General features: G+C 52.0%; 33 protein-coding genes, 3 pseudogenes and 1 CRISPR repeat array. Of the genes and pseudogenes, 12 read left to right on the forward strand and 24 right to left on the reverse strand.

From position 1 onward, the window contains the following. Positions 1–132: 132 nt before the first annotated feature. The 5 genes from JCR24_RS17520 to JCR24_RS15460 form a co-directional block, all read right to left on the reverse strand. Positions 133–1,785, reverse strand: a complete 1,653-nt coding sequence (locus JCR24_RS17520; protein WP_144329937.1) for a helix-turn-helix domain-containing protein — start codon at positions 1,783–1,785, stop codon at positions 133–135. A 215-nt stretch (positions 1,786–2,000) separates the two neighbouring features. Then, entirely contained in the window at positions 2,001–3,410 is a 1,410-nt protein-coding gene (locus tag JCR24_RS15445) for a phosphomannomutase/phosphoglucomutase (protein WP_238980928.1), read from the reverse strand. After that, positions 3,361–4,476, reverse strand: coding sequence for a glycosyl transferase (locus JCR24_RS15450; protein WP_238980929.1), 1,116 nt, complete (start codon positions 4,474–4,476; stop codon positions 3,361–3,363). The genes JCR24_RS15445 and JCR24_RS15450 overlap by 50 nt, the downstream gene beginning before the upstream one ends. After that, on the reverse strand, positions 4,457–5,644 hold the full coding sequence (locus tag JCR24_RS15455) for a glycosyltransferase family 4 protein (RefSeq protein WP_238980930.1): 1,188 nt from the start codon (positions 5,642–5,644) through the stop codon (positions 4,457–4,459). Before JCR24_RS15455 ends, JCR24_RS15450 begins: the two co-directional genes overlap by 20 nt. Further along, positions 5,641–6,684: a nucleotidyltransferase family protein gene (locus JCR24_RS15460; protein ID WP_013522916.1), complete on the reverse strand. Its 1,044-nt coding sequence runs from the start codon at positions 6,682–6,684 to the stop codon at positions 5,641–5,643. Before JCR24_RS15460 ends, JCR24_RS15455 begins: the two co-directional genes overlap by 4 nt. Before the next feature lie 292 nt (positions 6,685–6,976). On the opposite strand from JCR24_RS15460, the gene JCR24_RS15465 reads away from it, so the two are divergent. Next, positions 6,977–8,155, forward strand: coding sequence for a Gfo/Idh/MocA family protein (locus tag JCR24_RS15465; RefSeq protein WP_238980931.1), 1,179 nt, complete (start codon positions 6,977–6,979; stop codon positions 8,153–8,155). 66 nt (positions 8,156–8,221) lie between these two features. Here JCR24_RS15465 and JCR24_RS15470 read toward each other — a convergent pair whose 3' ends face one another. After that, positions 8,222–8,671 (reverse strand): (deoxy)nucleoside triphosphate pyrophosphohydrolase, encoded by a 450-nt coding sequence (locus JCR24_RS15470; protein ID WP_020754997.1) that lies wholly within the window; start codon positions 8,669–8,671, stop codon positions 8,222–8,224. 163 nt (positions 8,672–8,834) lie between these two features. On the opposite strand from JCR24_RS15470, the gene JCR24_RS15475 reads away from it, so the two are divergent. Next, the gene (locus JCR24_RS15475) at positions 8,835–9,599 is read left to right on the forward strand and encodes a sporulation protein (RefSeq protein ID WP_238980932.1); all 765 of its coding nucleotides are present in this window, start codon (positions 8,835–8,837) and stop codon (positions 9,597–9,599) included. 180 nt (positions 9,600–9,779) lie between these two features. Here JCR24_RS15475 and rlmD (JCR24_RS15480) read toward each other — a convergent pair whose 3' ends face one another. Continuing rightward, positions 9,780–11,168: a 23S rRNA (uracil(1939)-C(5))-methyltransferase RlmD gene (gene rlmD, locus JCR24_RS15480; protein ID WP_238980933.1), complete on the reverse strand. Its 1,389-nt coding sequence runs from the start codon at positions 11,166–11,168 to the stop codon at positions 9,780–9,782. An 89-nt stretch (positions 11,169–11,257) separates the two neighbouring features. Here rlmD (JCR24_RS15480) and JCR24_RS15485 point away from each other — a divergent pair. After that, a pseudogene (locus JCR24_RS15485) lies at positions 11,258–11,440 on the forward strand (SRPBCC family protein); the annotation flags it as partial. After that, the gene (locus JCR24_RS15490) at positions 11,403–11,753 is read left to right on the forward strand and encodes an ArsR/SmtB family transcription factor (protein ID WP_238980934.1); all 351 of its coding nucleotides are present in this window, start codon (positions 11,403–11,405) and stop codon (positions 11,751–11,753) included. The pseudogene JCR24_RS15485 and the gene JCR24_RS15490, both read left to right, overlap by 38 nt. Positions 11,754–11,909: 156 nt before the next feature. Here JCR24_RS15490 and JCR24_RS15495 read toward each other — a convergent pair whose 3' ends face one another. The 9 genes from JCR24_RS15495 to JCR24_RS15535 all read right to left on the reverse strand — a co-directional run bounded on the left by JCR24_RS15495 (position 11,910) and on the right by JCR24_RS15535 (position 24,969). Then, a complete protein-coding gene (locus tag JCR24_RS15495; protein WP_020755003.1) occupies positions 11,910–13,379 on the reverse strand; it encodes an alanine/glycine:cation symporter family protein in 1,470 nt (489 codons plus the stop codon). Positions 13,380–13,744: 365 nt separating this feature from the next. Next, the gene (locus JCR24_RS15500) at positions 13,745–13,909 is read right to left on the reverse strand and encodes a hypothetical protein (RefSeq protein ID WP_015373875.1); all 165 of its coding nucleotides are present in this window, start codon (positions 13,907–13,909) and stop codon (positions 13,745–13,747) included. 121 nt (positions 13,910–14,030) lie between these two features. Then, a complete protein-coding gene (locus JCR24_RS15505) occupies positions 14,031–17,372 on the reverse strand; it encodes a DEAD/DEAH box helicase family protein (protein WP_238980935.1) in 3,342 nt (1,113 codons plus the stop codon). Between the two features lie 42 nt (positions 17,373–17,414). After that, on the reverse strand, positions 17,415–18,563 hold the full coding sequence (locus JCR24_RS15510) for a restriction endonuclease subunit S (protein WP_238980936.1): 1,149 nt from the start codon (positions 18,561–18,563) through the stop codon (positions 17,415–17,417). 6 nt (positions 18,564–18,569) lie between these two features. Continuing rightward, positions 18,570–20,027 carry a type I restriction-modification system subunit M gene (locus JCR24_RS15515; RefSeq protein WP_238980937.1) on the reverse strand — a complete coding sequence of 486 codons (1,458 nt, stop codon included), beginning with the start codon at positions 20,025–20,027 and terminating at the stop codon, positions 18,570–18,572. Between the two features lie 343 nt (positions 20,028–20,370). After that, positions 20,371–21,744 (reverse strand): 23S rRNA (uracil(1939)-C(5))-methyltransferase RlmD, encoded by a 1,374-nt coding sequence (rlmD, locus tag JCR24_RS15520; RefSeq protein ID WP_238980938.1) that lies wholly within the window; start codon positions 21,742–21,744, stop codon positions 20,371–20,373. A gap of 76 nt (positions 21,745–21,820) precedes the next feature. Continuing rightward, on the reverse strand, positions 21,821–22,741 hold the full coding sequence (locus JCR24_RS15525; RefSeq protein ID WP_015373870.1) for a diacylglycerol kinase: 921 nt from the start codon (positions 22,739–22,741) through the stop codon (positions 21,821–21,823). 149 nt (positions 22,742–22,890) lie between these two features. Continuing rightward, on the reverse strand, positions 22,891–24,411 hold the full coding sequence (locus tag JCR24_RS15530) for a flotillin lipid rafts scaffold protein FloT (protein ID WP_081132793.1): 1,521 nt from the start codon (positions 24,409–24,411) through the stop codon (positions 22,891–22,893). Positions 24,412–24,432: 21 nt separating this feature from the next. Then, entirely contained in the window at positions 24,433–24,969 is a 537-nt protein-coding gene (locus JCR24_RS15535) for an NfeD family protein (protein ID WP_238980939.1), read from the reverse strand. Between the two features lie 66 nt (positions 24,970–25,035). On the opposite strand from JCR24_RS15535, the pseudogene JCR24_RS15540 reads away from it, so the two are divergent. Then, positions 25,036–25,551: pseudogene (locus JCR24_RS15540) on the forward strand (RpnC/YadD family protein); the annotation flags it as partial. Between the two features lie 101 nt (positions 25,552–25,652). Here JCR24_RS15540 and JCR24_RS15545 read toward each other — a convergent pair. The 6 genes and pseudogenes from JCR24_RS15545 to JCR24_RS15570 all read right to left on the reverse strand — a co-directional run. Then, positions 25,653–25,982, reverse strand: coding sequence for an Mpo1-like protein (locus JCR24_RS15545; protein WP_238980940.1), 330 nt, complete (start codon positions 25,980–25,982; stop codon positions 25,653–25,655). 125 nt (positions 25,983–26,107) lie between these two features. Beyond that, entirely contained in the window at positions 26,108–27,496 is a 1,389-nt protein-coding gene (locus JCR24_RS15550) for a hypothetical protein (RefSeq protein WP_238980941.1), read from the reverse strand. A gap of 261 nt (positions 27,497–27,757) precedes the next feature. Continuing rightward, positions 27,758–28,483, reverse strand: coding sequence for a YiiX/YebB-like N1pC/P60 family cysteine hydrolase (locus tag JCR24_RS15555; RefSeq protein ID WP_238980942.1), 726 nt, complete (start codon positions 28,481–28,483; stop codon positions 27,758–27,760). Positions 28,484–28,902: 419 nt separating this feature from the next. Further along, positions 28,903–30,108 (reverse strand): S1C family serine protease, encoded by a 1,206-nt coding sequence (locus JCR24_RS15560; RefSeq protein ID WP_238980943.1) that lies wholly within the window; start codon positions 30,106–30,108, stop codon positions 28,903–28,905. Next, positions 30,089–30,274, reverse strand: coding sequence for a hypothetical protein (locus JCR24_RS15565; protein ID WP_081601547.1), 186 nt, complete (start codon positions 30,272–30,274; stop codon positions 30,089–30,091). Before JCR24_RS15565 ends, JCR24_RS15560 begins: the two co-directional genes overlap by 20 nt. A gap of 23 nt (positions 30,275–30,297) precedes the next feature. Continuing rightward, positions 30,298–30,735, reverse strand: a pseudogene (locus JCR24_RS15570) (PepSY-associated TM helix domain-containing protein); the annotation flags it as partial. 167 nt (positions 30,736–30,902) lie between these two features. Between JCR24_RS15570 and JCR24_RS15575 the strand changes: the two are divergent. The 4 genes from JCR24_RS15575 (at position 30,903) to JCR24_RS15590 (ending at position 36,057) form a co-directional block, all read left to right on the forward strand. Beyond that, positions 30,903–31,565 (forward strand): response regulator transcription factor, encoded by a 663-nt coding sequence (locus tag JCR24_RS15575; protein ID WP_015373859.1) that lies wholly within the window; start codon positions 30,903–30,905, stop codon positions 31,563–31,565. Next, positions 31,519–32,928: a sensor histidine kinase gene (locus JCR24_RS15580; protein ID WP_370643383.1), complete on the forward strand. Its 1,410-nt coding sequence runs from the start codon at positions 31,519–31,521 to the stop codon at positions 32,926–32,928. The genes JCR24_RS15575 and JCR24_RS15580 overlap by 47 nt, the downstream gene beginning before the upstream one ends. Before the next feature lie 175 nt (positions 32,929–33,103). Beyond that, positions 33,104–33,673: a TetR/AcrR family transcriptional regulator gene (locus tag JCR24_RS15585; RefSeq protein WP_033024607.1), complete on the forward strand. Its 570-nt coding sequence runs from the start codon at positions 33,104–33,106 to the stop codon at positions 33,671–33,673. 74 nt (positions 33,674–33,747) lie between these two features. After that, complete coding sequence (locus JCR24_RS15590) at positions 33,748–36,057, forward strand: YhgE/Pip domain-containing protein (protein ID WP_238980945.1); 2,310 nt, start codon at positions 33,748–33,750, stop codon at positions 36,055–36,057. Positions 36,058–36,255: 198 nt separating this feature from the next. Here JCR24_RS15590 and JCR24_RS15595 read toward each other — a convergent pair whose 3' ends face one another. Next, a complete protein-coding gene (locus tag JCR24_RS15595) occupies positions 36,256–36,648 on the reverse strand; it encodes a hypothetical protein (RefSeq protein WP_238980946.1) in 393 nt (130 codons plus the stop codon). A gap of 133 nt (positions 36,649–36,781) precedes the next feature. On the opposite strand from JCR24_RS15595, the gene JCR24_RS15600 reads away from it, so the two are divergent. The 3 genes from JCR24_RS15600 to JCR24_RS15610 all read left to right on the forward strand — a co-directional run bounded on the left by JCR24_RS15600 (position 36,782) and on the right by JCR24_RS15610 (position 39,385). Continuing rightward, positions 36,782–37,306: a hypothetical protein gene (locus tag JCR24_RS15600; RefSeq protein WP_238980947.1), complete on the forward strand. Its 525-nt coding sequence runs from the start codon at positions 36,782–36,784 to the stop codon at positions 37,304–37,306. Beyond that, the gene (locus tag JCR24_RS15605) at positions 37,266–37,919 is read left to right on the forward strand and encodes a PspA/IM30 family protein (protein ID WP_033024600.1); all 654 of its coding nucleotides are present in this window, start codon (positions 37,266–37,268) and stop codon (positions 37,917–37,919) included. The genes JCR24_RS15600 and JCR24_RS15605 overlap by 41 nt, the downstream gene beginning before the upstream one ends. A gap of 233 nt (positions 37,920–38,152) precedes the next feature. After that, complete coding sequence (locus JCR24_RS15610) at positions 38,153–39,385, forward strand: MFS transporter (RefSeq protein ID WP_238980948.1); 1,233 nt, start codon at positions 38,153–38,155, stop codon at positions 39,383–39,385. 60 nt (positions 39,386–39,445) lie between these two features. Here the strand turns inward: JCR24_RS15610 and JCR24_RS15615 are convergent, their stop codons facing one another. After that, on the reverse strand, positions 39,446–40,492 hold the full coding sequence (locus JCR24_RS15615; RefSeq protein WP_238980949.1) for a DmpA family aminopeptidase: 1,047 nt from the start codon (positions 40,490–40,492) through the stop codon (positions 39,446–39,448). A 289-nt stretch (positions 40,493–40,781) separates the two neighbouring features. Then, a CRISPR array of direct repeats spans positions 40,782–42,680; the repeat unit is 30 nt; unit sequence GTTTCAATCCCTCATAGGTACGATAAAAAC.

The raw sequence follows: 42,680 nt of genomic DNA on the forward strand, positions 1-42,680 counted from the left end.
TTATTGTTCCATCTATCGAAAAATAGTTCTTATTTACTACAACTCATTATAATACAAAATGGGGTTCATTCCAATTTCCTACATCCAAAAAAAAAAAAGACATCATGGCACCCATCGTCCAATGATGTCCCCTTAGCAGCGCTGCCGGCGGTGGTTTAGTTGATACACAAGGGCGATCAACTGCGACCGGTCATTGACGCCAATTTTTTGAAAAATGTTCGTAATATGATTTTTCACGGTATGGACGCTAATGAACAACCGTTCTGAAATTTCGCGGTTGCTGCAGCCTTGAATGAGCAGCTCCAATACATCCATCTCCCGGGCTGTCAACTGCTCGGACAGCATGTCGATATTGACCGTCCCATCATTCTCACCGTGGGCCTTGCCGCTAATCATCATCGCACCAATCGCGGCCAGCGCCGTCATATACACTTCCGCCTCTTTCGCTTCCCTTCCTTTCTTTATATGAACGGCGAGAACGCCATAGCGGCCATCGCCGACGAAAAACGGCACTTCCATCACCGATTTGCCCTCGACATCAAGCAACGCTGGCACCTCGCTTTTCGCCTTCTCGCCGTGACAGCCATAGCGACGGCAGACATCATCCCGATAACGAACGGCCATTTCTACGTCCATCGCCCCTTCGTGGACAACGGCTGTTTGGCCGCCATTAGACCATACCACACAGACGAAATCCCCGTAAGCAAACTCCGCGGCGAATTCGGCCATCATCCGGATGATTTCTTCCTCATTCTGCACCATACGCATGGCCCGTCCAATTTCCATCAACATCGAAAGGCGCATCAAATGGCGGTCCATTTTCATATCGGCCTCTGTACATTTAGCCAGAAGCAGCCAATGTTGAACGAGGGCGGAGCCGACCGAACGAAGCGCCGCTGGCAGTGAAGAGGCCGCCTCGCTGCCGATCATGACCCATCCTTCCATTGTTTTCCCGTACATCGCCGGATACGCAATCATCGCTTTCGGGCGGATGCCATGGCGGACAAAAAAGGAAAAGCGTGGATCCAAAGCGGCATCTTGAACGTAAACCGAACGAAGCGGCGGCTTCGAAGACGAAAGCGGCGGAAACAACGCATCGATCATCTTGCCTCGCAGCTTTCCGGCCTTTTCCCCGCTTGCCGCCGCCACCATCCATCCTTGCGGACACTTGGCGATATACAACGCCATATCGACGCGTTCATCGAACGCCCGCAACTCAAAAAGCAGCTTATCCACGTCCGCTAGGGCGGAGCTGTCCGTGACCACTGCTTCGAGCCGTTTTCCGTATTCACAGCATTGCTGCTTGCGGCGCTCGCCGCTGATTAATTCCCCGCATATGACCGCCATCTTTTCTATATCTTTTAACTTCGCTTCGACTGCCCGCGCCGGCAGCGCCACCGATCGTTCGATGGCTGACACCCACTTTCCGCCGGCTGCCAGCGGCTGTTCGCAAATAAGCCATTTCGTCTCTTCCTCGATAAACACGCCTGCCCAAATCCAATATTCCGCCTTCTCATCGACAAACACGGGAGCGACGATGCTTTTCATGCCAAAACGCCCGACCGGTACGACCGATGGACGCTGCCATCCGTCAATAACAAGTTCTCGCGGGCAGAAAAACGATGGCGCTTCCCTTTCAGCTGCAAACAAAACGAGCTCCGCCAGCTCGGTCATATTCGATACTTTCGTCACGGGAGCGCCGTGATCATCGACGATAAGCATGCTCAACTCCGTCAATGCCGCGTATGCATCTTGAATATATTGCAACGATTCACGGATCACCACGCCTTCAACTCTCCTACAACTCGTTTTTACCCCTATCTATTATGGACAAATAACTGGCAAGAAATCAAGCTTTAACCCCCTGCGACAGCAAAAACAAACCGGCGCCGGCGGCCCGCACGAGATAGCGGGCGCCGCGCCGGAAAAGAGTTTTTGCGCCAAACAGAGCGCACCATCAAGAACAGGCCCAAGCATTTCGAGCAGCTTGGAAATGAACATCACCAATCGATGCACAATTCAAGAGCATGGAGACAATCAGACAGTTGCCGCTTAATCTCCGCCAGCGCTTCCTCCGTCTTCGCTTCTGCGCGTAAGACGAGAATCGGCTGCGTGTTCGACGGCCGCACCAACCCCCAGCCTTCCGGGAACTGGATGCGGGCGCCATCGACGTCAACAACCGGATAGCGGCCAGCGAACCGGTTTTTCACCGCAGCAATGGCAGCTGGTTTTTTCTCTTCCGGACAAGCAACTCGCGTCTCCGGCGTCGCCGCGTACCGCGGCACATCGGCAAACCACTCGGACAGCGGGCGCTCATCGTGCGACAGTAATCGAAGCAGGCGCCCAGCGGCGTACAGTGCATCGTCATAGCCGTAAAACTCATCATTGAAGAACAAATGGCCAGACATTTCACCAGCAAACGGGATCTCCGGACGACGGCGCAACGTCGCTTTGACGTGCGAATGGCCGGTGCGATGGAAGAACGGTTTCCCGCCAAGCCGTTCAATTTCCTCAACAAGCGCTTGCGAACATTTCACTTCAACGGGCGCGTCGGCTCCCGGATAGCGCTTAAGAATCTCGCGCCAGAACAGCACCATCAGTTGGTCGCCCCAACGGATCGCACCCGTTTCATCCACAACGCCAATCCGGTCGCCGTCGCCGTCAAACGCCAAGCCGAGATCAGCCCGCTCCTTGCGCACGGTTTCAATCAAATCAGCCAAGTTTTCCGGCACGACCGGGTCCGGATGATGGTTCGGAAACGTTGGATCGGATTCACAGTAAAGCGGGATGACATCGCATCCCCACTCTTTGAGCACTTGTGGCGCAATGATCGATGGGGTGCCGTTGCCGCAGTCGACGACGACCTTCAGCTTGCGCGGACCGAGCTTAATTTTCTCCTTCAACATCTTGATATAGGCCGGAGCAAGGTCAAGCGTTTCCTCGCGCCCGCGCGCTGTTTCAGGACGCGGCTGTTCCTGGCTGAGCCGCTCCATCGCCCGCCGCAGCGCTTGGATGCGCTCGCCATAAATTGTCGTTTTTCCCATGGCGATTTTAAATCCGTTCTCATCCCCTGGGTTATGGCTGGCGGTGATGATCATGCCGCATGGAATGTTCGTGTAGTATAAGCTGTAGTAAAACATCGGCGTCGTCGAAAGCCCAATATCGACGACATCGCAGCCGCCATCGAGCAGCCCATCTTTGAGCGCCCGATGCAAGCCAGGCGATGACAGACGATTGTCATGACCGACAACCGCCCTCTTCTCGCCTTCCTTTTTCATCATGTCGGCAAAGGCCCGTCCGAGCCAATACGCGAACGACTCATCGAGCTCCTCTCCGGCTCGTCCGCGGATGTCGTATTCTTTAAACACGTGTGCCGGCCATGCGAACGGTTTCGTTGTTGACGTATTCATCGACAACCACCTCCACCGAAATCGATTGAGCGATTGCTGCCGTTAATAAGTAAGATAGCGTCGACTCTGCCCCCCGATTCGGGTTCGGGCCGTTTGGACCAAGCCCATCACAACAGCTGCCATCGCTTCGGTCAGCCAATGGAACGCGGCCGTCATTGCTTCCATAAAACCACGCCAGGCAGCGGCGGACGACGCCGCGATAACGCTCGTCGTCCGTCGCCCAATACGCTTCGCGCGCCGCCAAAGCGAGCTTCATCACATCAAGCGGCTGCTGATCCCAATCGGCGCGGTAGCGGCGGCTGCACCAGCCGCGGTTGCCGATCGGGCGGATGACACCTTCCGGTCCGCTCATTTTTTCAATAAGGAAAGCAAGGCTTTTTTCCGCCACTTCCCTCACCTCATTCCGCGGCGCGCGCCGATATGCCGTCCAAAGCGCCCACGGCAGCACCCCGTTGGCGTACGTCAACTCCGGCTCATACCAATGCCAATCGTCGCCAGCATGCTCCCAATACGCCGCAAGCAGCCGCTGCTCAAGCCGTGCAGCCAAAGCTGCCACTTCCTCTTGATCGACGCCAAGCGGGCGTCCTTCTGTCAATAAGACGCCGCAAGTGGCCACCCCCCAGGCGACGCCGCGCAGCGAACGAAGCTCCCAAGCCGCCGGCATGGCCCGCCGCAACATATCTGCTGCCGCCTCGCGCCGCGCCGGATCGCTGAGGCGAACGTAAGCCAACGCCGCCGCCCAAAACGACCGCCCGAAGCAGTCGTCTGACGGCGTTTCCTCTTCTTTTGTCCGATCGAAGAAAAAGTTGTTATGGAACGTGCCATCATCGTTTTGCGCCCAAAGCAAAAACGCCAAATACCGGTCAAGCAAACGGTGCAGCCGCTCTTTCTCTCCTTTGTCTTCACATAGCGCCAGCCATTCCAGGCACGCCCAAATGGCGCGGGCGTTGTCATCGGTCGAATAACCCTCGCGACGGCGCGGGATGCGGCCAAGGCTATGCTCAAGCAATCCGGTGTCGTCAGTCATGCGCTCGAGATGGTCGAACTTAATGACTGACGGTGCCAATGGTCTTCACCTCCCCACGTTTCGCGTCGCACATGCGCGCAAACAAGGCGACATGCTGTTCGCCGACGCGCGGCCAATGCGTGTTTGCCCCGATTTGGCGCACCTTTTCCTCCCATCGCTTCAGCGCCGCCTCGTCGGCCAACAGCTGCCCGAGCCGCTCTTCCCAGGCGGTCGTATCGCCATACGGCAACAACAGCTCTTCACAACCTTGCAACAAATCGCGCGCATGCTCATACGGGGTCGAAACGACCGGACGGCCGACGCCGACCGCATAGGCGAGCGTGCCGCTTGTGATTTGCTGCATGCCCGGGTACGGGGTGACATACAAATCGCACGCCGTCAAATAATCAATCAGCTCTTCTTCGCTGAAATACCGGTCCTCCATGCGGACATGGCCGTCGAGTCCAAGCCGATGAATCAACGCTTTCAGCTCATCGCGGTACGCCTCGCCCTCCCGTTTTTTCACTTCCGGATGTGTTTGGCCGGCGATGACATACAGCGCTTCCGGCACCTTGCGCACAACGCCCGGCAATGCGGCTAAAACCGATTCAATCCCTTTGCCGCGGCTGAGCAGCCCAAACGTCAACATCACTTTGCGGCCGCTGAATCCGAGGCGTCGGCGAAGCGAATCGCGATTTTCGCTGCTTGGGCCTGGAGCACCGTGCGGAATGTAGACAATTTTTTCTTCCGGCAGGCCAAACGCTTTGACCAAATACGGAATCGCCTGCCGGTTCATGACGATGATCGCATCGCTTGCCGCCGCGATCTTTTCTTGAATCGGGCGGTACGGCAGCGGCGGTTCGGCAAACACCGTATGGAACGTCGTCACAAGCGGTTTTTCTAGCGCGGCGATGAAATCAAGAATGTATTCGCCCGCCTCGCCGCCGAAAATGCCGAACTCATGCTGCAATAAAACGATGTCAATGTCGCTTTCATTCACCCGTTTGGCCATCTCGGCATACGCCGCGCGGTTTTGCGCCGGAAGCGGCCAATACGCCGGGTTGTGGCGGTAGGCGTCATCGCCGTCGCTTTCGTTATACAAAACGATGACGCGGTCGCCATCAGACGGGCCCCGGACGCCGTCAATGCTTTGGCGCAAATGTTCCGTAAACGTCGCCAGCCCGCACCGCCGCGGCGGGTACGTGCTGACGTAGGCAATTCGAATCATGCTTGCACCGCCTCCTTGAACTGATTAATAATCGAATCTTCGAACACTTCTCCCGCCGGCGTCACCGTCCGATAGCCGAAAATGCTGTTTTGCAAACGGCTGCGGTCACGAATGACAGAGCGGTCCCAAACGATTGTCTGCGCGCAATGGACGCGGGCGCCAATTTGGCAGCGGTCGCCGATGACCGCATTCGGGCCAATGACGGCCTGCGGACCGATTTTCACGTGGTCGCCGATGAGCACAGGCGGCACAAACAAAACGCCAGACCCAATCTCCACGTTTTCACCGACAAACACGCCCGGTTGAATTTCACGTCCTTTGAGCGGAATCGGAAACTCCCGACGCAACGCATCCCAATGCACTTGGCGGTAGCGGGCCGGCGTCCCCATATCACGCCAGTATCCGTTGCTGACGATGCCATATACACCGACATTCTTCTCGATCAGCAGCGGGAATGTTTCGCGTTCAATCGATACTTCCCGCTCAGCCGGAATATAGCGCATCACGTCCGGCTCGAAAATATACATGCCGGCATTGATGCGGTTCGATGGCGCTTCTTCGCGGCGCGGCTTTTCGACAAAGCGTAAAATTTGCCCACGATCGTCTTGTTCGACCACCCCATAGGAAGAAGGATCGTCTACTTCCGTTAAAACAATGGTCGCCAAACCGCCATGTTGACGATGGAAATCAAGCAGCGGGATCAATTGCGGCAAATGCACAATGTCGGCGTTAAACACGAGAAACCGTTCCTTCAGCCAGCGCTCGGCGTTTTTGATCGCCCCAGCCGTTCCGAGCGGGAACGGTTCGAGCGCGTATGTAATCTTGACGTTCCAGCGCTTCCCATCTTCGAAATAGCGACGGATCACTTCTGAACAATGATGTGCGGCGATGACAAATTCGTTGACTCCTTGGTCGCGAAGATGAACGATGAGGTGTTCAAGCCATGGCCGGTTCGCAATCGGGGCCATCGGTTTGGGGATGTTTTCGGTCAATGGACGAAGACGCGTACCTAATCCTCCTGCCAGCAACAATGCTTTCATTTCGTCATCCCTCCATACGATTTTTTTCACAAAACTAGACACGATTTTTGATGGATGAACGAGAAAATGAAAGTGATTCATAGATTGCTAGCACTCGGCTGTGATGGTTGCTAATAATAATATACATAATATTCCTTCTGTTGCGCAAGCGAAATGATTGTCGGATGGTGTCGATGAGGAATGATTGATGCTTGCAAATTTCAAAACTTTCATTTTCTCGTTCTTCTTTTTCTTTGCGGTATAATGAACATCGTTAATGCTATATATATGTGAGGGAGGAGGAGAATACGCCATGATTTCTTCATTTTTCCGTTACCATGTTGGCATTGCCGGTGCCGGCGCATTCGCTGAATTTCTCGCCGGCGCGCTCGCGCCGCTGCCTGAATTTCAATTGACAGCCGTTGCCGGCCGTACAGACGAAAAGCGCCAGCGCGTCATCGACGCCTATCGCCGCCGTCAGCCGCAGGCGGGCGACGTGCGCGAATACCGCGAAGCTGAACAATTGATCGTTGACCCGCACGTCGACATCGTCATTCTCACCACCCCGCCGCATTTGCACGCCCCGCTTGCCGAGCGGGCGCTTGAGGAAGGAAAACATGTGCTGCTTGAAAAGCCAGGCGGCCTCACCGCCGAGGCGTTGCGGGCGAACATCCAGCTCGCCGCCCGCCAAAACCGGGCGTTGGCGGTCAATCTCGTCTTGCGCTACCATCCGCTCACAGAAGCTGTCAAGCAACTCATCCACCGCGCGCTTCTTGGACCAGTGGACTACGCAAGCCTTCACAACGCTGCTCACCGCGTCGCCAAAGGCCATTGGTTTTGGGACGAGCGGCGAAGCGGCGGCATCCTGATCGAGCACGGCGTCCACTTTTTTGAAGTCGGTCGCGATTGGTTTGGCGAAGCGGTTTCCGCGCACGGGTTCGCGTTAAGGGAAACAAACGGCACACGGCCGCGCGTCGGCGCTACGGTGATTCATCAAGGCAACGGACGGCGCATCCCTGTCCATTATTACCACGGCTTTACGATGGACCCTGCCGCTTCGGAATCGACGCACTGGGACATTCATACGGCACGCGGGCGCATCGTGCTTGAAGGCTGGATTCCGACGCAGCTGTCCGTCTCCGGCCTCGTCACTGACGAGGAGGCAGCCTGCATTGACGCCTGGCTTGACGCCATCCCGACAAAGCCGTCGGCTGACGCTATCGAACAACTGCAGCAAGCGGCCGATCGGCTGTTGCCGCCCACGGAACCTTCAGCCGCTCCGCGCCGCCCATACGAGCGCACTGTGGTGCTCTCGGACCGCCACGGGTGGTACGAAGCGATCGCTCAAACGCGCTTTCTTGATTTTTGCCGTTTGATCGAGAACCCGAGCTGGCGCGTCCTCGTCACCGCCGAAGACGCCGCCGCCGACCTCTCCTTGGCCGAAACGTGCACCGTGACGGATAAAGCAGTCGACCCACTTGACATCCGCTAACATGCTGACACAAAAAGAGCCTGGTGCGGCCACATGGCAAACGGCCGCAACCAGGCTTTCTTCACCTCAATCGTCGATAGATCTCGGTCTCATCAGAACGTCCAAAACGCCCTTCTGCGCTTCCCCCTCAACCAACAACGCCTCAACAGTCGGAATGTCCGCCGGCGCCCACTCAAGCGAGCGCAATGCTTGAAGCGGCACCCACCGAAGCTCAGCATGCTCCCGCGCCCGCGGCTCCCCATCGACTAAGCGGGCTTCATACGTCCGCAAATGCACGATGGCGTGTTCATACTCATGGAACACATCAGCCAACAACTCACCGACCGAAATGGTGCAGCCAAGCTCCTCGCGAATTTCCCGAACTAAAGCGTCTTCGGGCCGCTCCCCCTCTTCCACTTTGCCGCCCGGAAACTCCCACACGTTGGGAAGCGACATGTTCGGCGCGCGCAACGCACATAACACATCCCTCTGTTCATTGAAGATGGCTGCCCCGACAACATGAATGACCCGTTTCATTCATGACCCGCCCTTCTCATCCATATACGCCATTTTAGCAAAAACCGTCTCGCTTTCCAAAACAGTGGAACCCCTTTAGGCGTTATGTTACTTTAAAGAAGAGCAGAACCTTTTCACCAGGTGCTCCGTATTCTCAACTAAAATCGCTGACAAGGGGGAGAACGTGTTGTTCAAAAAACTGTTAAGTTCGATCGGCATCGGTGCCGCCACTGTTGATACGAAGCTCGCCAAAGCGCAATATGTCCAAGGCGAAACCGTCGAAGGGGTTGTCGACATTCGCGGCGGCAGCGTCGAACAGCACATTGATGAAATTTATTTGGCATTAGTCACAACGTACATCCGCGAAATCGATGATAAGAAATTTGAAGAAAAAGCCGTGCTGGCGCGCTACAAAGTGAGCGGCCCGCTGACGATTGGACCGAATGATACAAAGACCATTCCGTTTCAATTCGCCTTACCGTACGACGTGCCGGTTACGCTCGGCACCTCGAAAGTGTGGCTGCAGACCGGTCTTGACATTAAAATGGCGCTCGATCCGCAAGACCGTGACTATCTCACCATCGAGCCGCACCCGCTTGTCACGGCGTTTCTCAAGGCAGCCGAGCAATTAGGATTCCGCCTCCGCCACGTCCAATGCGAACAAGCGCCACGCTATTGGCAACGGCGGCTGCCGTTTGTCCAAGAGTTTGAATTTCGTCCGAGAAGCGGGGCGTTTCGAAGCCGTCTTGACGAATTGGAAGCCATCTTCTTTGTTTCTGAACACGAAGTCGAAACCATTTTGGAAATCGACCGCAAGGCACGTGGACTTTCCGGGTTGTTCGCAGAGGCGCTTGACATGGACGAGACGTTTGTCCGGTTCACCTACGGGCCGAACGATATCGCATCGTTGCCGCAACGGCTGGCCAATCTCATTCAGCGCCATAGCTGAACTAAAAAGACAAAAGGGGCCATCGGCCTCTTTTCCTCCATCGTGAAGCAGGTCGGCAGCTTGCCCCCTATTCTCCCGGTTTTTCCATCATCGCTGTTTCGCAGGCGAAGCGGCACGGTTTCTTTCTAGAAAATACGAAACGCCCGTTTCCTCCATTAGGAAGCGGGCGTTCTGGATTGATTATGTGGATTTCACAAGCAACGCACAGCACTCGACATGCGCCGTATGCGGAAACATGTCCACCGGTTGGACAGTTTTCAACACATAGCCGAACGGGGCTAGCTCCGCAATATCAGCCACAAACGTCTCCGGATTGCACGAGACATACACCACCCGCTCCGGTTGCGCCCGGCCGATTTTGCGCATCACTTTTCCGCCTGCGCCAGAACGTGGAGGATCCAAAAGCAGCAGCTCCGGCCGCCCGAACTGCTCCAACACGTCATCAATCCCGCGCCGTGCATCCCGCGCCAAAAAGTACGTATTGTCAACGCCGTTGTCTTTCGCGTTTCGTTTCGCCGACTCGATCGACGTTTCCACAATTTCAATGCCCGCCAACGCCTTCACCCGCTTGGCGAACGGCAAGGAAAACGTGCCGACTCCGCAGAAGAGATCGATCATTTTCTCATGGGGCTTGGGCTCGCCCATCTCCAACGCCAGTTCAACCAATTTGGCCGCCTGCACCGGGTTCGTTTGGAAAAACGTATCAAACCAAAGACGGTAGCGGAACCCGCACAATTCATCGTAAATGAAATCCCGTCCGGCCAGCACGTGCGTTCGTTCCGCCTGGGTGCGGTCGGCCCACGCCCGATTCTCCAGCCAAAGCAAACTTTTCACGTCCGGGAGCGCCTTCGTGATCCGCTCCGTCAAATCAGCCGCCGCTTCTTTCAACTCCCCTTCCGGCGCCTCGGTCGCAAAGAGCGCCACCATCACCTCTCCTGTCGCAAACGACTCGCGCACCATGACGTGGCGAAGCAGCCCTTCATGGGTGTCTTTGTGATACCCAGGCAGCTGATGATCGCGCGCCCAACGCGCCACTTCCATAGCGGCTTTGACGATCTTCTCGCCGGCAATGAGACATGTCTCCAACGAAATCACTTGCCGGAAATTCCCTTGCTCGTGCAGTCCAAGCAGGCCCTCAGGAGAGAACGTAAACTCCATTTTATTGCGGTAATGCCACGGATGTTCCATCCCGATCGTCTCGCGCACAACGTCCGGATCAAATCCGTGCTGGGCAAGCAGCGCCTTCACCTGTTCGGTCTTATGCCGCAGCTGTCCCTCATAGCGCCAGTGCTGCCAGACACAGCCGCCGCAGCGGTCAAAGTGCGGACACGGCGGATCGAGCCGCTCTGGATGCCGCTCGATCACTTCTTCCACTCGGGCATGGGCCCTCCGGCGTTTCGGCCAATCGATCAAAACCCGCACCTTTTCACCAGGAAGCGTGGACGGAACAGTGAGTTTGAGCTTTTTTCTCCTCCCTTCTTCTTCCTGCCAAACGACCGCTTGTCCCGCTCCTTTTTTATCCAACTGATGAATGTCCGTAATGAACGATTGTTTTCCGCTGTCTGTCAATGGCTTTCCTCCTTCCGAGATGAACGATGTTGTCACCCTTTATGTATTGTACACGATCAGTGGACGAATCCAAAGAAACTTCGCGCAGGGGAAAAGATTGGGAATTAAAAGCATTGGAAGACGGAAAAACGGAATTCACCTTGATCCATTCCGGATGGGATGCGGACAAAACAACCGAATTTGGGCAGCCTCACACAGTCGTTCGCAAGATTATGGATGACGGGTGGGAGAACATTGTCAACCAAAAACTTCCCACATATCTTGAAGGATAAACGAACCGTTTCCGCGCCGAAGCACGATGTGTTTCACGCCATCGCCGATCCAACCCGCCGCCAGATGTTGCAGCTACTCGCGGACAACGAATTGTCGATTGCCGCGATTGCCAAATCCTTCCCGATCAGCCGCACAGCTGTCAATAAAGCAAGGTTGGTCAGCTGTCGGAAAACGGGACGCGAAACAAGGTACAGGCTGGAGCCCGAACCTCTCGTCGAACTGAAAACGTGGCTTTCCTTCTTTGAAGGGTATTGGGATGAACGGCTTGCGGCTCTCAAGCGTGTGGTGGAAGCGGATGAGGAGCCATCATAATGGCAAAATCGCATGAATTCACGGGGGTCAAGATGGTTCGAGGATGCCCATCCTAGAGAATGTCTAACGAAAGTGTTCCTTAATCCATATAGATGATGATGAAAAAAGGGTGTCCCGCTGCATCCGGGACACCGTCGACTCCAACCAATCAACCTGTTACAATGCCTTCTCTTTCTTTTCTTCCCATCTCTTATATCCATTTTCCCAGAATTCCGCGTTCTTGATTCCGTATTTCGACGCGTTGAACTCCGGATCTTTCCCTTGCTTCAGCTGTTCTTCGTAATCTTTCAAGGCCATATAGGCCGGTTTAAACAACAACAAGATCGCAATCAAGTTGAGCCACACCATGATGCCAAGCCCGATGTCGCCCATCGCCCACGCCGTCGTCGCCGTTTTGACCGTTCCATAGAACGTGGCCGCCAAAAAGATGAGCTTCAAGGCAAAGAAGGCCGTTCCCCTCTTTTCACTGCGCACCAAATAGGCGAGGTTCGTCTCGGCAATATAGTAATACGCGTACATCGTCGTAAACGCGAAGAAGAACAGAGCGATCGCAATAAAGGCCGACCCGAATCCCGGGAAGAGCGTGTCCACCGCCGCCTGCGTATACCCTGCGCCCGGTTCCACCCCTTTCAAATGCTCGACAATCGTCTCTCCCGTTTTTTCATTGATCACATTGTATTGACCTGTAAACAAAATCATCAGCGCCGTCGCCGTCACGACCAAGAACACGTCCAAATAGATCGAAAATGCCTGCACAAGCCCCTGCTTCGCCGGGTGGGACACTTCCGCCGCCGCTGCCGGGTGGGCGCCCGTCCCTTGCCCCGCTTCATTCGCATAAAGGCCGCGTTTGACCCCCCACATCACCGCCGAACCAAGAATGCCGCCAAACACTTGATCAGCGCCAAACGCGCTTTTGAAAATCAAACCAAACACATCCGGGACTTTTTCAATATTGGCCGCAATAATGGCAATCGCGACCAACAAATAGCCAACTGCCATAAACGGCACGACAATTTCCGCCGTTTTCGCGATCCGCTTCACTCCGCCAAAAATCGTAAAGCCAAGAACGGCAATCACGAAAATTCCCGTCACCAATTTCGGAATGCCAAACGCATTCGAAAAGCTGTCGGCAATCGAGTTTGCTTGAATTCCCGGCATCAGCACCGCCATCGAGAGAATGATCGCCGCGGCGATCACCACCGCAAACCATTTCCAGCCAAGGCCTTTTTCAATGTAGAACGCCGGACCGCCGCGGTATTGTCCGTCTTGTTCCTCTTTATAAATTTGCGCCAGCGTCGACTCGACATACGCGGTCGCCGCTCCGATAAAGGTGATCACCCACATCCAAAAGACCGCGCCCGGCCCCCCGTACGCAATCCCCGTCGCCGTCCCGGCCACGTTCCCGACGCCGATGCGGCCGGACAACGACATCGTCAACGCCTGGAAAGAAGACACCCCGGCCTCAGAGCTTTTCCCCGTCGTCACAAGCCGGACCATCTCTTTCACATGGCGGATTTGCAGGAAACGGGTGCGAATGCTAAAATACAAACCGCAACAAACAATGAATGCAATCAAAAAAGGACTCCATAGCCACCCGTTCACCGTTTCTACAAGCTTTTCAATCAACCCAATCCCTCCTATGCCAGCTGATTATTTTTGTTGTACAACACACAACTTAAATAATATTATAAATATTACACATTTCAGCTTCAATAATTTTTTTCATATATCATTCTTTTCTGTATTTTCTTTATATTTCCTGCGCTTGTCCTCGTGTAGAAAAATGAACGACTTTCTTCGCTTTTTTAAAAATAACTTTGAAGCCCAAAAATGATAGATGAGGCAAGACAGAGAAATCCGCCTCGAACGGTCCCCTAATGCCAGTCCTTGAGGCCTTGAGCGCGAGCCCCATCTCCCCCAATGATCCCCATCTGAATCGCCGCAAACGCAAAGCCGAACACACAGAACAGCGTGTTCGGCTTTGGCTGTTGTTACATATAGCCGATGAGAAACACGACAAAACCGGCCAATCCGACCGATGCGACGAAGAGGCCAAAGGCGATCCGTTTCGCGGCTTTGCTCTTTTGGACAACACCATACACGAACAACACGATCGACATGACCAACAAAAGCAAAATGAGAGACGAAATGCTCACGTTCAGCGCTCCTTATCGTGCACTGCCCCTAGGAAAGACAGCGCATCTCCATCCGTGCCATCACAACCAGCGATTGATCCATTCCCGCGAGAACCTCTTCCCGGTTGATGCCGCCCATCGCTCACGCCCCCGCAATTTCTTCCGAATTTCGGTTAATCTCATCGATAATGCGAATAATCTTCCGCGCGTCATCCATGTTGTCTTGAAAGAGTTCAACAATGCTGCCAACGGTTTTGAACGGTTCTTCCTGCAGCACCCGCTTGTCCATGACTCCATTTTTCACAAAGTAATCGATGATCAATTTGACAAAACGGCTTTGTTGGATGTTCAACCGTTCGCTTGATAAAAATTCGGAAAACGCTTCGTTGGCGGCCTGTGGGTCAAGGCCTACGATTTGGCGGACGAGCTTTGTAATCGGTGTGTCTCCGAATTCTCTTTTATAATCTTCCTGTGTGCCAAGCTCATTCCAAAGAATATGTTCCAACGTTTTTACGTCTTGGACGGTTAGCTTTTTATTATTTCGCAGCTTGTAAATGGCCATCTGGTCGCGGTGTTCGTGCAGATAATGTTCCACCTTTTTTCGATAATTTTTCAGATCATTGACAGTAAATATCGGTCCGTTTTCTTTCACTTCCAACACTTGGTCTTGAAAGTTCGTATAGTAAATTTTTTGCGTTTCTTTTTCAAGGAATTTCACTAAATCACGCAACGCTTCGCGAACGGCTTCCAATTCGAAAATATCGGCTTCGCTCCAAAATTCTTCCGTCTGTACTTTTTCAATAATGTATTTTTGTTCCATCACTTGAGGAATCGAACCGAGTTTCGACAATGCCTCTGCAGTACGAATCACACTCCGAATTGGCTTCGTCGCATTTTTCGTTTGCAGTTTTGCCAACTCAATCGTGTACATGAGTAAATCAAAACGTTTCGCAAATTCATCATCATTCAACGGAACAATCAGCGGCGAAATATGTTCTTTGATTTCATTAACATCTATCGCTGTTAAGGAGTCCCATTTAGTCCGGTTTTTAAACTTGTGTACGTATTGAATATGTTGGCGTACGCGGAAGTTTTCTTCGTTTAACTTATTGATTTCCGCTAGCACCTCGTCAATCAATTCATTGCGATAGGCAATATACTCTTCTTCTTGGTATTGTAAATGCTGCAGTTCTTTAATGATTTCGATTTTGGCATTAAATAGACGCTCCGTTAAGCTTTCCACCGCTTTTCCTTCGATTCCTTTCGGATTTTCCCGGAAAAACTCGAAGTTGCCGCAATAGTCAAAAATAAGGAAATGCTTTTTATCTTTCCCGACTCCGAATAAGTCTTTGCATAAACGGGTTCCGCGTCCAATCATTTGCCAAAACTTTGATTTGGAGCGTACCTTTTTAAAGAACACAAGGTTGACGACTTCCGGAATATCCACTCCAGTATCGAGCATATCGACCGATACGGCAATTTGCGGCAATTTGTTGCGGTCGGAAAAATCATCGATTAATGTTTGATAATAGTTCACGCTGTAATCAATGACCCGTGCAAAGCCGCCCTTGTATTCAGGGAACAATTGATCAAAGCGCTCCACGATTCGTTCCGCATGGCGATGGTTTTTCGCAAAAATAATCGTTTTGCCGAGTTTGTCTCCTCCTTCGACGCGAATTCCTTTTTCCATTAAATCTCTCAGCACTGTATCAATCGTATCGTCGTTAAACAGCCATTCATTTAACGCGGCACTGTCAATGTCCTCGCCCACTTCCTCATCAAATGTTTCTTCATATCGTTCTTTTTCTTCATCCGATAACTCATCGTAATGAATGCCTTCTTCGAGAAACTTTAATTTTGTTTCAATCGTCCGATAATCGACTAAATAGCCGTCCTGAACGGCTTGATCTAACTCATAGGCATAGGTCGGCACACCGTTTTCTAAATCGAATACTTCATATGTATTGCGGTCAATTTCGTCCTTTGGTGTAGCGGTGAGCCCAAGCAATATCGCGTCAAAATAGTCAAAAATCGCCCGATATTTCTTATAAATACTGCGGTGGGATTCATCGACGATAATTAAATCAAAATGCCCGACGGTAAAGAGACGTTTGCCGTCTTTTCGCTTCGCTTCGTCAATGGCGTTCATCATTGTCGGGTACGTCGAAAACACCATGCGGCTTTCCTCTGGATTGTCTTTGTTATCGAGCAAATTGCAAAGTGTCAAGTTCGGCAACAAATGGCTAAAGCTGTTTTTGGCTTGCGTTACCAGAGTTTTGCGGTCCGCTAAAAACAAAATATTTTTTACCCAATTATGACGGGTAAGAACATCGACAATCGCGGCCGCCGTCCGGGTTTTGCCGCTCCCCGTCGCCATGACAAGCAACGCTTTGCGCCGTTTGTTCTCGAGCGCGTCACATACGGCTAACACCGCTTCTTTTTGGTAATAGCGATTCGTTATGTTGTCATTGATTTGCACATTTTTTAGCGGCTTCTTCATCGTCCGACGATCAATAAGCAAGCTTAATTCTTCCTTATTGTAAAAGCCGGAAACTCTCCGCGCCGGATAGTTAAGGTCGTCCCAAATATACGTTTCAAAACCGTTTGTGTAAAAAATGATTGGACGTTGGCCATGCATTTTTTCAATGCAGTCGGCATATAGTTTGGCTTGTTGCTTTCCTTTGTTCGGGTCAGCGGTTGTCCGTTTCGCTTCGATAACCGCAAGCGGCTTACCGTTGTCGCCAAAAAGAACGTAATCGACATAGCCGACTCCTTCCTGATTCGGCATGCCAACAACAGGGTATTCCACAACAACGTCCTTTTTAAATTCCCAACCCGCTAGCTTTAAATCTAAATCAATGTATTTCTTTCTTGTTTCCCATTCGCTTAGTTCATCCACTTGGAAGTGGTACTCTTTTGTATTCGCTTCCCGTTTGGCGGTGAGAAGAGCGCGTAGCTGTTCGTTTTCTTTCATCATTTCTTCGAGACGTTTATCTTTGGAGCTTAACCGTTCGTATAAATCTTTTAATTCTTCCGGACGCTCGCGCTTTTCCTCTCCGATTGGCAACAACGATTCATCAAAATCTGTAGCAGTGTATTCGTCAGAATAACAATAATCAATCCATGACACAAACTGATGCAGATTATGCAGAGAAAGAATCGCTTCTTCCCTCGTAATCATCGAGTTCGTATGAACCGCGACATTTCCCAGTTTGACAATGTAACGCAACAACGGCAACAAGTCTTCATCAATAATGGACAAAAAGACGTTGTCATGAATCAAGCTGGAAAGATTATCTTGATACGGAACTTTTAAAGCGCTATCAAAGCTGTACACCCACTTCACCGCCAGCTCCAGCGCACGGCGCGTCAAAATCGCGCACGTCGCCGGACTCACAACCAAACTTTTCTCCGCTTCTAAACACGCATTCGTAAAGCTCTCATAATGAGGTTTTCCTATTAAAAAATGAAAGTTGGATAACAACAAACACCCCTCCCTTAACCGAAACTAACTTCTTATCGCTCGCTAGTCGTTGAATAACTCTCCTTTAAATGCGCGTTGCATGAGAGAGTTAAAGTTGTTTTCAAGCTCTGTCAAGCTTTTGTGAAGAATTGCTTTCTGGGAATCAACTTTTTTTACTATTTCAGAAAATTTGGCTTGCAAATCTCTTGGCGGCAACGGAATTTCCATGTTTCTTATGTCCGTTAAAGACAAGAACTTTTGTGTTCCTCCGCGTTTATTTTTATTGAGAATATAATCAAGATAATGTGAATTCAATAAATATTTTATATATATATTGATTACACAAGGATTGTTAAATTTTATTAATGCTACATTCTTTATCGCAAAATTTGGCTGTTCGTCGACGATAATTGGATTTCCGATTGTGCCAATCATCGGCATAATAATATCTCCTATATCAACTTTAGACCTCTTATTAATATTTATAAAGTCTTCTTCCGAGATGTAGTTTACGTTACTTAAATCTATTTTCCCATTTTTAATATTTTTAGAAGTTACTAAAGGATAACCGCTTGGAACATACTTAGGCGAATCGTGTGTTCCATCCCTTACATCTGTAATGTCTTTAAGTGGTCGTCTTTCCCATGTTTTATTGGCAACAGGATCGCCAAACATTTCCAAAAACACACTTTTTGTTAACTGATCTAGCGCTTCAATTTGAGCTTTTCGTTTGTCGATGAGTTCTTGGGCTTTGTCTAATGCTTTCACAATCTTTACTTGATTTTCTATATCGGAAACCGGTATCTTAATGCTCTCTATATCTTTTTTACTTATAGCCTTAAAAGTACTTCCCGTCCCCATACTTTCTATTTCATTTTTCTTATAGTTTAGTGCATAAAATAAATATTTATAGTTAATCATATCATTATTCGCTCTGATAGCAGCTAATCCCCTACCAATACAGCACTTAGTATTCGCAATATTAACATCCCCTACAGGTGCTCGTACTGACATTAATATATCGTTTTCATTTGCAACTTTTAAAGGTGCAGAACAATAAGTCTTAGGAGTTGGGTGCAGTTTACCAAAATCAGCTTTCCCCTGAAAAAAAGGCAAGCCTTCTTTCCTATCATTATACGTATCAGACGAAGGTGATTGTCCCATGATTATTTCACATACTTCTGCAACTTTTTTATACTTAATTGCGGTCATAATACTTTACTCCTTAATCATTTCCTTCAACTCTTTAATTCCCTGCATAATCTCTTTTTCCAACGCTTCTATTCTTTCAAGTATCACACTTGGCGCTTCATACTGTACCTCTTCATACTCAATCTCTTTATATTTGTTAATCGAAAGGTCATAGTCGTTTTCACGGATCTCTTCCACTGGTACAAAGAAGGATTGGTCTGTGCGCTTTCGTTCTTTTTCCGCTTCAAGGTTATGGAATCTCGCGATAATATCCGGAATGTCGTTTTCTTCAATCGGGTTGCGCTTATCGTCTAAGGAGTAACCGTCCGCTTTCATGTCGTAAAACCATACTTGATCCGTGCCGCCGACTCCTGTTTTCGTGAAAATCATAATCGCCGTTGAAACGCCTGCGTATGGTTTAAATACGCCGCTTGGCATGGAAATAATCGCTTCTAATTTATGATTTTCGACGATTTCTTTGCGAATATCTTTATGCGCTTTGGAGCTGCCGAACAACACCCCATCGGGCACGATGCAGGCGCAGCGCCCACCTGTTTTTAAGATGCGCAAAAACAGCGCCAGAAACAAAAGCTCGGTCTTCTTGGTTTTGACCACTTTCAGCAAGTCGCCCGCCACCGCTTCGTAGTCGAGCGAGCCTTTAAAAGGCGGATTGGCCAGGACAAGGGTGTATTTGTCCTTATCTTTGTTTTGTTCCGACAAGGAGTCGCGATATTCGATATTTGGATTTTCAATGCCATGGAGCATCATGTTCATCGCACCGATGCGCAACATCGTGCGGTCCATATCAAAACCGTAGAACATATGGTTATTAAAATGCTCTTTTAAACTTTGCACTAAAAATAAGTCGCTGCGATGTTTGCGCAAATATTCGCCCGCCGCCACCAAAAACCCCGCCGACCCCGCCGCCGGGTCGACGATGATGTCTTCCGGCGTCGGTTTCATCAGCTCGACCATCATGTGAATGATATGACGCGGCGTGCGGAATTGACCGTTCGTGCCTGCGGTGGCGATTTTCGATAACAAATACTCGTACAAATCGCCTTTCGTATCGCGGTCTTTCATCGGAATGCGGTCAATGCCGTCGACGATTTTGACGAGCATTTGCGGCGTCGGGATCATGAAAATGGCGTCGCCCATATATTTTGCATAGGCCGATTCCCGATTGCCGTGCAAGTTTTTGATGAACGGAAACACTTCATTGGACACGACATCGTACATATGGGCGGCTTCAAAATGTTTGAATTTGCTCCAGCGCAAGTGTTGCTTATCGGGAGGAAAGATGCGTTCCGATTCAATGCCGAGCAGCGCATCCTCCTGCTCGCGCTGTGTTTCGACTTCATCCAAGCCTTTGATGAACAATAAGTAGGTAAACTGTTCAATGACCGTCAGCGGGTTCGTAATGCCGCCTGTCCAAAACGTTTCCCATATTTTATCGACTTTATGGCGCAATTCGCCTGTGAGCATGGCTTCTATGTACCTCCTTGTGATTTCCAATCTCCATTATATACGGTTTCCGGTACAAAAGGGGAAGAAAAATATGTTTTATGCCGGTTGACGCTCAGAAAGACGGAGAATGGCTTTCTTTGTGGAACAAAGAAACTCCCACTGTGCTTTGTTATGAAGCGGGAGTCGTTCACCATAACCGTTCGAGGAACACCTGCAAGTGTTGTGGATTCTCAATAGGATGGATCTCATCCAGCCCCCAGTTTTGCAGGCGGATGAAATCTTTATCATGTCATTCGTGTCGTCATGGCCGTTTGCCCAATTCGACTGCAAACAACAAGGCCGGATCCACCGGCCCGTTGTCTTATCTCAACCGAATTTTCGCCACACACTCCACATGCGCCGTGTGCGGAAACATGTCCACTGGCTGGACTTCGATCGTTTCGTAGCCGCCGTCTTCTAGGATGCGCAAGTCGCGGGCGAGCGTCGCCGGGTTGCACGAGACGTAGACGACGCGGGGCGGTTTCATGGCGATGATCGTCTCAAGCAGCGAGGCGTCACAGCCTTTGCGCGGCGGGTCAACGACCAAGCAGTCAGCGCGGATGCCTTCTTCGTACCAGCGCGGGATGACGTCTTCGGCGGCGCCGACTTCGAAGGTGACGTTTTGGATGCCGTTGAGTTTGGCGTTGCGCTTGGCGTCTTCGATCGCTTCGGGGACGATTTCGACGCCGTAGACGTGTTTCGCTTTACGCGCCAAAAAGAGCGAGATCGTGCCGATGCCGCAGTAGGCGTCGATCACCGTCTCCCGCCCGGTCAGCTCCGCGTATTCGAGCGCTTTGTCATACAGCACTTTCGTCTGTTCGGGGTTGACTTGGTAAAACGAGCGGGCCGAGATGGCGAATTGAATGCCGCCGATGCGGTCGGTGATGAACTCGCTTCCCCATAACACCCGCGTTTTGGCGCCGAAAATGACGTTCGTCCGCTCGGGGTTGACGTTTTGCACGATCGATTTCACGCCCGGAATGGCGCGGACGATGTCACGGACAATGTCCTGTTCGTGAGGCAGATGGTCCGTGCGGGTGACGAGCACGACCATCACCTCGCCAGTTGACGCGCCGTAGCGGGCGACAATATGGCGAAGAACGCCCTTGTGCGTGGTTTCGTCGTATGGGGGAATACCATAGCGCTCGGCGATGCGCTTCACGGCCTGGACGACGACATCGTTCGCCTCTTGCTGGATGAGGCAGGCGTCCATATCGATGATTTCATGCGTCCGCTCCTTGTAAAAGCCCGCCACCAAGCCCCCTTCGCGCTCGCCAACGGGCACTTGCGCCTTGTTTCGATACCGCCATGGGTTCTTCATCCCGATGACGGGATGGACGGTGACGCCTTCTAGCTTGCCGATGCGGGCGAGCACTTCTTTCACCTGCTTTTCCTTCGCTTTCAGCTGGCCTTCGTAGCTGAGGTGTTGCAGCTGGCAGCCGCCGCATTGGCGATAGACGGGGCACGGCGGCTCAACGCGGTCGGGGCTTGGTTCGTACAGCTCCACGAGGCGGCCGTACCCATACCCTTTTTTCACTTTGATCGCTTTCACTTTCGCCCGCTCGCCGGGAAGCGCGTGTTTCACAAACAACGGAAAGCCGTCGACTTTCGCCACCCCGAGCCCGTCGTGGGTCAAATCGGTGAATGTGACGTCATAATACTCGTTTTTGGCGACTGGTGGTTGCTGCTTCGTCATGTCGTTCTCCTTTCTGCCGTTCCTCTGTATATGTAGCGTGCCCTTTATAGGGGAAAGGCATAAGAAAAGAACAGGCTTATCTTCCTGTTCTCACTTGTTCTGCCTTTTCTTTTGGCATCAATACGTCAATATGGCGGCGCAAATTGACGAACTCCCCTGGAAGCATGCCGCCGAATTCGCCGTCTAAGTTCAGCTGCATCGGTGAGTGCACTTTTACCCGGTTCGCTTTCGTGTAAATGACGTGCGGGTCGTTGATGTGCTCGCCGCGCGCCGCGAGGGTGACAAGGCGGATGAATTCGGCCAAGTTCGTTTTCTTGACGATGATAAAATCGAACAGGCCGTCATTCAATGATGAATCGGGTGCCAGTTTTTCAAACCCGCCGACCGAGTTCGTGAGCGAAACCAAAAACATCATAATCTCGCCTTCGAACAGTTTGCCGTCATACTCGATTTGCGCTTCGGTCGCCTTGATGGACGGCAACATCTCGATCCCTTTCAAGTAATAGGCGAGCTGGCCAAGCATCGTTTTCAGCTTGCTCGGCACTTCGTAGGTGAGCTCGGTCAGGCGCCCGCCGCCCGCGATGTTGATGAAATAGCGCGTTTTGTCTTCGTTCGTCACACAGCCGATGTCAATCGGGACGGGCTCGCCCGTGGCGATCACGTCGCACGCCCCTTCAATCGAACGGGGCACGCCGATGGCGCGGGCGAAATCGTTCGTCGTCCCAACGGGAATGACGCCCAGTGTCGGCCGATGCGGCTGATCGGCGATGCCGTTGACGACTTCATTGATCGTTCCGTCGCCCCCTGCGGCGACAACGAGATCAAATTCCCGCAGGACGGCCTGGCGCGCTGCTTCCGTCGCATCCCCCGGCCCTTCGGTGGCGTGGCACGACGTTTCATAGCCCGCCTTTTCCAACCGCACGAGCACATCAGGCAAATGGCGCTTAAACAGCTCCCGCCCTGATGTCGGGTTATAAATGATTCGAGCTCGTTTCATTATTCTCAACCTACTTCCTTTTTTCCATTCCACCCGTTCCCATCATAACGAAACAACGCTTCATGCGCAACTCCGACGAATGTCGTGAACAAGGCGGCGAGAAACAGCGCCCTCGGGTTCAAGCGAAGGGCGCTGTGGGAGGATAGGCATCATTCTGTTGTCTTCGCCTCTTGGGACGATGCTGGCGCACCGAGCGGCTGGACATGGGCCGCTCCACCCTGGGCGACGCTCTCGAGCAGCTGCTTCACATCGATGCCGGTCGACGCTTTCAACGTCTCCTGCAAGCTCGCCATTAAGTTCGTCGCATAGCCCGTGACGCGGTTGGCGCCGCCTCCCGCTCCTGAGCCGGTGTCGACGATCGTCAGCTTCTCGATGTTCGCAAGCGGGCTCGCCACTTGTTTCGCATACTCCGGAAGCATCTTGATGATCATGTCGAGCACCGCAGCCTGGCCATAGCGCTCGAACGCTTCGGCGATCTTTTGTTTCGCTTCCGCTTCGGCGAGGCCTTTCAGTCGGATGATTTCCGCTTCCGCTTCCCCTTTCGCTTTCTCCGCCTCGGCTTTTGCCAACCCGTCGAGTCGGACGCGCTCCGCTTCCGCTTTCGCCAGCGTTTCGACGCGGTACTTTTGCGCATCGGCTTCGGCGATTTGTTTCGCCTTTTCCGCCGCCGCTTTTTGTTCGATCGCATAGCGCTCGGCATCGGCTTTTTTCTTCACTTCCGAGTCGTATTGGCGCTCGCGGCGCAAAATTTCTTTTTCTTCGAGCTCGATTTGTTTTTGCCGCTCGATGATTTTGATTTGCATTTGTTGGGCCATCACTTCTTGTTTCGCCTTCGCTTCCTCCAAATGATACGCCTGGTCGGCGCGCGCTTTGGCGATGTCTTGTTCGCGGCGGAACTCGGCGAGCTTCAGTTGGTTGATTTTCTCCGCTTCGGCGATTTCCGTCAGCCGCTCGAGCTCGGCTTTGCGCGCTTCCTTGTCCGCTTCGGCGCGCTTGATGCGCGTCTCTTTTTCCGCCTCGGCTGTTGCGATGTCGGCGTCGCGCTTCACTTGGGCGATGCGCGGTTTCCCGAGTGCATCAAGGTAGCCGTTTTTGTCGCGCACGTCTTTGATCGTAAACGAGACGATGACGAGCCCCATTTTCGCCAAATCTTGCGACGCGACACGCTGCACTTCTTGCGAAAACTTGTCGCGGTTTTTGTAAATTTCTTCAACAGTCATTGACCCGAGAATGGAACGGAGATGGCCTTCGAGCACTTCTTTCGCTTCGTTTTCCATATCTTGGCGTGTTTTCCCTAAAAACTGCTCGGCCGCGGTCGCGATTTCGCCGATTGAGCTGCCGACTTTAATAATGGCCACCCCGTCCGCCATCACGGGCACGCCTTGTTCGGTGTACACCTCGGGCGTTTGCACGTCAAGCTTGATCGACAATAGGCTCAGCGGCTCAGCCTGTTGGAAAATCGGCACGACGAACGTGCCGCCGCCGCGGACGATTTTGATTTTGTTTCCCGATTCATCGACATGAACGTTTTTGCTTCCTAAGTAGCTGCCCGTCACAATGAGCGCCTCGTCCGGCCCGACGGTGCGGTAGCGGGCGATAAAAATGGCAATAAGGCCGACAAGAAGCAAGACGACGACGCCGATCACGACAAGCCATGGCGCAATAGTCATCACTTTTTCCCCTTTCTCTGTTTAAATCAAAACATGATACGGATCGCGCTTCGCCACTACAGCGATGCCGTTTTCCATTTGCACGATGACGACTTCTTCCCCCGCAGCGATTTCCTCGCGATGGAGGCTTTTCGCTGGTTTCGCCACCGCCCCGCTTTTGCGGGAGATGAGAATTTCACCAAACCCATCAGGCGGCACCGGGATGATCACTTTGGCGAGCGTTCCCTCCAAATCGGCGTCCGTATATCCAAGTGACGCCTCAGCCGAACGGAGCGGCAAAAAAACGAAAAAGTGCAACAGCAACACAGCAACAAGCGCCACGCCGATGGCAAGCCACAGAACCAAGCTCGATGCCCAGTCTGTGTACCATTCCGCCAGCAATCCGACCGCGCTGCCAACAATGAAAAACGATAAAACTAGCTGCGGACTGAACAGCGGATGATCAGCCACATCGAACAAACCGTCAAGCACATCGCTGAAGAAAAAATACAAAACCGTCAACAACGCACTGACGACAAGCACCCATCCGTACACAACTTCAGGCGAATGGCTGAACAACTCCCCTCCCTCCTTTCCCCTTCGCTTATACATACGGCGAAGGCAGCCGTTGGTTTCATCATTTTTCCAATGTCATCCACCGTTTCGTTTCCGTTTTTGACCGTTCTCGATTTCCGTTTTTTGACGGTGGAATTGTCCAAACTCCCATGGCGCACATACATCCGCCATGACAACCCGGTCGCTGCCGCCCTGTTAAGCAAAATGGGGTATAATGAAGAGGAGAAAGTGGAAGTGAAAAAGGAATTTTTGCGCATGCTCACCCGCCTCGAGCTCGATGAGGCGAGACAGCGTCTGTTGTTCGGCTTTTTCGAAACGTATTTGCGGTTATCGGAGGAAGAAGAAGTCCGACTGCGAGATGAGGTGAAGACCATGGAGGAGAAGGAGGCTGCCAAAGTCATGGAACTTATCGTGTCATACGAACAGAAAGGCATGGAAAAAGGAATGGAAAAAGGAATAGAGAAAGGAATGGAGAAAGCAAAGTTGGATGTTGCGAAACGAATGTTGGCAAAAGGATTTGATGCTGACACGATCCATGAACTGACCGGACTGCCGCTGGAAACGATTGAACAATTGAAGCCATGAGAAGGCAAACCCCTTCTCCCTGAATCATTCGGGTTGCCGCCCCCCATTTCTCCAAACTTTGGAACATCTTCAGGGAGAAGGTCTTTTCATCGTTCTTCGCTTTATTCCTCTGAAATCCCCAGCCGCTCCAACTCCCGCCCAAGCTGCCCCGTAAGCATGAGCCTGTACATGCGAAAATCGGCCCGAAGCGACCAAAACGGATGGCCGAAGGTGGCGGGCTTGTTTCCTTCAATGAAAAAGTGGCTGAACCAGGCGAGCGCATAGGCGGCCACTGGAGCGCCGAGCAGCCACCACGCATTCCTCGTCACGATCGCAATGATCACAAACAAAAACACGAAGCTCGTTCCGACAAAATGCCAACGCCTTGTCGCTCGTTTCCGGTGCTGGGTCAAATAAAAGGGCCAAAACTCTTCATAATCGCGGAATTCCATCTCCCTTTCCCCCTTCGACGGATGCGGCGCGCCGCCACGCCAGCGATGAACGTGGCGATGCCGACAGCCCAGTATCCAATCAACATCCATAACGGCATGCTCGGACCTATCGTTATCCCCTACTCCTATTGTATTTCATCCATCACCTGAAATGTCTGCAAGTTGTGCTTTTGCTTCGGCACGGTAAACTTGGCGGCAAGTTGGCCTGTACGAAGATGGAAAATGTTCATTTCTCCTGCATAGTCCGCCTTGTTCCCTTCCTGCGGCTCAAATAATGCATACACATAGTCGCCGTAAAACCGCGCTTCCCAATACACCAACGGCAGCTCATGCTTCTTCATCACCTTAAACTGATCGTTCAGCGCAAGCCATCCTGACTTTCCCCTCTGGACATAGCTCACCCACAGCGTGTCTCCCTTCACGTAAAGCTGATCGAACTGCGTCTCTTCTTGCCCCATGCCCCAATAGGCCACTCGCCATGAATGCGGATCCACGATGGTGAGGCGAGGTTTCGTGGCGATGACAAGGCGGCCGTGAAAGACCGCCATGGAGCGCGCGAAGGACGTAGGCAACGAAATTTCCTTCACTACGGAACCGCGCTGATCCAACACATACAATACACCGTGCTCCTGTTCCATCGCATCAGCAAACACATAGAAATGCGGCCCTGCGCGCAAAACTTGAAGAATGTAAGGAGGGAACCGCTTCGAAAATAGCAATTTTCCCCCTTTCCGGACTTCTAGTTTATGGGTGTTGACATCTTGATTCAGTGAACGAATCTCCCACTCCCCCTCCATCGAGGCAAACGAAAGAGGGCTGGAGACCGCTTCTTGATCGACCAATGTCCATGTGTCTCGATTCAGTCGATAGACATGCCGTCCCGTATAATCTGACCACAACAACAGTTCCTTTGTTGAGGAAGCGGGCGAAAGGCGAGATATTCCAACCGATTTCAGCGTCACCACTTTGCGCACACGATGTTCGTCCGTCTCCACGATATACGACTCTCGCGCCAATGGGTGAGAATACAAAAAGAAAATGCGCGCTGACGGATCTTTCGACAAGTGAGCTTTGGACGGTTCATACGTCCGCACCGAGGAGACGATGGAATCGCCAACGTTCTGCCCCCAATACACGATGGCAGGCGCGGCTGCCGCCAGCACCACCCATATCCATCTCTGCCGCTTCCACCAAACTTGTCCTTCCTTTTGACCTCCTATGCGCTGGACAAGCCATGCCCAATACCAGACGATGTAAAGAAACAACGCAAGCGACAGCCACGCCCACCATTGTCCTTCGATGAGGGATTGCTGCCAGTAGGCGAACGGATCGACGCCGACCCTGGCGATGGTGTGAAAATTGTTCAGAAAAAAGAGCGGCACTGCGATCACTGCAACGAGCGAATACAAGCGGCGAACCGTTCCTTTCACCAGCATCGCCATACCGACAATCAAGGTGGCTATGCACATAATGTAGTACAACACGGACATCCATAGCGGCGCACTCGGGCCCATTTCAAATCCCCTTTCATCCGTAGTGATGGCCATATTCGATGAGAACCAAAAGAGTTCCTTCCTGCTAGAACGATGTTCCCTTCTTCCGTGAGAAAGCGGTTACTCAAACTCTCCACACCCCTTGCTTACAACGTCAAAACCCGCAAATCCGCACGTTTCCTTCAGCGGCGGGGATAGGTGGATAAAATATAGAAGGGCATAACCATTATATGGATGATATGCCCTTCTACACGTTCATAGGAATATATCCCATAAATTCTTTTAGTTGCTGCTGGCATAGGTAATGGTCTCAGGATCTTGATCCAAGTCGGACGGGGTTACAATAATACCTCCATCGTCATCTAGGTCAAATCCTCGATTCTCCCACGCTTTCCACACGAGCAACGAGCAATACCATTTTGATGATTGATTTTTGGTTGCCGTTAGACTATACGGTTCGCCAATTTGCGCTCTAGCATACGATTGAGCTGATGTATAATCCTCTCCCATTGCCCCTTTCACCCAAAGGGCTTTCCATGTTTTAAAACGTATTTTCCAATTGTTAACGTAGTAGCGCACGCCATCTCCTGGCCAAGCCTCAATGATATAGTCACCGTCCCACCGGACGATGGCAGCATGTCCATAATTCCATCCAGAGCTTCCGCTATCATAGGTAATTAAGATGTCACCATTAGTTCCTAAGGCACCACTTGATGCTAATGCTGATACCCCTTTTGTCTGTTGCCCGCTAATAATTTGATTATACTTGTCAGGAGCATTCTTTTTCATCCACTCTATTTCTTTCTTCACGGCTTCTTGATCAACAGGTTCATTGATTAAATTTATGATTTCTTGCCGCTCTTCTCGTTGTTTCTTTTCCATCTCTTGTTCGATTTGGATCTTCGCCTTATTCACTTGCGCATCCACCTGAGCGTACGCCATCGGAACTCCTGAGGTGCTAATGAGGCCTAAAGCTACAATCGAAGAAAGCAGGAAAGATTTTTTCATAAAATACAAATACCTCCTTTAATTTTATATTTTAACAATTGAAATTTTATTAGAAATAAAAAAAAACAGAGTCTTTATTACCATTTAAAGTATAGTAGTATGTTCATAAAAATCAAAAATCTCTAACACTTCCTTATCTGCGTGTAGATAGATGTGAGAGAATCTTCGGAACATCGACCCTGTAGCTTAGCTGCCTTGAGTCAACAACTGCCGAAGCCCTGCCAACACAACAGTCTTCCGAGCGGCGCTGCGGTTTCAGTCATGGGCACTCCCCATTGCACACACACTTGCTTGTGGACATGCAGCCGTTTCTTGCCATCCTAAGACAACATGGGACCACTGACACAGACCCGCTTTTGTTGGATCCACAAAAAATCGCCCCTTCCCCGCCGATTCGCTGGAAAAGAGGCGATGTCTTCTTATGACTGGCTGCTGTCTCTCGCTTTTAAGGTGACGGATACGGTCGTCTCAAACCCGTCGCGATAGATCGTCAGTTTGATGCGATCACCGACCGCTGTTTTCGTATACAAATATTTGCGCAACGCGCTGACGCTGTCGATTTTCTCCCCGTTGATCGCCGTGATGACGTCTTTCGATTTCAATCCGGCCTCGGCGGCTGGGGAGAACGGTTCGACGGACGTGACGGCCGCCCCGCTTGTGATGTTCGACGGCAATTTCAATTCATTCGTGCGGACGTCATCGGACAAATCCGCCACATCGACAAGCTGGACGCCAAGGTACGGGCGTTTGATTTTCCCATCTTTCATCAGCTGCTCGACGATCGGTTTGACGTTTTCGCTCGGGATGGCAAAGCCGAGCCCTTCGACGCCCGTTTCCGTGATTTTCATGCTGTTGATGCCGATCACCTGCCCCGCGCTGTTAATGAGCGCTCCGCCGCTGTTGCCCGGGTTGATGGCGGCGTCCGTTTGGATGACGTCGATTTCCCAATCCCCCGCTGACGTTGAGACGGGCATCGTCCGTTTGCCGCTGACGATCCCTTCCGTCACCGTCCGCGACAAATCAAGGCCGAGCGGGTTGCCGATCGCCGCGACAGGCTCGCCGATTTTCACCTTCGACGAGTCGCCGAAGCTCGCCACTTTCGTCACCCCTTCAGCAGGGATTTTCAAGACGGCGAGGTCGGTGAGTGCATCCGCGCCGACGATCTCGGCTTTCACTTTTTTCCCGTTCGCGAGCGCCACTTCGACTTTGTTCGCCCCTTCAATGACATGGTTGTTCGTCACAATGTAGGCCGCATCGCCTTCTTTTTTGAAAATCACACCCGACCCCGTCCCCGCTTCCGTATCTTGCGCTTGATCAGAGAAAAAGTCCACTTGCTTCTGAATGTTGACGACGCCGACGACCGCATCGGCCACTTTATTAATGGCGGCGATCATGTTCGTGTTGACGTTCGCCGTCGGCTGCAGCGGCAGCGCCTCGCTTTTTGCGGTCGTTTCCGCTGTTTCCGTTTGGGAATTCGTTTCTTCATGCATCCATTTCGGCGCCACATACCACGTCGCCGCGCTCCCAATCACCGCCCCTGCGACGGAAGCGGCGAGCCACGATACGAAGCGGCCGCGGCGTTTCGGTTCTGGCGTTGGGGTTGGTTCAAATGGCATCATGTCCATGGGTCATCTCCTCCTTCATGATCCATGATGGAATATGCAGCATCTTCGAGCGAATGGCCGCCAAGCAGTGAAATGGCGGGCGAAATACGACGATGCCACCGACATCGATCGGTCTCGCATAAAGGGAGGACCAGCGGCACTGTTTCCTCCGATTGTTCCGATGCATCGTTTCATCCCTTTCTGCATACGTTATGTCGTCTCCGGCGCTGGCGTCATCCGCTTCTGCTTCCGCCTCCGCCCGGCTGCGAGCGTGCGGATCGACAGGAAAATCCCCGTCGCGGTCAAAATGATCATCGCCACCGCCGCGACATCAACCGCCCAGCGGATGTCAAGCGAACCGATTCTCCCTTCGTGCAGCTGGCGGACGAACATCATGAGCGACGATCCGCCTCCCTCGGCGCGCGGTGCCATCGGGGCCGTAGATGCCCCCGCTCCCGACGTCTGCCCCGCCCCGAACGCGTTCATTCTTTCCTGCGCGGCGCGGTGCATCTCGCCGCGCTCCGCCTGGCCGATCAGCCACGGCTCGGATAGAAGGAGCCCCGTCACCGCCTCAACAAGCAAAAAGATCGAACTGATCAGCCCAATCCAAAGATGCAAATTCCTCATTTTCCTCATCGCCGTTTGCCTCCTTTTCCTCTTCGTCCATCATGATAGCCAAGGAAGGTGAAAAAATGGTGAAAATTCTTTTTGAGAGAACAGCCTTCTGCGCGGCGAATGGGCTGCGTTTTCACCGTTTTTTCACGAACGATTTGATATGATTAAGAAGGAAGAGAGACAGAACGGGAGGAATGGCGATGAAAATTTTGCTGGCCGAGGACGATCTTCACCTAGGGGAGCTGATCGTTCACTTATTGAAAAAGAAAGGCATCGACCATATCGATTGGGTGCAGGAAGGGGAAGATGCGTACGATTACGCCATGGCGGAGTTTTACGATGTCGTCGTGCTCGATTGGATGCTTCCAAACGGCGATGGGGTGGACATTTGTCGACGGTTGAGGCAAAACGGCTACACAGGCGCGATTTTGATGCTGACGGCGAAAGACGCCGTCCATGACCGCGTCACCGGGCTTGAGGCGGGAGCGGACGATTACTTGGTCAAACCGTTTGAAATCGACGAGCTCGTCGCGCGGCTCAAGGCGCTCGCCCGGCGCACGTTCGTCCCGCTTCAAGAGGAAAAAGTGGCGTTTCACGGCTTCACCTTAAACCGGACAAGCCATACGCTCCATCGCGGCGATGAAGAGATTTTCCTCACTCCACGCGAGTTTCAGCTTCTCGATTTGCTCGTGCAAAACCAAGGGCAAGTCGTGCCGCGCGAAACGATATTGGACCGCGTTTGGGGGTGGGATGCCGATGTGTCGATGAAAACGATCGACGCGACAATCAAGCTATTGCGCAAAAAGTTGAAAGACGATGTCATTCAAACCGTCCGAGGAGTGGGATATAAAATTGAAAAATAACTGGAGGGAATGGCGCGGCTGGCTGCGCCGCTTAGGAAGCGCCGACTTGTTCCGCCGCGCCCATTGGCGGCTCACAGCGCTCTACAGCGGCATTTTCACCTTGTTTCTCGCCTTGTTTGTCATGATCGCCGCTGCCTTGTTTTACTGGATCGCCACCTCTGACCAAGAGCGGCGCATCAGCCGCCTCGCCGAGCAAGAGGCGAATACGATCGAACAAGTGCTGCTCAAGCAAAGCAATTTCGACTTGTTTGATGATGAAAATGTCATTTTGTTAAGCGAAGACCAACTCTTTTTTTACGTCATCGGCCCGGACGGGGGCCTGCTCGCCGGGGATGAAGTCCACCCGCGCCTGCGTCCGTATTTTTTAAACGCCTTGTCCCATCTCAAGGCAAATGAGCGCGCTCCCGTCTACATGAGCGTCTCTTTGCCGGAACATATGCCCGGCCTCGCGCGCGAAGCGGCCCGCGACTGGCGCGTGCTCGCCGCCGCCCACCCGCTCGTCATCCACGGCGATTTCGTGGGCATGCTGTATATCGGCATGGACGTCACGTCGTTTTTCGGCGTGTTCCATTGGCTGCTCATTGTGCTCATCGGCTTGGCCGTTTTGTTTCTTGCCGTCGGCGTCGCGCTCAGCTTCTTTATGTCCAAGCGCGCGCTCGCACCGATTGAAGAGGCATACGAGCGGCAGCGCCAGTTCGTCGCCGACGCCTCTCATGAGCTGCGGACGCCGCTCAGCGTCGTCTTCTCGTCCGTCGAGGCGCTTTCGCTTGAGGAGGATGTGATGAAAAACGACTTTGCCCGCCGCCTGCTCGACCGCCTGCGTGACGAATTGAAGCGAATCACGAAACTGATGAACGACTTGTTGACGCTCGCCCGCGCGGATGCGAAACACGCCGCGCTGGAGCTTTCAAAACAAACGTTCGATTTCCGCCCGCACGCCGAGCGCACGTTCCAGCTCATGTCGGAACTGGCGGCGAAAAAACAGATTACGATGCATTTTCACGCTCCCGAGCAAGCGCTCGTCACCGCTGACCCGGACAAATTGACGCAGCTGTTGTACATTTTGCTCGACAACGCGATCAAATACACCCCCGAAGGCGGCGAGGTGACGCTGTCGATCCGCACCGAGCCAAAGCACGTGTTCCTTTCCGTCAAAGACACCGGCATCGGCATCCCGCCGGAAGACATCGGCCGCATTTTCGACCGCTTTTACCGCGTCGACAAAGCGCGCTCGCGCCAACAAGGCGGCCACGGCCTCGGGCTGTCGATCGCCAAATGGATCGTCGACGCCCACGGCGGCGCGATCCACGTCCATAGTCAAATCGGGAAAGGAACCGAATTTCTTGTTCGTCTTCCTCGCTAAATCCAGGGGGCAAAACAGTAAGGCGAAGGCTTCCTTCCCCTAACAGAACGTGCCGTTGAGTGAGAAAAACGAAACATCATACTTTGTTGCTGTTGCAAACCGAACATATTCATGTTATGATTCAAAACGTAATGACCAAATTGTCCATTTAGTCAAAAATGAAGGATGAATGCCCATGTCGGATAAAAAACAACAAATTATTGATGCCGCCACCCAATCATTTTCGCTGTTCGGCTACAAAGCAACGACAATGGATCAAGTAGCGAAGATGGCTAATGTCGGGAAAGGAACGATTTATACATTTTTCAAAAGCAAAGAAGAGCTGCTTGACCATATCGTTTCCTCTGTTATATCCGAAATTAAGCATGAAGCAGATGCGGCTATGGATGATCGTTTGCCGTTCAGCGAAAACGTCCAACGCGCCTTGCAACGTATTTTTACGTTCCGCCAGGAACATGAATTAACCATCAAACTTTTGCAAGAAATGCGGGATATTGGCACCGCAGCTGTACGAGATGTGATGAAACGCCTTGATCGCGAAATGATTGCCTATATTCGCGAAAAAATTGAAGAAGCGATGGCAAAAGGGGACATTCGCTCTTGCGATCCAGAGTTAACGGCATTTTTCATGTTTAAAATGTACATCGCATTAAGCATTGAATGGGAAAAAGATCACGAACCATTGTCTCAACAAACCATTGCCGAACTGTTTGATCTGTATTTGCTGAAAGGATTGTCTCCATGATAATCCTTCTCTTTTTGGAGCGAAATGACTAAATGGACAAATCAGTCATAATTATAAACAAAGGAGGTTCGGGCATGCACGCATTTCAATTATGGTTAAAAGAATGGAAGGCCATTCTGTCCAACCGCAAAGTGCTGATTCCTGTCATAGCTGTATTATTCATCCCTCTTCTATACAGCGGCATGTTTCTATGGGCATTTTGGGATCCATACGATCATTTGGATGAACTTCCCGTCGCTGTAGTCAACCAAGACAAAGGGGCGGTTCTCAACGGCAAAGAGATTCATCTTGGGGAAGATCTTGTCGAAAAGTTAAAAGAGAACAAGCAGTTTGACTGGCATTTTGTAACCGAACATGAAGGGGAAAAAGGGTTAAAAGAACAAAAGTATTATATGCTCATTCAAATCCCTGACGATTTTTCCCGGAATGCGACAACGCTGCAAGACGATCATCCGAAAAAACTGCAGCTCATTTACAAACCGAATGAGGGATTTAACTTTCTATCGGCACAAATCGGCGAAACTGCAGTTGAAAAAATAAAAAACGAAGTAGCGAACGCCATAACAGAAACATATGCCGAAAGCATGTTTGATACGATTCAAACTGTCGCTGACGGATTGACAAACGCGAGCGACGGAGCCGCACAACTGCATGACGGACTCAGCCAAGCACAAGACGGAACAAACCGACTGTATGATGGCATGAAAAAAGCACAAGACGGAACTGAAACGTTATATCACCATTTAGCGACACTCGCGGAAAAATCCGTGAGCTTTACTGACGGACTGCACCAAGCTGCCAGTGGCTCATTGCAAGTTCAAACCGGGTCCGAAGCGCTTTACAACGGGATGAAACAGATGACCGCTGGGCAAGAGAAACTCCTCTCCGGAGCAAAGCAGGCTCAGCAAGGAACAGCGAATCTTGCTTTAGGAACAAGACGCGTATACGAGGGGATGCAAGCACTGGACGCCCGCATGCCGCAACTTTTACAAGGATCTGAACAATTGAGCGATGGAGCAGCAAAGCTCACAGCTTCATTGGCTCAGTGGCAGGAAGGAGCCGAACAAGTTCACACAGGTGCGGCCCAAATCACAAGCGGTCTTGAGCAGTTGGGCGCGCAGCTGGACGTGCTCATCAAGACAACTCCTCAAGCGCAACAGAGAGCCGTATATGAGCAATTAAAAGAACAAATCATGAAACTATCATCGGGAAGCCAGCAAGTCGAAAACGGCCTTGCGCAGTTAAATAGCGGCGCCCAATCGTTGCACTCTGGAGCCTCTTCTTTGCACGAAGGAGCCCAACAGCTGCATGAAGGGCACATCGCTCTCGAGCGCGGAGTCGATGAACTGCTTGCCGGTCAACAACAACTTGTCAATGGCGCAGACGCACTGGCGAATGGCCAAGAACAACTCGTCAGCGGCATGAAAACAATGTATGACAAAATGCAAGAAGCTGCACAAGGAGCAAGCCAGCTTGCCCATGGCAGTGGAACACTTTCTTCAGGCCTGCAAACATTGGCTCAAGGAGCGGATCAGCTTCAAGATGGTACGCGCCAGTTGAGGGACGGTTCACAACAAGTAGCGGCTGGAACGAAGGAATTAACGAGCGGGACAAAACATTTGCAAGATGGTGTCAACCAACTGACAGACGGCTCGAAAGAATTGGCGGATAAATTGAAAGAAGGAGCCGAACAAGCAAGCGATGTCAAAGCCAATAAGGCTGTCTACGACATGTTTGCCCAACCAGTGAATCTCCACAAGGAAGAAATCAATAAAGTGCCGAACTACGGAACAGGGTTTACGCCGTACTTCTTATCACTTGGATTGTTTGTCGGAGCGCTGTTGCTTTCCATCGTCTTTCCGCTTCGCGAACCAGCGGAGATTCCGCGTTCACCATTGCATTGGTTTTTGGCTAAATTCGGCGTCTTGATCGGCATCGGGATTTTGCAAGCACTGCTGGCGGATGTCGTGTTGCTGGTTGGACTCGATTTACACGTAAAAAGCGTCCCGCTCTTTATCGTGTTTAGCATTGTCACTAGCATCACATTTTTATCTGTCATTCAATTTCTTGTTACCGTGTTCGGCGATCCAGGAAGATTTATCGCGATTGTCGTGCTGATTTTGCAATTGACAACAAGCGCGGGAACATTCCCGCTCGAACTGATTCCACGCTCGTTGCAACACTTTAACGCATGGCTTCCGATGACGTATTCGGTTTTCGGATTGAAAGCGGTCATCTCAAGCGGTGATTTCTCGTTTATGTGGGAAAACATCGGCAAGCTGCTTCTATTTGTTGTTGCCATGATGATGGGAACACTCGTTTATTTGACTATCCAACATCGCCGCCAATTTGCCACGGCCGTCGAACAAGCTTCTGAAGCGTAATTGCTTCAGAAGCTTGTTTTTTTCTATCGACCCTTGCCATCGTTATCATTCTTTCATGATTTCTCTCTGATGCAAGGGACAATGATGGAGAACAGTTTTTCATGTTCTTCCTCACATTTCAACTAATGATTCTTGAACGGTGAGACAGGCGTTATGAGCCGCTTCAGCGTTTTTTCGCAAACGGAACGTCGCCCTGCTTCAGGCGATGCAACAGGTGGAGGGCGTGGAGAATGCCAAATATATCAACGCATTCACAACCGCGTTGATATACTGCATAACCAAGTCTCCGACATCGCGGATTTCGATCGGAAACAGGCGGATGATGAGGACAGACACCGCGATGATGAGGAACGAACCGATCAGAGTACCGCCGAACCGCGCCTGCGGATGCCATCGAATTCTCGCCAGGCCGACGATCAACGAACCGATGGCAAACCCCAAAAACGAGCCGTACGCATAATATCCAACATAAAACGTCGGAAACAAAAAGGAAAACAACAACACCAACAAAGCGCCGCCCACATCAACCCCATACGACCGAACCACGTCTTTCCTTCCTCCCCCACCTGTCATGCGAACATCACCGTTCATCTCGCAGCTCCCCCCTAATGGATGATATGCTCAAAACCCCTTCAAAAAACATTCGCTTTTCACCTAATTTTCTCCTTCCCCTTCTACAATACAAACCGTAAGCCAGTCCACCACACAAAAGGAGGTGACGAGATTGAAGAAAGCTCGAGCGGTGTTTCTGCTCGCCTTTGTCGCTCTCGCGGGGGTCAGCCTGTTTCACGTTCTCGCTCCGCATGAAGTGATGGCGCACGGGCGTCCGGGCGCTCCGTTTGACGGCATGCCGGGCGGATTCGGTCATCCCCATCGGGAGTTCATCATGGAGCGGCGCGATGGCTGGATGATGCCGATGTTGTTCCTAAAGTGGCTCATTCCTCTTTTGCTTGCCGCCGCCGGGGCCGTATGGCTCGCTGCGGCGCGGTCGAAGCGCTGGATCGGCTGGGTGCTCGTCGCTGTAGGGATTGCGGCGCTCCTGCCGAAATGGGTGTTGATTTTGCTTGCACTGGCCGCGGTGTACGCCTCGGGGCGGCGTCAAGCGCGCAAACCGTCCGCTGTTGAGGCGTTGATGCCAGCGGCGCCTTCGGTTTCCACCGATTGGCTCGATGAATGGGAAAAATCAATTCAAAAGGAGGATCAATCAAATGGGTATTTTTCGCCGAATGAAGACGATCGTTCTCGCTGAAGTGAACGAACAAATCGACCGCTGGGAAGACCCCGTCGCCATGACGAAACAATATTTGCGTGAACTTGAAAAGCAGCTCGAACGAGGGCGCCAGGCGCTCGCCCAGCAATGGGTCGCCGAGCGGCGCTATGAGACGCTCATCGCCCAAGCGGAGGCGACGATTGAAAAACGGAGCCGCCAAGCGAAACTGGCGCTCGAGCGCAACGAAGAAGCCGTCGCCAAACTCGCCTTGCGCGACAAGCTGTTGTATGAGAAAAAGCTGGAGGCGTACAAACAACAATACGACGCCATCAAAGCGAAAACAGCCGAAGTCGCCAACCGTCTAAACCAACTGCGCGAGCGGTACGACGAGCTCGCAGCTAAGCAGCTGGAGCTCGCTACCCGCGTTAACGCCGCGCAAGCGTTGAAGCAAATCGACTCGGCGCTCGCCTCCTTTTCCGCCGACGAGGCGCTGCGCGGATTCGCCCGCATGGAAGAGCGCGTCATCGCGCTGGAAGCCGAAGCGGCAGCCGCCCGATTCGGAACGAACGCCGTGTTGTCCCCTGTGCCGTTTGACGAAGAAGTGGAACGTGAACTGGCGAAATGGAAAGACGCCCAAGCGCATAACGCCTAATTTTCCCCTCCCCCCTTTTGACATAGATCACCCCCTTGCCGAGTTGGCAAGGGGGATTCGTTTGTTTCGCTCCCTTGGACAAGCGGCGGCCAAAAGCACATGCAGCCCGCGACAAGCCTGAACGATGCCCGATGCCATGGTCTTGCCCCATTGATAAGCAAAATCGTTTCCTTTGTTTTTCCATCGTGCTAAAATTAATTAGAGAGACGAAAGAATACAGGAGATGACCTGCCTTGAACTGGAAACGAAGCGTCCGCATCCTTTGGCTGTGCAATTTCATGGTGTCGGCGGGAATGACGATGGTCATTCCGTTTTTGTCGCTGCTGTTGTGGGAAATGGGCGTCACCGAGCACCATTCGTTGAGCGTCTGGACCGGTCTTGTCTTTTCGGCGACGTTTTTGTCGGCGGCCATCATGGCGCCGATTTGGGGCATGTTCGCCGACAAGTACGGCCAGCGCGCCAACCTCATCCGTGCAGGGATTGGCATGGGGCTGATCACCAGCTGCATGGCGTTCGCCCATTCGCCGATGGCGCTGCTTGTTCTTCGCTTTTTGGTCGGCTTTTTTTCCGGATTCATTACCGTCTCGTTTTCGTACTTGGCGCGCGTCGTGCCAAAAGACCATAGCGGCGAGGCGCTCGGGACGCTGCAGACGGGAAGCATCGCCGGCAACATCATCGGGCCGCTCATCGGCGGCGCCTTATCCGATTGGTTCGGCTTCCGCCCGGTGTTTCTCGTGACCGGGTTTTGCATTTTGGCGACATTGCTTCCTGTCGTCTTTTGGCTCGACAAAGACCCCGTCGCGCCGCAGACGCAAGAGCGCCATGCCAGTTTCAAAGAAGTATTCGCCCATCGGCCGCTCGTCATCTTGTTTGTCGCCACCTTTCTCGTGCAAATCGCCGTTCTTGGCGTCAACTCGATGATGACGATTTTCGTCCAGTCGCTCGTCGGCGATTCTCGCAATCTCGCATTTCTATCAGGGCTCGCCTCCTCGATCACCGGAATCGCCACGATCATCGGCGCGCCGTATTTAGGCAAGCTCGGCGACCGGATCGGGCAGGAGAAAACGCTGCCGATGCTGCTTGTACTCTCCGGCCTGTTCGCCTTGCCGCAAGTATGGACGGATCATCTTTATGAATTGTACGTCTGGCGCTTCTTGCAAGGGCTTGTCGTCGGCGGGGTATGGCCTGCCCTTCAAGCGCTGATCAACGCGCAATGCCCGCGCCGCATCCAAGGGCGGGTGTTCGGCGTCACAGCCAGCTCCCGCTTCCTCGGCAACCTCGCTGGCCCGACGGCAGCGGGAGCCATCGCAGGATTCGCATCCATTTCCGCCATTTTCGCCTTGTCAGGGCTGCTCCTCATCGCCACAGGGGCTTTGGTCGGATCCACCACCCACGACCGCGCATGGCGTGAAGACATGAAAGAAAAAATCGCCGCCTGGGCGCACCGCCTTCACATCCGGCACTGACAGCGCGGCCAAGATCATAAATAAACGACCTGAGAGGAATCCCTTTCAGGCCGTTTTCGATCATTCTCCCATCCGTCGAAGCAGCGAATACGGAATCGCCTCCCCAACCCGCCCGTTGCGCCCGGTCGTCGTCTCGGCCGTCGTGAGCGAATTCCCAATCGCTTCCTCGGTCGCCTCAATCGCCGCCTGGAACAGCTCATTCATAAGCGGCGCATCGTCGCGGACGAGCGGCGGAACGGATTGCAGCACAGAATCGGAAAAATGCGGAATCGTATAAGCATTGGAAAACGCAATGACAATGTCGCCGCTCCCGTGATGGACGCAGCTTCCCGTCCGCCCGAGCCCCACCGCCGCCCGCTTCGCCAGCCGCTTCAACTGCCGCGCATCAAGCGGCGCATCAGTCGCCACGATCATCATAATCGACCCAGGCGGCACGTCCCGCTCATCAAACGACGGCGGCACATACGGCGCCAACCGCAGCTCCTCGCGCCGGCCGAAATTGCTCACGACCAGCGCCCCGACCGTATATCCCCTGCTCACGACCCGCGACGAGCTGCCAACGCCCCCTTTCCAACCGAAACACATCATCCCCGTTCCTGCCCCGACCGCTCCTTCTTCCATCTCCACCCGCGCCGCGGCAATCGCCTCTTTCGCATGCTCCTTCGTCACCGCCATCACCCGCGCTGTATTCAAATAGCTGTCATTGCATTCCCCGACGACAATGTTGACCGACCCCGTCACATCCCCAATCTCCGGCGTCGCCTCCAACATATATTCCAGCGTCCCTTGCCAGACAGCGCCGACACTGAACGTATTGGTCAGCATAATCGGCGACTCGATCACCCCGAGCTCCTCGACTTGCACGAGCCCAGCCGTTTTCCCAAACCCGTTCAACACAAAACAAGCCGCAGGCACTTTCTCCAAAAACGAGTTGCCCCCGTGCGGCAGCACCGCCGTCACCCCGGTGCGGATCACCGTCCGTTCATCGATGTCCTCGCGAATCGTCACATGCCCCACCCTTACCCCGGGCACATCGGTGATTTGGTTCCGCCTCCCCACCGGAAGCGTGCCGATGGAAAAACCGAGATCGCGAAGCTTGCAGCGCATCACCGTTCCCCTTTCTTTCCTTTGCTTGCCCCCATCGTGAAAAAGCAAAAACAAACGCCCATCCGGAAGCAAACAAATGTTGCTCCTTCTATCCAAGTATAGCGCATCGAACAAAGCTGCCGCGAGAAAAACAGAACGAAGAAGAAGTTTTGCGCGTGGCGAGGATCAAGGGAAGATGGTGGGTCATCTCCACATTGCCAGCGAAGACAGCACAAGAGGAGAAAAGATCACCAAATTGCGTGGGTGAAAACGCGATTCAGATATGTGTGGAAGACGGGGAGTTGGATAAGTTTTAATCCCTCATAGGTACGATAAAAACAAAGAGTGTTGGCGGAAGTGGAAAAGGCATTTTCTGCGTTTCAATCCCTCATAGGTACGATAAAAACGGCGGCCACTGCGATTGGCGGAGCGCTAGGGTTTGCCGTGTTTCAATCCCTCATAGGTACGATAAAAACTCGTAAAGGAGGAAGTTGCTATGGAAAACAAAATCAGTTTCAATCCCTCATAGGTACGATAAAAACCTGCGCTCGCGTTGCATAGTCCCAATCGTTGCTGGTTTCAATCCCTCATAGGTACGATAAAAACTCCAAAACTTTCGCAACATTCATCTTCATCGGATGGAGTTTCAATCCCTCATAGGTACGATAAAAACGATGGCAGCGATGAACCCGTCAACTAACGATTATCAGGTGTTTCAATCCCTCATAGGTACGATAAAAACAGCTATTGTGTTTGATCACTAGTTCTTTATACCCTACGTTTCAATCCCTCATAGGTACGATAAAAACCGATCGACGCAATTGTCTATTGTGAGACGCTGAAATTGTTTCAATCCCTCATAGGTACGATAAAAACTGGAGAAATGGAAGTGCTGTTTTAAGCGTAGCTGAATTGGTTTCAATCCCTCATAGGTACGATAAAAACAGACAGCTCTTTTATCGATTACACTCCTGCGTCCGGGGTTTCAATCCCTCATAGGTACGATAAAAACCGCTGGAAGAAATGTTGAATGAAAGCACGGCTTGAAAAGTTTCAATCCCTCATAGGTACGATAAAAACGCGCGGCGCGGGAGCATATGCCGCGAAAGCCCCTTGACGGTTTCAATCCCTCATAGGTACGATAAAAACTCTTTCGGATTATCAACATAGCGAAAAGTTGAACGTTTCAATCCCTCATAGGTACGATAAAAACGGATTTGATTCCTGTCGAGGAAATGGATAGACGATGTTTCAATCCCTCATAGGTACGATAAAAACTTGTTGAGACTGTCGAAAGCAGACCGAAGAAGTTTGAGTTTCAATCCCTCATAGGTACGATAAAAACTAAATCGCCCGCAAATGCAACGGTTGCTTAAAGACAGTTTCAATCCCTCATAGGTACGATAAAAACGTGTTAAAACAAATACTACAGTTATTATAATGCTTTGCGTTTCAATCCCTCATAGGTACGATAAAAACATACAACACTATGTCGGAAGTCTCCAACGCGGGCGAGTTTCAATCCCTCATAGGTACGATAAAAACGAGGATATGGTGACCGGAGTCTTGAACGCTGTCATGAGTTTCAATCCCTCATAGGTACGATAAAAACGTCGTACTTCTTCTATGTCACCAACGGCATAGAATTGTTTCAATCCCTCATAGGTACGATAAAAACGACCGTCGCTTGCAATAACAACAATTTCACCAAAATGTGTTTCAATCCCTCATAGGTACGATAAAAACCGAAAGTGGCACGCCTTGTGAAACGTACCAGTCGGTTTCAATCCCTCATAGGTACGATAAAAACCCTTCGCCGTTGGCTTTGGCATGTCCGAATTCCAAGTTTCAATCCCTCATAGGTACGATAAAAACTCGGGATGTACTACACATTGAAGGAGTGAAAACGATGTGTTTCAATCCCTCATAGGTACGATAAAAACTTTCCGCTCCGGGCGTGCCAATAATTTTAGCGTTTGAGTTTCAATCCCTCATAGGTACGATAAAAACGCAGACGTGTTGGAAGAGGAGGTGTGGAAGTACGGTTTCAATCCCTCATAGGTACGATAAAAACGCCGCACCTTGGTTACTCTCCCTATCGGATCTTTCGTCGTGTTTCAATCCCTCATAGGTACGATAAAAACCCACGATGTGTTGATTTCCATTTTGCGCCGGAAGAGTTTCAATCCCTCATAGGTACGATAAAAAC

This window comes from Geobacillus sp. YHL, assembly GCF_022341265.1.
Classification (GTDB): Bacteria; Bacillota; Bacilli; order Bacillales; family Anoxybacillaceae; genus Geobacillus; species Geobacillus thermoleovorans.

What these genes read in the sequence shown, in the direction of transcription:
- JCR24_RS15445 (WP_238980928.1), bottom strand. Translation starts at nt 3,410, where the DNA reads ATGAATACGTCAACAACGAAACCGTTCGCATGGCCGGCACACGTGTTT.
- JCR24_RS15455 (WP_238980930.1), bottom strand. Translation starts at nt 5,644, where the DNA reads ATGATTCGAATTGCCTACGTCAGCACGTACCCGCCGCGGCGGTGCGGG.
- JCR24_RS15460 (WP_013522916.1), bottom strand. Translation starts at nt 6,684, where the DNA reads ATGAAAGCATTGTTGCTGGCAGGAGGATTAGGTACGCGTCTTCGTCCA.
- JCR24_RS15465 (WP_238980931.1), top strand. Translation starts at nt 6,977, where the DNA reads ATGATTTCTTCATTTTTCCGTTACCATGTTGGCATTGCCGGTGCCGGC.
- JCR24_RS15470 (WP_020754997.1), bottom strand. Translation starts at nt 8,671, where the DNA reads ATGAAACGGGTCATTCATGTTGTCGGGGCAGCCATCTTCAATGAACAG.
- JCR24_RS15510 (WP_238980936.1), bottom strand. Translation starts at nt 18,563, where the DNA reads ATGACCGCAATTAAGTATAAAAAAGTTGCAGAAGTATGTGAAATAATC.
- JCR24_RS15515 (WP_238980937.1), bottom strand. Translation starts at nt 20,027, where the DNA reads ATGCTCACAGGCGAATTGCGCCATAAAGTCGATAAAATATGGGAAACG.
- rlmD (WP_238980938.1), bottom strand. Translation starts at nt 21,744, where the DNA reads ATGACGAAGCAGCAACCACCAGTCGCCAAAAACGAGTATTATGACGTC.
- JCR24_RS15525 (WP_015373870.1), bottom strand. Translation starts at nt 22,741, where the DNA reads ATGAAACGAGCTCGAATCATTTATAACCCGACATCAGGGCGGGAGCTG.
- JCR24_RS15530 (WP_081132793.1), bottom strand. Translation starts at nt 24,411, where the DNA reads ATGACTATTGCGCCATGGCTTGTCGTGATCGGCGTCGTCGTCTTGCTT.
- JCR24_RS15545 (WP_238980940.1), bottom strand. Translation starts at nt 25,982, where the DNA reads ATGGAATTCCGCGATTATGAAGAGTTTTGGCCCTTTTATTTGACCCAG.
- JCR24_RS15550 (WP_238980941.1), bottom strand. Translation starts at nt 27,496, where the DNA reads ATGGGCCCGAGTGCGCCGCTATGGATGTCCGTGTTGTACTACATTATG.
- JCR24_RS15555 (WP_238980942.1), bottom strand. Translation starts at nt 28,483, where the DNA reads ATGAAAAAATCTTTCCTGCTTTCTTCGATTGTAGCTTTAGGCCTCATT.
- JCR24_RS15560 (WP_238980943.1), bottom strand. Translation starts at nt 30,108, where the DNA reads ATGGACATGATGCCATTTGAACCAACCCCAACGCCAGAACCGAAACGC.
- JCR24_RS15565 (WP_081601547.1), bottom strand. Translation starts at nt 30,274, where the DNA reads ATGCATCGGAACAATCGGAGGAAACAGTGCCGCTGGTCCTCCCTTTAT.
- JCR24_RS15575 (WP_015373859.1), top strand. Translation starts at nt 30,903, where the DNA reads ATGAAAATTTTGCTGGCCGAGGACGATCTTCACCTAGGGGAGCTGATC.
- JCR24_RS15580 (WP_370643383.1), top strand. Translation starts at nt 31,519, where the DNA reads ATGTCATTCAAACCGTCCGAGGAGTGGGATATAAAATTGAAAAATAAC.
- JCR24_RS15585 (WP_033024607.1), top strand. Translation starts at nt 33,104, where the DNA reads ATGTCGGATAAAAAACAACAAATTATTGATGCCGCCACCCAATCATTT.
- JCR24_RS15590 (WP_238980945.1), top strand. Translation starts at nt 33,748, where the DNA reads ATGCACGCATTTCAATTATGGTTAAAAGAATGGAAGGCCATTCTGTCC.
- JCR24_RS15595 (WP_238980946.1), bottom strand. Translation starts at nt 36,648, where the DNA reads ATGAACGGTGATGTTCGCATGACAGGTGGGGGAGGAAGGAAAGACGTG.
- JCR24_RS15605 (WP_033024600.1), top strand. Translation starts at nt 37,266, where the DNA reads ATGGGTATTTTTCGCCGAATGAAGACGATCGTTCTCGCTGAAGTGAAC.
- JCR24_RS15615 (WP_238980949.1), bottom strand. Translation starts at nt 40,492, where the DNA reads ATGCGCTGCAAGCTTCGCGATCTCGGTTTTTCCATCGGCACGCTTCCG.